Below are 57671 nucleotides of genomic sequence, written 5' to 3'. Positions count from 1 at the left end.
TTGCCTAACTCTTTGTGCTATCCTCAAAGTGATACTCCATATCCTCATTTCCTATGATTTTTGGCGTGATGACTATGACCATTTCTTTTTTTTGTTTGATAGTTTTTTTATAAGAAAAAAGATATTTTATCAAAGGTATTGAGCCAAGCAAAGGGACTTTTTTGGTAACGACATTATAACTCTCACTTATTAACCCACCTAAAATCACTTTTTGCCCGTCATTGATTCGCACGATAGATGAGAGCTGATTTGTAGAGAGATTGGGCGGGGAGGCTAGCGCGGTTGGTTGATTTTCGATAGATGGGTCTTTTGCTGCGGTTATGGAGGGGTTGATTTTTAGTATGACTTGATTTTCTTGGATTGAGGGCGTTACATCTAGCAAAACACCGCTAAATACGCTTGGGTATTGATAGCCTGTGTTTTGTATAGTGCTAGAGTTTGTGGAGGTTTGATAAATGAGGCTTTGGGAATAGCGCAATACATTTCCTACTGAAATGATAGCTGGTTGATTATTTAGCGTGATGATTTTGGGATTTGAGATAGATTTGGTTGTGCCATATTGCTTTAGGAACTGCACTATATCGCCAAGCTGTAAGTTGTTTGAGAATACATACACGCCATAGTTTATATTTCCATTTTGTGCGTTAAAAATCTCTGGGGAAGTGCTTTGAGTATTTATCCCTAGCTCATAGAGTTTACTCCAATTTACCCCTATGGTGTTGGTATCACTATGCTCTATGGTAAAGATTTGCACATCGATTTGGACTTGCTGGGATAAGCGTGATTGGAGGCTTGCTAGGTAGTCTTTTGCCCTCTCTAGCTGGGCGTTGGTAGCATTTATGGTGATTAGTCCTGCACCTTTGTTTATGATGATTCTAGGGTGTTTTGGATTGTAGCTATCTTGTTCTTGATAGACTAGGGCGATTAGCTCATTTTCTAGCTCACCCCAAAAGTTTAACTCATCAATGGAGTAGATTTTTGTCCCACTTTTGCCAAATAGTGGGCTTTGCGTGCCTTGTGAGAGGGCTTTGCTTTGGACATCTTCGCCTAGCGGACTAGGAGAGTTTATAGGGGCTTGGTAGTGCTGATATGAGTAGGAGCTACCATAAGGGCTTAGAGAATTCATTTGGGATTCTTGCCCATAGACGACATCAGTATTGGAGCTTGCTACACGCGCGGTGGATATGTAGTTTATATGAAAGGTGCGGGTGTTTAGGTGATTAAACCTGACTAATTGCCCATCTAGCTCATAGTGCAAATCACTTGCCTTAGCGATAGTAGAGACAATCTCGCCAAATCGCTTTTGCTTAAAATTTAGCGCGACTTTTGTAGAATCTAGTGCCTTTTTTGCACCATTTTCATAAGAAAGGCTCAAAGCACATTCAAAGGCTAGCTCTTCAAGGAGGATTCTAGGAGATAGATTTGGGTTGCTTTGCAGAGTGAAAGATTTTTGGTTGCATTCTTTTGACAAAGCATTTGTGAGTATAAAAGGCAGGATAAAAATAGCGCAAAATCTAAAATGAGCGATTTTTTTGTAGCGTTTTTGCAGAATCATTGAGTTCCTTTTGTGTTTGATGATATAGCTTTACTTTCAAGCGAATTTTCTTTATTTTGCGAAAATGCTTGGGGTTTAGATGAGAGTTGATTTTGTCGTGGATTTTGGTGCGGTTGTTGGTTGTCTTTTGTCTTTAGTCGCAGGACTTTTTGACTTGATTTTTTATCAATGAGTGTGATAGAGTTTTGAGTGATGGCATAGATATGATACGCACCGATTTTGTCGCCTATTTTATACCATTTGTCGTGGATAAGGACTTTGGAGTTTAGTATAGCCTGAATATGTAGCTCTAGCTCTTTCTCGCCAAACACACTTAAAATGCGATATTCTCTTTGTAGCTTTGGCTCAAACAATGCTTCAAAATCATTTGTAAAATCATTTATTTGTGTCGCGCTAAGTGGCATAAATAAAGACATTGCAAAAAATACAAACGCTACACAAAATCTAGCTTTATAAAACTTGATTTTGCATAGCTTCATCTCGCAAAACTCACAAAACCTACAAAACAACACCTTATAAAATCTCATTTTCTTTCCTTACAAAATCTTTTGTAAAATCTTTGAAAATATCTTTAGCAAAATCCTGCTCTAAAATATTATGAAATATCTCTCCAAAATTTATCGCTTCAAACCTCATTTCCAAACCACTTGCAAAGGGTGCGTTTATGGACATATTTTGGATAAAAATAAAAGGATTTTTCTCCAAAATCTCCAAAATATCTTCTAGCACCTCACTATCCCCCACCACGCTAAAAAGCAGATTTTGGCTAGGCTTTTGTGGTGTATTATCTTCCAAAAAGTCTTGTGGCAGGCTACCTACATTTTGATTTTTTGTTTGTGTATTGCTTTGGCTATCAAATGAGGGGCTAAAAGGCTTTAATAAATAGCCCAATGCGTCATTTGTAAGTAAGTTTTCTTGCAGAGATTTTAGGATTTGCTCTTTGTGATTGGGGTTTGCAAGAGGGGATTTTGCACTTAAATTAGATTGTAGATTTTGCATTTTTGCTAGCTCGCTTTGGAGTTGCTCCTGCTGTGTGAGGGCGAATCTCGCTTCCTCATACACACTATCCACCGCAGGCAAAATCCACCCAAATACCACAAACGCACACAGCAAAATAGGCAGGCAAAAAGCTAAAATTCTCTCTTTTTTGTGCCTGTGCAAAAAATACCTATCCAACGCTACAAATATATGTGTGAGTTTGTCAAAAATGCACTCAAAACTACGCTTCTCTAAGTGCCTAAAAACGCCAATAAACATTATAAAACAACTTTTGAAGCAAGCATAGCAGAAATATTGGCAGTGAAAATATCATCTTTTGCATAGCTTGTAGAATCTATAAGGGCAAAGTGCTTGGATAATTCTTGTAAAAATACCTCTATATGTCCCTCCTCATTGGCATATATGCTTAAATCTAGATTTTGGATTTCATCATTTTCTTGCAAAGATAGCGCACCTATCCATACAGAGCTTTTGCTTGCTATGCTTGAAATCTTGGAGATAATCTCTAGTCTTGGCGTATATGGTGTATGAAGTGTGGCAAGCAAATGCAGTGCAGAATCTAGGCTTTCAAGAGTGCGCGAAGTCATAGCGTTTTTTGTCCTCTCTTGTTTGGCTAGAGCGAGTGCGTTTTCATTTTGCTCTTTTAGGCTAGTAGCTTTGCTTTGGGTGTATTTGGCATAGCCAAGTTTGCAAAAAGGTAGCACAAGCACGATAGCGCAGCAAGCAAGTGCCTTTAAGCTACTCCAAAAACTCTGCGTTTGGAAAAGATGCTTTTTACTTTTGTTATAAAGTGGTTTTGGCTTATGCAAGTTAGCCCTGCTTTGCAAACTATGCTCTATCGTATCCATATCGCAAGCCATATCACTAAGTTCTACGCTTTGCAATACAAAATCAAAGCATAGCTTCTCTACACTACTATCAAGCCTACTAAAACTCGCTAGTGATAGTAATGATGAAAGTGGCGCAAGTGATGAAAATGGTGTAAGTGAGGAGGAAGCCAAAGCCTCTAAATTTTGCGCACAAAAAATCTGCCTAGAATCATCTATGTGGGTTTTGTGCGCGAATTTTGTATTTGGAAGCATTGCTTCACTTTGTGTCATTTCATTATCTTGCTTTTTTTGATTTTGCTTGCTTTGTGCTTGATTATATTTCTCTATGTGATTTTGGATAAATCCACCTAGATATGCCACTTCAGGGTTTTGCTTGCCATAAGCAGCCCTCAAAAAATGCAAAGTCTCCTCTAGCCTCTCTTCACTATCACAATAGCAATCATAAAGCAAATCCCCATTTTCATAAAACATAAGCCAATTATGTAGCAAAAACACACCACTAGGCATCTCCTCTATCCCAAAAGGCAAAAGCAAAAGTGGCACGATAATATCACAATGTGCTTGCTCTTTTTTTAGTGCAAATACCTTAAACACCCCAGATTTTAGCCGCATAAATGACAATACATAATCCACATTTTTTTCTAAAATCCCGCCTTTTAGGCAATGATGATAAAGTCCAATCTCAATTTGAGACCGTGATAAATTCATAGAATCAGGCACAGAAGCGATAGAAGAAGTGAATGCGGTTTTTATGTTTTGGGTGTGATTAGATTTTGTAGCACTAGCATAACTAGCCCTAGAAAAATCCGCAAATTTTGCAAAACCCTCTGTGGTATTTGCGGCAAAGTCGCCTCCAAAAGAACTACCAAAATCCTCATAAGCCTTTTTTAGCTCTTTTTCTTGCACGCTACACAAGATGAGGTTTTCATATCCCACGCAAGAAATTCGTGTAAGTGAGGCTTTTGATTTTATAGGAGTCAAGGCATAGTTTAGAAGCACCTCGCCGTCAAAATAGGCAAGTCGTTTTATTGAAATATGAGGCATTTATATCCCTAAATCATTGTAATTTTATAGATTTTATATATTTGGCTAAAAAACGCGAATAATACAAAAATATTTTTGCTTTGTCAAGCTAGTGGCACGATTTGTTGTGGCTTTTATAAGGCTTTTTGGATTTTGCTTTTTTGCTCTGCTTTTTTCTTTGTCGGTGGCTTTATAAAGGGATTTAATCCAAATGTGCTAAAATGCAAATGTGTAAAGCGTGGGAGTGCAAAATCAATCTTAAGGCAGATAAATGACAAATAAAATAGCAAAGAAAAACATTGCATTTTTTGACTTTGATGGGACTATAAGTAGTGGCGATAGTTTGTGGCTTTTTATCACGCACATTGTAGGCAAAAAAAGACTTATTTTAGGCGTGGCTAGACATATTCACATTTTGCTTGGCTACACACTCGGACTTATCTCAAACACAGATGCAAAGCAGGCTTTAAGCGCGAAGTTTTTATCTGGTATTAGCACAGATGATTTTGCAAAGCACTGCATAGATTTTCTCCCCACACTAGAATCCATCTGCAAAGCCTCCGCCCTCTCTACCATAGCGTGGCACAAAGAGCGTGGAGATATAATCGTGGTGGTAAGTGCTAGCTTTGAGGAGTATCTCGCTCCATTGTGTGAGAAGCTAGGAATAGGGCTTATCGCTACCAAGCTAGAAGTTCTAGGAAATAGCTTAAGCGGCAGATTTGGCAGCCCTAACTGCTATGGAGCGCAAAAAGTAGAGCGCATAAAGCAGCAGTATGATTTGAGCGAGTATGGCGAAATCTATGTCTATGGCGATAGCAAAGGAGACAAAGAAATGCTAGCCATAGCAAGCGATGAAAAGCATAGATTTTATCGGTATTTTAAATAGTGTTTTCTTTATCACTTATAAGCAAGCAAAATCAAAAGTGATTTTGCTTGCTTACCAAAAATCATAAAAAACTATGCAAACCCCCCCAAATACTAAAAATCTAAGACAAACCTAAAACTGCCAAACACCCACCAAAGAGCCTTTTATATTTAGCTCATAGTAGTTTAGTGCGTAGTTTAGACTTAGCCTTGCTTGCAGAGCAAAGGCGCGGTTATTTAGTAGATTTAGCCCTATATCGCTTAAAAATCCATTTGAGATTCCATCTTTGTCATATATGATAGAGTTATCCCCTAGCACGCCAATGCCATTTCCAGAGCAGTTAAAATCACTCAAAAGTCCGATATTTACCCACCAATCAATCCTCCTAAAATCTCCTATAAATTTCACACCCAATATGCCATTTAGCCCATAGTCAAACCTATCCTCACTAAATTTGCTATGTGGCAAAAATATATATTGCTCTACTCGCAGATACGGATAGATAAGCAGATTTTCTAGACTAGCCCTAAATGAGCCTAGCTTTAGCACATAGCCTATGTCAGCATTAAGTAGCAAAGAGCTTTCATCAAATGCGTTGTTTGCTTGAGAGGCTATACCACTGCCTATGCCACCCTCCACACCGAGTAAAACCCCACCTTTTTCACTATTTGCAAACCCTATATCAAACGCGCTAAAAAGCCCGATGTGCAAGGCTTCTTGCGCTATGTTTTGCGTGGCTTGCTTGGTAGAGTGAGTGGGGGAGAGCTGTGAGTGTGAGAAATGTAGCTGATAGATTCCGCGATATTTGGGTGCAGAGCGGGTGTATTGCAGTGCTAGCCCAACTGTGCTGATACTAAAAGAATCCGCCTGCATAAAGCTATGTGTGTAGCCTAGACCAAGTGAGCGAGGATATGGCTCTAAATCCGTGCCAAACGCCCTAGATTGAGTGTTGTCTTGTAGTTGGGCTGCTAGTGTCTGTGTGTTTTGTAATGATTGTGTAGTTTGCACTGCTTGCGTAGCTTGTGTGCTTTGCGTGGTTAGTTTGTCGCTAGAGTTGTTTGCATTATATGCGTTGTTGTCTGCATTTAGGTAGGACAAAAGCACAAAAAAGACGAGAAATATCCCAAGCAAATATCGCATTTATAATCCTTAGTTGTCAAAAGTGCGGATTATATCAAAGTTTGTCTTAGTTTTGTGTGTATTTGCGCGGAATTGTTGCTTTTAGGCTATAATCACGCGAGTTTGCGGATAGAATCTGCTTAGTCGCGCTTTTAAGTTTTGTAAGGAGAAATGGTGGTAAATCATCTAGGTTTTTTGAAACTTACCAAAATCTTTCCAGCGCACAAGACAGCGCACAAAGTAGTGTGCAAGCTAGTATGTCAGACAGCGTGCATAGCAGTGCTTGCAGTGGGGATTTTTAGCCATATCTCCCCACTTTTTGCTACACAAGAAACCACCCAAAATCTCCATTCAAATACCAAAAAAGACAATCCAAAAGAACACACAAAATCCAAATCACTTCCAAAAAGCATCGACACACAAGAGCTACAATCCCAGCTAAGCTCCATAGAGGATTCTCTAGCAAAAAACGATAGCATTTGGCTAAAGCGATATGCCGATTATGCAAACTATATGAGAATCTCTAGAGAGATAGATTCTCTAGGGCAAGAGCTAGCCTACCTCCTACGCACAAACCAAGACCAAGACAGCATAAACCAAAAAAAGCACACCATAGAGACTTTGCAGCGACAGCTTGAGCTACTAAAAGACAAAAGCGACCCATTTGCCGACCTCATAAAAATTCCAGAAATCCCCCAAAATCCAACCATTACCAATCCATTTGCCATAATCAGCGGAATCTCATTTGTAAAATCACTAAATGCTTCCAAATCCCAGCTAGATTCTAGCAAAAAATCCCTAGACGCACTCATCGCACTCATCACCAAAAAGCACGATTTGCTAACCCAGCTAAGTAAAAAAGAAAAAACAAAATCCATAAACAACGCGATTTATGACACACAAATACAGCTATTAGAATTTCAAAGTGCCCAAAATGTCCTAAAAACAAGCATAGAAGTCTATGGCAAAAAATACGATGAAGTCCACAGCGAAATCTATGGCGCGATAAAAAAGCAAGTGCTAAAGCTAGGCTATATCGCTTTGGCGATATTTATCAGCATTTGTATCGCACTTGTGCTAAAAATCATTGTGCGCCGCTATATCGCGCATAACGAGCGGGCATACACTGCAAGCAAAATCATCAACTTTTTTAATTTCGCCATTATCATTTTTATCCTGCTTTTTGGGTATTTGGAGAATGTAACCTATCTTGTAGCTGTGCTTGGGTTTGCTTCAGCGGGGCTAGCTATCGCTATGAAAGACTTGTTTATGAGCTTGCTTGGGTGGTTTGTCATCGTGCTAAGTGGGAGTGTGCATGTAGGCGATAGGATACGAATCCAAAAAGACGGCAGCACCTATGTGGGCGATGTGCTCGATATTTCTATGCTTCGTATTACAATCTATGAAGATGTAACGCTAACCTCATACAGAGAAAACCGTCGCGCAGGTAGAATCGTATTTATCCCAAACAACTATGTATTTACAAATATGATAGCAAACTACACACACAGCGGTATGCAAACGGTGTGGGACGGGATAGATTTTTGTGTAACTTTTGATTCAAATCTACCAAAAGCTACCCGCATAGCGAGCGATATTGTGGTAAAATATTCGCGTGGGTACACGCAGGTAAGCAAAAAGCGCGTAAATCAAATGCGCGATAGATACTCCCTGCGCAATGCAAATCTTGATGTGCGTGTGTATAGTTTCATCGAGCCAAATGGTGTGAAAATCTCGGTGTGGTATCAGACAAATTCCTATGCTACTCTGTCCTTGCGCTCGACTATCTCTTTAGAGATTGTCCGCGCACTTCTAGCAGAGCCAGATATTTTCATTGCCTATGAGACTACCAAATTTGTCCAAACAGGCAATGACGGCTTTGGGGATAAGGTAGTAGGCAATGTGGTGGATAAATCATCAATCAAAGATTTGCCAAAAGATTCCTAAAAAGACTTTCCAAAAGGAGTCTGCGACACGAGTTCTACTTGAATGAGTAGTTTTGTAGTTTAGTTTTAGACAAGGAGTTTTGATATGTATGAATTTGGGCTTATTACGACATTTAGCAAGTCAAACATAGATATGGACTATCAGGAGTTCAAAACCGCGCTTATAGAAAAGTATCCAAATGCTGATTATTGCGACATACTTGAGAAAATCACTATTGAGTATGAGAGCAAAAAGATTACTTTCTCAAGGGGTTCTAAGGGGAAATTTAACTACGACCAAAAAATGTGCAAAAGCGGTGCTGCTAAAAAAGATAAAAATATAGGCGACACAAAAGCAAAAACTAGCGATAAGTATAATGACTTGTCAATGGATAAATCTACCAAGCAGAATCTAAGCGGGGATAACAAAGCCGTAACAAGTGATAAATTCAATGATTTATCAATGGATAAAGGCACAAAGCAAAATCTTAGTGGAGATAACAAAGCTGTAACTAGCGATAAATACAAAGACTTCAAAATGGATAAATCCACAAAGCAAAACTTAGGCGGGGATACAAAAGCAAAAACTAGCGATAAGTATAATGACTTGTCAATGGATAAATCCACCAAGCAGAATCTAAGCGGGGACAACAAAGCCGTAACAAGTGATAAATTCAACGATTTATCAATGGATAAAGGCACAAAGCAAAATCTAGGTGGCGACACAAAAGCAAAGACAAGTGGCAAGTATAATGAAGCACAGCTTGATGCACAAACAAAAGAGAATCTAAAAAACAAAACACAAGAAGAGCTTGACTATGACTACTACAAATACCAAAAAGTAGGCGACCCGGGCTACAAAAAGCGCAAAGATTATGACTTAGATAAATTCAACTCCACTTCGCAGCGATACATACAACAAGAGAGCAAGAAAGCCAAAAAAGAAAAAGCCAAAGCCCAAAAAGAGGAGCAAAAAGAAGCCAAGAAAATCTCCAAAAAGTCCCAAAAAGAAGAAAAAAAAGCACAAAAAGCGAGCAAAACAGATAAAAAATCCAAAAAATTCTAAGAAAATAGCACAAAAGTAGCACGGACAAAGGCATATAATGGATTTTAGGGGTTCTCTTAAAAGTTCGCAGTGTGGTATCTATGAAGCCAAAAATGATTTGCTAGATTTTTATCCACACTTTTTCCTAACGGCGCATTTTAAAACTTTTGCGCACAAGACAAACCTATATGACACTAAAAACGACAAAATCTACGCCCCATAGCTCCCAAAACAACAAAACAAGAAGTAAATGAGAAATAGCTTAAGCGGTAGAGGACTAGAGGATTAAGAGTATGTATGAATTTGGGCTTATTACGACATTTGCCAAATCAAACACTGCGATAGATATGGACTATCAAGAGTTCAAAACCGCGCTTATAGAGAAGTATCCAAAAGCCGATTATTGCGACATACTTGAGAAAATCACTATTGAGTATGAAAGCAAAAAGATTACTTTCTCAAAAGGCTCAAAAGGCAAGTTCAACTACGACCAAAAAATGTGCAAAAGCGGTGCTGCTAAAAAAGATAAAAATATAGGGGATACAAAAGCAAAGACTTCAGGGAAATACAACGACTTAACAATGGACAAAGACACCAAGCAAAATCTAGGTGGCGACACAAAGGCAAAAGTAAATGATAAATACGGCGACTTCGCACTAGATAAAAGCTACAAACAAAATGTGCGTGGGGATAATAACGCTAAAATGGCTAGCAAATATGATGATTTAGGCGTAGCTGACAAAACACATTTAGGTGGGGATAATCGCGCCAAAACTAGCGATAAATACAACGACTTAACAATGGATAAATCCACCAAGCAAAATCTAGGTGGCGACACAAAGGCAAAAGTAAATGATAAATACGGCGACTTCGCACTAGATAAAAGCTACAAACAAAATGTGCGTGGGGATAATAACGCTAAAATGGCTAGCAAATATGATGATTTAGGCGTAGCTGACAAAACACATTTAGGTGGGGATAATCGCGCCAAAACTAGCGATAAATACAACGACTTAACAATGGATAAAGACACAAAGAAAAAGCTAAAAAATATAAAAGCAAAGACTTCAGGGAAATATACTGACTTAACCACTGCGGACAAAACTCATCTAGCAGGGGATAATCGCGCCAAAACTTCAGGGAAATACAACGACTTGACAATGGATAAAAAAACCAAAAAGAATCTAAAAAAAGCAAATGCCAAGACTGCGGATAAGTATAGTGATTTGACAATGGATAAAAACACAAAAAAAAGGCTAAGTGGCGACACAAAAGCAAGGACAAGTGGCAAGTATAATCAAGGGCAACTTGATGAAAAAACCAAAAAGAACCTAAAAGGCAAAGGCACTACTCTCGCTAGCGCACAAAAAGTCCAAAAAGCCCAAAAACCAAGCAAAAAGCAAAAAAGCCAAAGCAAGCCCCCCAAAAAATCCAAAAAAGAAACCAAAGCAAAAACACAAAAAACCAAAAACGCCAAAACCAAAAAAACCAAAGCTAGCAAAAGCAAATCTAAGAAAAAGTAGCAAGAGAGCAAGACATAAAGACACGAAAGGTGAATAATGGATTTTATAGATTCTAGCCCGCAAAATTCCCAAAGCCGAGATTTTTGCAAACAAGATTCGCACAAGCAAGATTCTCGCCCAAAGGTGTATTTCAAAACCTTTGGTTGCAGGACAAACCTATATGACACTCAAGTGATGAGGCAAAATCTGCACGACTTTGAAGCGACTTTGGAAGAGAGTGAGGCTAGCATTGTCGTTGTAAACTCCTGCACAGTAACAAATGGTGCGGATAGTGGCGTGCGAAGCTATGTCCGCAAAATCCAATCTCAAGGCAAAAAGATTCTCTTCGCTGGCTGTGGTGTAGGCACGCAGGGCAAAGCACTCTTTAGCCAAAACCTAGTAAGCGGGATTTTGGGGCATAGCCACAAAGAGCATATCAACAGCGCGCTAAAACAGCTTAGCCAAGAAAAGGAAGTTTTTTATGCCGATGAGCTAGACAAAAAGCATTTGGATTCTACGATGATAGCCGAGTTTGTGGGCAAATCTCGCGCGTTTATCAAAATCCAAGAGGGCTGTGATTTTGCGTGTAGCTATTGTGTGATACCGCTTGTGCGCGGGACAGCTAGGAGCTATGAGATAGATAGTGTGCGCTCCCAAGTGCAGGGGCTAATTGATTCTGGCATAAGCGAAGTGGTGCTTACAGGGACAAATGTAGGTAGCTATGGCAAAGATAAAGGCACAAATATTTCCACACTGCTAAAGGTGCTTTTTAAGCTAGATGGGCTAAAGCGCGTGCGTATCGGCTCTCTAGAGCCTAGCCAAATAGATGATGAGTTTTTGGAGCTTTTGAGCGAAGAGAAGTTTTGTAGGCATTTACACATTGCCTTGCAGCACACCCACGATGAAATGCTAAGCATTATGAATCGTGTAAATCGCTTTGAAGCAGATGTGCGACTGCTAGAAAAAATCGCTTCTTTAGGATATGCTATCGGCACGGATTTCATAGTAGCTCACCCGGGCGAGAGTGAAGCGATATGGCAAGAAGCCCTAGCAAACGCCAAAAGCCTGCCACTTACGCATATACACCCATTTATCTACTCACTGCGCGATGGGACACACTCTGCCAATCTCATCAAGCAAGCCAAATACCCACTTACCCGTGGCGATGCCGCCAAACCCCGCCTACACGAGCTACAATCCGCCATAAAAGCCAAAAACCGCACTTTCAGGGAATCAAAAAAAGCCAAAAACGCCTCCCTAAAGATTCTCATAGAAAAACAGCTAGGAGGACATTACTATGGGCTTGATGAGTTTTTTAACAAAATCATTATACAATCCCACACACCACTAAAAAACTCATCACAATCACAATGGCTAGCAATCAGTGATTATGAGATAAAAGAGGAGCATAACTATGCCATTATCTAAACGATTTTATATCGCTGTGGTCGCGATATTTTTCGCGCTTATTTTTGTACTGATTTTGAGTTTGCGTGATAATGCAGAGACGCTATCAGCAAACGCATTTGAGGGGGCTATGCAGCAAAATCAGTTTGAAAAGCTATGGGTAGAAGATGACTATCTCTATGGCAAAACAAATAGTGGGCTATACAAAACACTTCTTATGCAGATACAGCCTCAAGTGCTTACAACTATTGCTTTGCAAAAAGGGCAAGGCAAGGTGCTTTCTTGGATTGTTTTGGGTGTGATTTTTGTGTTTGTATTTGTGGTTAGCTTTATTATTTTTGGGCGAAGTGTGTTTGGTAGCTTGCTTGGAGGGACATTTGGTGGCTTTTTTGGGGAGATTGGTGGAAATCGCCACAACCATTATGACAAGAAAAATATGAAAACCCCAAAGGGAGGGATTTTGCACGATAGCGATTCTAGACTTGCAAAACCTAGCAGTGCAAATAATGCAGGCAATAACAGATTTTCAAATAGCTTTAGCTCAAAAAGTTTTAGTGATTCTAGCTCTTCTGGGGATTTGATAGAGCCACTGCACTCGCATATCAAGTTTAGCGATGTGGCGGGAATTAGCGAAGCAAAAGAGGAGCTATTAGAGATTTTGGACTTTCTAAAACACCCTGCCAAATACAGCGCACTAGGCATAAGCCTCCCAAAAGGCGTGCTTCTCTCTGGCGCACCGGGGGTGGGCAAAACCCTCATCGCAAAAGCCCTAGCAGGAGAATCTGGCGTGCCGTTTTTTTATCAAAGTGGGGCGAGCTTTGTAGAAATGTATGTAGGCGTGGGTGCAAAGCGCGTGCGTGAGCTATTTAGCGCGGCAAAAGCTAGTGCACCCTGCATAGTGTTTATCGATGAGATAGATGCCATTGGCAAAAAGCGCACAAGCGATTCTCACAACTCTGAACGAGAATCCACCCTAAATCAGCTACTTGTAGAAATGGATGGATTCTCTGAAAGTAGCGGCGTCATCGTGCTTGGTGCGACAAACCATATTGAAGCACTTGATTCTGCCTTGCTTAGAAGTGGTAGATTTGATAGAAAGGTGTTTATTGAGTTGCCAAATTTTGCAGAGCGAACCGAAATCCTAAAAATGTATCTAAAATCCAAAAAATCCCACATAGACCCCGTCCAAATCGCAAAAAAGACCTCAAGTTTTAGCGGTGCTATGCTTGCTACCCTTGTCAATGAAGCTGCGCTAAACACAGCAAGGCGAGGTGGAACACAAATAGAGGAGCGCGACTTTGAAGCAGTCTATGGCAAGATAAGCAGTGGCAAAAGACGATTGCCATTTTTGGACGAAAAAGCGCAAAAAATCTACGCACTCTATCAAGCAAGCAAGATAATTTTCGCGCTAAAGACTTCTCTGCCACTACAAAAAGCCACACTATTTGAGGTAAGCCTACTAGAGCTAAATGCTCACACCATAGGCACAAATGAGCTACTACGCAGAATCTATTTTTCACTTATTGGTTCTGTGGCGTTGTGGGAGCATTGTGGAGAGGGATTTGGCGTGGGTGGAGAGGACTTTAAGAGGGCTTGTGAGTTGGTTGAGTTTGGTAGCAAAAACGGGCTTTTTGCTAGCCCATCTAAAAATCTAGGAGGGCTTTTTGGGACAAAAGAGGCAAATGAGGATTTTGAGATTTTGGAGCAAAAAAGCATTTATAGAGGGGATATTTCTAGCACAGAGTTTGCGGCAGAAGCAGTGCAAAAACTACTAAAAAGCAAAAATCTAAGCGAGTTTTTGCAAAAAAATATGACAGAGATTTTGCTAGCAGGTGGGGCTTTGCTAGCGTATGAAAGGCTTGATTGGCACGGAGTAGAGTCTATAAGCACAAGCAGTGGAGTAAGTGGGGCGACAAATGAAGCACAAGATACCACAAATCCCACCAAAGAGGGAAGTAGCACAAACGGAGCAGAATTTGTAATCTCCGCGTTTGCCCCCACAGTGCTTACTCCATTTAACGCACTTAGTAAGGAGTATTTCAACGAATCAAAAGACACTCCACCACAAACACTCCCAGCACAAAATGATGAAGTAAAAGAAGCAAATGAAGAAGCAAAAGAATCTAGCGATTCTAAAGCGACCCCACCAAACGAGCCAGAATCACAAAAAGAGCAAAATATCAACACACAAGCTAAAGACACACAAGCCAAACTAGCAAAAGAATCTCGCCAAGAGCAAGAGCACTTCATCGTGCAAAACGCTGAAATTTTGGCAGATTTTATCGGCATAAAGTTCAAATAGCGCAAAAACCCACAAACTACAAAAATCCACAAACTAAAGGTAGCCCAAATGAGTGAAATCTACACCAAATTCGCACAAAATCACCAAACACACCACCAAACCCAAAATCTAAGTTTAAGGACACCGCAATGATGATAGATAAGCGCATTATCACGCATTTTGATTTTTTGTTGCCATTTTTGTTGCTACCGCTGATTGTGATTTCTTATGTCCTTATTAGCGAGGTTAGCCCTAGTCAAAACATTCGCCAAACTATCTATGTGCTATTTGGCATAGCAGCGTTTTGTTTTGTGTTTTTTCTACCATTTCGGCAGGCAAACAAAATGATAATCGTGTTTTATTGGGTTTGCATTTTGCTACTTATCCTTGTGCTTGTGGCAGGGACTAAGCAGCTAGGAGCGCAGAGGTGGCTTACTATCGGGGCATTTTCACTTCAGCCTAGCGAGCCTGTCAAAGTCGCTATTATCCTCCTGCTAGGGCTTCACATATCTACCAATCCCCCTCCACCAAACGGCTATGGGATTAAGCAGTTTTGTATTTTGAGCTTTTATATTTTGTTGCCTTTTGTGTTGATTTTGCTTCAGCCAGATTTGGGCACGGCATTGGTGGTGCTATTTATGGGATTTGGCACGCTGTTTTTGATAGGGGTAAATCCACGCATTTGGATAACGCTCATAATGTCCGTGCTTGTGGCTTCGCCTTTTATCTATGGCTCGCTAAAAGACTACCAAAAAAAGAGAATCCACGACTTTATCAGCGAAAAGCCAAGCTACCACGTCCAGCAATCAATCATCACCATAGGTTCAGGTGGGATTCTAGGAAAGAAAAAAGAAGAATCCACTCAAACACAGCTAAAGTTCCTCCCCATAGCTACGAGTGATTTTATATTTGCCTACTTTGTGGAGCGGTGGGGATTTTTGGGGGCGATTTTTCTTATCGGGCTTTATGGCGTGATGATTTTGCATATTTTATCCTTTTGCTTTATGGGAGAAAAAGACTATCGCTTGCGCACCACCGCTGCGGCAGTGGCTATGCTACTGTTTTTTTATGTATCTGTAAATATTGGTATGACGATAGACTTTGCCCCTGTGGTTGGGATACCATTGCCACTTATGAGCTACGGAGGGAGTAGCTTTATTACCTTTATGGTGCTTTTTGGGATACTAGAAAATATGCTCGCATTTCGCTTTAGCTACACCAATAGCCAAAATCCACTAAAAGTGCTCGTGCGCAAGAGAAAGTGGGGGGGGGGGGCGATAAAAGATAGCTCGGCATAAAATCCTAATAAAATCACAAAAAGTAAGCATAGCTATTTGATATAGAAGTGCTTGCTAGCTTGGATTTTACTTTGACCAGCTTTTGATTAGCAAGTGAGATTTTGAAGTGCTTATTAAAAGAGATTTTTGGGATTTTGTGGATTTTGTAGTAAATTTTTGGTAAAATCTCGCTTTGCACTTTCTTGCGTTATTTTACTCGTTTGCTTTTTTGTTCGCATTTTGGTTTGAAAAGGACCTTTAGCTCAGCTGGTCAGAGCACTCGGCTCATAACCGATTGGTCGTAGGTTCAAGTCCTACAAGGTCCACCATTACTTCTTATACTTCTTTACTACTTTTAGCTATTTATCAAAACCTCATTCATACCAAGCAAGCACTTAAAGCCTTTTAGCGAATCAATGATTTTTTCTTTTGGCAAGTTGCGTGTGATAAAGACGAGATTTGAGCCACTTTGCGTGTCTTTTTTGATATGCGTAGGCGGGTGGATAATGTGCATCGCGCCATTTATGCTTACCAAAAAATCCTCGCCAATATCGATAATCCCCTTTACGCGCAGGACTTTCGTGCCGTATTTGTGAAGCAACAAACTTAGCCAAATCCCAAACGCGCTCCACTCAATCGCCCCACTAAAGCTAATGCTAAGCGTGTCAAAGCCTTGCAAATGAGGATTTCGTGGGGGATTTTGCGCTAGATTCTGCGATTTTTGCCACGCGTTCGTAGAATCTACGCCTTTTTTCATATTAGATTCTGCGAATATATTTTCAAAATCCACATTCGCCCTATCAAAAATCTCCACACTTGGATTTAGCCCCAAAATCTCCGCTCTTAACGCATTCAAAGCCTTTTCATTGCTTTGCAAATCCGTCTTTGTCAGTAAAATACTATCGGCAAAGATGATTTGCTCCCGCGCTTCATCATTTTCAAGATGCAAAAATCCATTTAGCGCGTCAATACAAGCAATCACGTCACACGCCTCAAAATGCGCCCCCAAAAATGTATCGCTCAAAAGCGTCCATAAAATCGGCGCGGGATTTGCTAACCCTGTGGTTTCGATGATGACGCGATTTAGCACTTCGCAACGCGAATCATAGCCATTTAGCACATTTCTTAATGATTCCACTAAATCCAAACGCCGATTGCAGCACACGCACCCCGCGTTTAGATAGAGCATTTGCTCCTCGCTATAATCCACACTTGACCGTAGCACTCGCTGGTCTAGGGCGACTTGCCCGATTTCATTGATGATGACAGCTACGCCTTTGTCGTTGTTTGCGCGTAAATACTGCCCCAAAAAGCTAGTTTTGCCACTGCCTAGAAAGCCTGTGATAAGCGTTAGTGGAATCTTTGCCATTTAGTTTAAGCGCGTAGATTCGCGATTCAAATTAGATTCGCCCAAAAATGCAAGTAGATTGTCATCTAACGCGTCAATCTCCCTCTTTGCCAAATCCTTTGCCTTATCCCACAAATCGCCCAAATCATTGACAATCACGCTCTGCCCCTTTTTATCGCACAGCACAAATTTACTGCCCTGCCAATCATCGATTTTTAGCCCATAAAAGCGCAAAATCTCATTTAGCAATTTCACGCGCTTTAGTCGCGCTCTCTTGCGCGAAAAAGCGTTTTCATTCACACTAGATTTTTGCCCCGCGAGATTCATATCGCTCCCAAAGCTAATATCACTCCAATGAAACGAGCTAACCAACTCACCGCACAAAACACACATTTTTATCCTTATCTAATTCGTTATTGCGAGATTCTGCTTACGCAGAATCGTGGCAATCCACCTTGTAAAAAACCTAGACTCTGCGTTTTTTAATCTACCCACAAGACGAATTTGAGCTGATTTATAAAATTACTTACGCGGACATCGTTTCAAAAAATCATCAGCGATTTGATTAAATGTTACCCACTTCACACCTTCGTGCTTGTTGATATGCTCGATTATGCGCTCGTGCATTAGTAGCACTTGTGGACGCCCGCTCACATCAGGGTGAATCGTCATTCCAAACACCGCATAATCCATTTCCCTATAAACCCAATCAAATTGGTCAATCCACATTTGCCCTATATCGCGGGGGCTTACAAAGCCAAAGCTATTTGGCGACTTTTTGATAAACATCATCGGTGGCAAATCGTCCAAATACCAATTCGCAGGGATTTCCACCAAATCCGTTTCCTCCCCGCGCACCAAAGGCTTCATCCAATCTTTCGCCTCCCCACTATAATCAATCTTACTCCACTTATCACCCACGCGCACATAATATGGGGTAAAATCATTGTGCATAAGCGAGTGGTCATACTTTATGCCGTGCTTTAGCAAAAGCTCGTTTGTAATGTTTGAGAACTCCCACCACGGCGCGACATAGCCTGTGGGTGCTTTGCCCGTAAGCCCTTTGATTAGCTCAATGCTTTTTAGCAAGACATCTTCTTCTTGCTTCGCGCTCATTGCGATAGGATTTTCGTGCGAATAGCCGTGTGCACCGATTTCGTGCCCCGCATCGACTATCATTTTCATCTGCTCGGGGAATGTTTCGATAGAATGCCCCGGTGCAAACCAAGTCGCAGGTAAATTATATTTTTGAAATAGCTTCAAAAGTCGTGGGATTCCCACCTCACCCGCAAAAAGTCCTCGCGAAATATCATCGGGCGAATCCTCGCCACCATAGCTACCTAGCCACCCTGCCACCGCGTCAATATCCACGCCATAAGCTACTAAAATCTCTTTTGCCATTTGTTACTCCTTTTTAAGTTGATTTGCCAAAACTCCTTTTAGTGAGTTTGGTGTCAAAGTCCTTTAGATAGGGAATCGCTTCGCGTTGTGAGTAAATCTCATCTAAATTTATTTGCGTGATTATGGCTTCATTTAGCTTTGTGGCTTTTTTGATGATAGTGCCTTTTGGCGAAATGATTCGCGAATCTCCTGCAAATTCGATAGATTCCGCTAGTTTCATTAAATTGTCATTCTGAGCCGTAGGCGAAGAATCTCTGTTATTTTTTTGAGACACTTCGCTACGCTCAGTATGACAAAAAGTAGTAGATTCTGCGAATTGCGTGCTAGATTCTGCACCTTTTGCAGAATCTATATTTTTAGAATCACAAATTCTAGTATTGATTGCTTCGCTTCGCTCGCAAATCCTGCGGATTGCGGTGGAAGTTTTGTATTTGGAGGAAATTTTGGGGATAAAACTAGACTTTTGGGTCTGTTGTTCCCCAAAATTTCCTCCAAGTGCGAAAGGTGTGTCCAAAGACGAATTTAACGCACTAGATTCTGCGTTTTCAATTCCACTATGATTACACGCTAACACAAAGCAACTATTCTCTATCGCCCTCGCCCTACTTAGCAAATCCCAATTATACGCCCTTGCCGCTCCAAACGCGCTAGGATAGATTAAAATCTCTGCGCCTTGCAACGCCAAAATATTCGCCCCCACGCCAAAACCTATTTCATAGCAAATCTGCAAACCCACTTTCGCGCTGAAATTGCCAAAGTTTAGCTTAAAAACTTCGTATTTTTTGCCCTTACTAAAACGCGATTTTTCTTTCCCCCACAAATAGATTTTTCGGTGTTTGCCTACGCATTTTCCGCTTGGTGCGATGATATAGGCTGTGTCATATAGCTTTTTGTTTGATTTTTCTATGCCACACGCCACGATATGCACTGCATTTTCTTTTGCAAATGTGCTTAGTGCTTTGAAAGTTGCGTGTTTTTGTGGCTTTGCAAAATCTAGTGCGAAATCGCTGTCGTGCGGAGCAACGCAATATCCACTATCAAATAGCTCGTGAAATACCACTAGATTCGCGCCTTTTTTAAGCGAATCTTTGGCGAGTTTTAGCGCGAGACGCAGATTTTCTTGTAAAGCGTAGGGTTTAGGACACATTTGGATAAGTGCTACGGTTAGGATTCGCATTTTGATTCCTTACACTTTTGCTTTTATTGTAGTCATATATTTACTAATGCAACCGCTACAAAATCCATATTTTTTCTTAAAATACACAAAAAGTAACATTATGCTAATGCTTCTATGCCTATGCTATTTATCCTTAGAGAACTGATTTGACTACAAAGATTTATGCCTATATTTTTGAAATAATGCCTAAGTATGTAACAAAGTTTTTGTATCATAATCATCATAATAGTAAGAATGTTGTGAGTTTTTTGCAAAAAACTTTAAAGGAGAGAAAATGCCTCACAAAGAAAATTCAGCAAATCGTGTGTATTTTTTCGCTACTTGTATCGGGGCGGCGGCGTATTCTAGCACTTGTCTCAATGCTATCAAACTCCTCCAAAACGCAGGTGCGCAAGTGGTTTTCAAAAAAGACCAAACTTGCTGCGGGCAGCCAAGCTTTAATTCTGGCTACTATGATGAGACGCGCAAAATCGCCCTGCACAATATGGAGCTTTTCGATGAGGAGATTCCTATCATTTTGCCTAGTGGCTCGTGCGCAGGAATGATGAGGGTGGATTATTTGGAGCTTTTTGAGGGGAGCGAGCACTATGAGAGGGCAAAGAGATTTTGCTCGCGCGTATATGAGCTAAGCGAATACTTGCTTGCTCGTGGCGTGGCTTATGAGGACAAAGGGGCTAGCACAAATGTAACTTGGCATAGCAACTGCCACGCTCTGCGCACGGCTAAGTGTATAGAGCCAGCCAAAACACTGCTAAAAGGGCTAAAAAATGTCAATCTCATCGAACTAGAGCGCGAGGAGGAGTGCTGTGGGTTTGGCGGGACATTTAGCGTAAAAGAGCCAGAGGTAAGCAACGCTATGGTTACGCGCAAAGTCGAGGACATACAAGCGCGAAATGTCGAGTATCTGCTCTCTGCGGACGCGGGCTGTCTGCTAAATATCGCAGGGGCTATGGCAAAGCAGGGTGTGAGTGTGAAGCCTATGCACTTATATGATTTCCTAGCCCAGCGCATAGGAATCGCTTAAAAAGTGCGCAAAAGTAGAATAAAGCGCACAATGCAAAGCACAAGCAAAAAGGCAAAAAAGGCAATGCAAAAAGTAGTGAAAAAAGCGCGAGCAACAATCTAGAATTTAGAGTGCATTTTTGTTTGCAAAGCGCGAAAGGCACTAAAGCCAAAACAACAAAACACAACTAGGGAGGCAAAAATGAGTAGCACCACAAATCTAAGCACCAAAGAGCTAAAAGGCAAATACCACAGCGCGATAGAAAAAGGACTAAGCAATAAGCAACTCCAAGAAAATCTATTGCGTGCGATGGATACTCTGCGGGGCAATCGCAAAAAACTCGTAACCACAAGGTTTATTGATTGGGAATCACTGCGTGCTAAGGGCAAGGAGCTCAAGCAAAAAAACCTGCGCAAACTTGATAAAAATCTCTTAGAGTTTGAGAAAAACGCTACAAAAAATGGTATGAAAGTGCATTGGGCTCGGGACGCAAAAGAGGCAAATGAGCTTATTTATGGGATTATGAAGCAAAAAGGTGCGCTAAAAGTCCTAAAAGGCAAATCAATGGCAAGCGAGGAAATCGGCTTTAACCACTTCGTAGAATCTAAGGGCTTAGAGGCGTTTGAAACGGATTTGGGAGAAGTGATTTTACAGCTTCTTGGCGAGCCGCCTGTGCATATTGTCGTCCCAGCTATCCACAAAAACCGCTACGAAGTGGGCGAGCTATTTCACGCTAAGCTAAACGCCCCGCTAGAAAATGAAATCGAAAAGCTCAACGCCATAGCGCGAAACTATATGCGCAAGGAGTTTCAAACTTTCACTATGGGAATGAGCGGGGTAAATTTCGCCATAGCAAATGAGGGCGCGATATGGCTTATCGAAAACGAGGGTAACGGGCGAATGAGCACCACCGCGCCTGATGTGCATATCGCCATTTGTGGAATCGAAAAGGTGGTGGAGAGCTTTGAAGATGCTGCGATTTTGGACTCTATGCTCGCACCCTCTGCGGTGGGAAGCGTCATCACCTGCTACAACAACATAATCACTTCCCCACGCAAAGAGGGCGAAAAAGACGGACCAAAAGAAGTGCATATCGTGCTACTTGATAACAACCGCTCAAATATGCTAAAAGATAGCCACTACTACCGCTCGATGAGCTGTATCCGCTGTGGGAGCTGTCTAAATCACTGCCCTGTGTATGACAAAATCGGCGGACACGCGTATCTAAGCACATATCCCGGACCCATAGGCGAGGTGATTACCCCACAAATCTATGGGCTAAATTCTTGCTCGCCGATGCTTGATTTGTGCTCGCTATGCGGGAGATGTAGCGAGGTGTGTCCTGTGGAGATTCCCCTAGCGGAGTTGATACGCGATTTGCGAAGTGAGCGCGTGGGGCAGGGCAGAAAGATAGTCAAAGCAAATGGCGAATATGGCGCAAGTGGTGCTTCAAGTGGTAGTGCTTCAAGCGGTGGCGTTTCGAGTGGTGCAGGTGGTGCAAACGGTGTTTCAAGCGGTGCAAATGCTCTAGATTCTGAACTGCATACGCAAAATCCTATCGAGCAAAGCGCGATGAGGGGATTTGCAAACCTCGCTACAAGCCCAGCTAAATGGCGATTTGTAATGAGCCTAACCCATCTAGCACCGCTTGCTAAGCCATTTGCTAGCTTTGTGCCATTGCTAAGTAAGTGGGTAAAATACCGCGCTTTCCCAAAAGTGAGCGGGGGACTACACCAAAAGGTAAAAAAAATGCAAGGAGTGATTTATGAGTAATGCAAATACGCAAGGGATTTTAAGCCCAAAAGAAGAGATTTTGGCACGAGTGAGGGAATCTATCGCTTGTAATTCTCATATCCCAAGTATCAAAGAGGGCGAGCCGCGCTTTAGCCAGCCACTGCATTTAAGTGGAGAGGGCAAAGAGGCGTTGTTGCAAGATTTTACGCTCAATCACACCAACAACAAATCGCTTATCATAGAATCTTCTAAGGGCGATTTGCCAAGCACTATCGCTAAAATCCTAGCTGAAAATGATAGCGAAATCAGCGTGAGTGCTAGCAATGGCAACGCGGGAAATGGCAGTGTGGGAAATGGCGCAGGCGGTGCTAGCGCGGGAAATGGTGCGGGCGAAAATCTCAAAGAGATTTTGTGTAATTGTGATTTGGACTGCGAGCTAGAAGCCGTGCAAAACGCACTAAAGCAGGCAAACTTGCAATCCTACGCGCTTTTGCCCTACACACAGAGTGTGGACTCTATGCGTGATAGGCTTTTTGGCATAAGTGCTAGTATCGTGCAGGCTCGCTGTGGTATCGCGGATTTGGGCGTGATAGCACTTAGCTCCAATGAAAACGCCCCGCGCCTAAGCTCGCTCATCACAAACATTTGCATTTACTTGCTTGATAAAAATCATATCGCGCCAAATATGCTAGAGGGCATTAAATTTGCCAAAGAGTATGAGAGGAAGCGCAGTGGAAGCGAGATTTTGCCAAGTAATATTATCCTTGTAGCTGGACCATCGCGCACCGCAGATATAGAGCTACAAACCGTCTTTGGCGTGCACGGACCACGAAAGACTTACACGGTGTTGTATTAAGCACTCAAACTCATCGCTAGCTTTTTGCTTAGTTTTTTTGGCTTTTTGATGAAGTGTCCGATGACGCTATCACATACAAGCTAGCTAGCGATATTATCTACCTAAACCACAATAAAAACTACTAAAATTTATGCGGATTTTGTCTATGGATTTTTGAGTATCGCCACAGTTAGTCCATCTTCTTTGAAGTATTTTTTTGCCACAGAGGTTATGTCTTCCAGAGTCAGCTTAGAAAAACTTTCTTCATACTCAAGCAGTGGTTTTATGTTGCCTTTCACCAAATATCGTCCAAAGATTCCTGCTACCGAGCTAGCTTTATTTAGCCCAAAAACAAAGCTAGCACGCATATTTACTTTGACTTTGTCTAGCTCTTTTTGCGTGATTTTGCCTTTTTTTACTTTCTCTAGTATGGTTAAAATCTCTTTTTGCAGTTTCTTTGCTTCTACACCAGCATTACCCGCCGCCATAAACAAAAAAATCCCGCTATCTTTTAGTGCCATAGCAGAAGCAGATACCTCGCTAGCTATGTTTTTTTTATCCACTAGCTCGGCATCAAGTAGGGCAGATTTACCCCCGCTTAGTATGTCAGCTAGCGCAGAGAGTGCTACTTGGTCTTTATCCTCAAAGTTTGGGATTTTATACCCCATAAGTAGCCACTCTATCTCGCTTTCTTTGCGGACTATGACTTCGCGGTAGCCATCTTGGGCTGGTTCTGTGATTTTGGGGCGAGATATTTTGATTTTGTTAGCGATTTTGCCAAAATGCTTTTTCGCGCTCTCAAATACTACATTTGGCTCTATATCGCCTGCTACCACGATTATGGCGTTATTTGGCTGATAATACTGCTGATAAAAATTGCGTATATCATCTATATCCCAGCTCAAAATATCGCCCATAAAGCCAATAGGTGTCCAATGATACGAATGGTGCAAAAACGCAGTATTGAAAAAACGGAAGTAGAGATAGCCCACAGGAGAGTTATCAGTCCGCCATCTGCGCTCCTCTGCTACGACTTGTCGCTCGGGCTGAAACTCCTTTTCACTTAAACTTAGATTTTGCATAAGCTCGGCAAACAGCTCAAGCGATTTATCGACATTTGCCGCGCTTGATTTTATGTAGTATTGCGTGTAGTCAAAACTTGTCGCTGCGTTGTTTGTCCCACCAAAGCTCTTTACTATCTCATCAAACTGCCCTGCTTTTAGGTTTTTGGTGGATTTGAAGCTTAGGTGCTCTAGTATGTGTGCTATGCCACTTTTGCCCATCACTTCATCTCTAGAGCCCACTTTGTAAAACACATTTGTCTGTATTACACCACTTTTGTTATCAAGCGGGATTACCACTACTTCTAGCCCATTTTCTAGTCGTATCTGCTTAAAATCAGGTAACGCACTTTGTTTTGGATTTGCACCTGCTATACTCATAAACACTCCTATCGTCAAAATAAAAACTAATGTCCTCACGGGAATTCTCCTTACAAAAAGCCAAATCTCATAGATAAAAAACGCAATTCTAGCCAAAATGAGAAAACACACTAGAATCCTAACAATACAAATGATAAAAAACACACAAAAACGCGAGTTAAGTTGCAAGCCGAGTAAGTTTGGTGGAAAAATGCAAGAAACAAAAATCATTTAAAATCATTCAAGTGCAAGAAACAAGAAAGAAGCAAGAAAGAAGCAAGAACAAGAAGCAATAAAAAAGGTTAAGCGTAATAAAAAGTAATGAAGCCACTACGCAAGTATCTAAACCTCGTAGCAATGGTTTTGGCAGACGCAAAATCTACCAAAACCCAAACACCACTCCACAAAGCCCAAAATCAAGCAAATATTTTTTTGCTACCCCGTTTGCTATTTCCTTGAAGTGGGGGTATCGTGGTGGTAGGCTACCTCGCCTGCTATATCACTGATGATAGCACACGCAGCTTCGCTAGCAGAGCCCATAGCTGTGGTTACCATAGAGGTTACCCCAGAAGCGATACCAGCGACATACGCACCTGCTTTTAGCTCCTGTCTACCGCTCCACTCTAAGCGGACTTTGTTTGGGCGGGGGATAAGCGTGTGCGGACGCACAAATTCTCTAAACCCCTCTATCTCAAAGCTACTCGCTCCCGTAGCAAATATGACATACTCACTTTGCAGCGCTTCAAACCCATCTCCACTTGTGATAAACGCGCCTTTTTGCCCACTCACAGCAGTAGCTTTGCCCGTGATATAGCGCACTTCAAGCATAGAGGCGATTTGAGATTTTAGCTGTGAGTAAATCTCGGGAGCTTTTGCGCCTAGTGGAAAAAGAGGAGCATTATAAATCGCAGCAGCGTTCAAATCGCCCTTGCCCTCATCAATGATAGTTATCTCAAAATCCCTATCCGCGCTTTTTGCGCTAGCAAAAATAAGTGCAGAGGTAAGCCCTGCAATAGAGCCACCGATGATAGTAATGGAAGTTTTCATTTTGTATCCTTTATGACAGATTTTGCGCCAAAACCTTTGCAAACCAAGTAAAATCCAAGAGAGTAGAATCCAAGAGATAGAAATCCGAGAAGTAATTCTAAAGAAGTCTAGCCAAAGCCCAAAAACTATGACTAGAAAAACCATAATGAAATCTAGCTTTTGGATAATTACCCTAAAATCCACCAAAGATTTTATCGCGCGTGAATTGTAGTATAAAAATGATAATGTTGTGCAAAATTTACAAAAACAAACACCTAAAAACCTTAAAAAAAACAAACCCAAAGATTCTATCTCAAAGCAAGTATCTAGCCAAAAGATTACGCGCTTATATGACTACAAATTTTGTGTATTAAAAGATTTTGGCTACACTTAAATTTTTGGCTTTAATGCTTTGGATTTTGCTTCAAGCCAAATGAGCTAAAAATAAGCCAAATCCAAAACACAAGCCAAATACCAAAACCAAAAAGGAGCAACAATGCTAGTTACAGGAAATGAAATCCTCCAAAAAGCACACAAAGAGGGCTATGGCGTAGGCGCGTTTAATTTTGTCAATTTTGAAATGCTAAATGCGATTTTCCTCGCGGCTGATAGCAAAAAGTCCCCGCTTATTATCCAAGCAAGCGAGGGCGCGATAAAATATCTCGGTATTGATATGGTGGTGGGGATTGCGCGCACGATGTCAAGCCGATATAGCCATATCCCTGTGGCACTTCATCTTGACCACGGCACTTCTTTTGAGTCTTGCAAAAAAGCCATTGACGCTGGATTTACCTCTGTGATGATAGACGCCTCCCATCACGAGTTTGCCCAAAATCTAGCCCTCACCACGCAAGTAGTGGAGTATGCCCACAGCAAGGGCGTGAGCGTAGAGGCAGAGCTAGGGCGACTGCAAGGCATCGAGGATAATATCTCTGTGAGTGAAGCGGACGCCGTGCTAGTAAATCCCGCAGAGGCAGAGGAGTTTGTCGCCAAAAGCAAGGTGGATTTCCTAGCCCCAGCCATAGGCACTAGCCACGGAGCGTTTAAATTCAAAGGCGAGCCAAAGCTAGATTTTGCCCGCCTCCAAGAAGTAAAAAAGCGCACCAATATCCCCCTCGTGCTTCACGGCGCAAGCGCGATACCACAATATGTGCGTGAGTCTTTCCTAGCCACAGGTGGCGACCTCAAAGGCAGCAAGGGCGTGCCTTTTGACTTCTTGCAAGAAGCGGTAAAAGGCGGGATAAACAAAGTAAATACCGACACGGATTTGCGCATAGCCTTTATGGCACAAGTGCGCAAAGTCGCAAATGAGGACCCCACGCAGTTTGACTTGCGCAAGTTTTTTGCCCCTGCTATGGAAGCGATGAGCGCGGTAATCGCGGAGCGAATGGAAGTGCTAGGCTCTGCAAACAAAATCTAGCAAAATCTCTTAAAGAGATATGTTTGGGAGGGGGAATCTAGCAAACTAAAATGACTTAGGAGGGAAATGCGGGGTAAAGGTGTATTGTAAGCATATCGCAGGTAAATCGCAGAGCAAATTGAGGGACAAATCGGGCAAAATGAGAGGGCAAATCGGGGATTGAACTGCAAGTTATTATTATGAAAGACGAAGCAAAGACACGGATAGATATTGACACATTGTTGCGAGATTGCGGGTTTGTCCTGCAAGATAAAGGCGAGTTTAATCGCTATGCCAAAGCGCAAGGGCAGGATATTTCAGGAGTTGCTGTGCGAGAATTTACTATGAGCGATGGGAGCGAGGCGGACTACTTGCTTTTCATCGAGGGCAAAGCCTGTGGCGTCATCGAGGCGAAAAAACAGGGCGTATCCCTAAGTGGCACGCACGCTCAAAGCAGACACTACGCCACGCACCTACCCCCTCATCTAAAAGCGTGGGCAAATCCCCTGCCGTTTCTTTACAATAGCAACGGCGGTGAGATTGATTTCACAGATTTGCGTGAGCCAAGCCCTCGCGCTAGGCGCGTTTTTGCCTTTCACACGCCACAAGCATTGTTTGACAAACTACGCTCCACGCCTTTACGCCAAAACCTTACCACACTTCCCGCCACGCACCTAGACACCGTGCCTTTGCGCCCTTGTCAAGTAGAGGCGATTACCGCTCTTGAATCTTCCCTTGCCAAAGGCAACCCCCGCGCCCTTATCCAAATGGCGACAGGTGCGGGCAAAACTTTCACCGCGTGCAATTTCATCTACCGCCTTTTAGCCCACGCAAACGCAAAACGCGTCCTTTTCCTAGTCGATAGAAACAATCTCGGGCGACAGAGCAAAAAAGAGTTTGATAATTTCCGCCTCCCAAATGACAATCGCAAATTTAGCGAAATCTACATTACCACGCATTTGCAAAGCAACCATATCGACAAGGATTCAAAGCTAGTCATCACCACGATTCAAAGGCTTTATTCGCTACTAAAAGGCGAAGTAGAGTTTGATTCGCACAATGAGGAATTTTCCGCTTTTGATAGCGAGACAGCGAAAAGCACCGCCCCCAAAGAGCTAAAATATAATCCAAATTTCCCCATAGACTTTTTTGACTTTATCATCGTAGATGAGTGCCACAGAAGCATTTATGGCGAGTGGCGTCAAGTGCTAGAGTATTTTGATGCCTTTATCATCGGGCTTAGTGCCACGCCTAGCAAACACACGCTAGGATTTTTCCACAAAAATATGGTAAGCGAATACGCGCTAGAGCGTTCCATTGCGGATGGCGTGAATGTGGGCTTTGAGATTTTCCGTATAAAAACGCGCGTAAGTGAAGAGGGAGGGCTTATTGAGAGTGGGTTTAGTGTGCCTGTGCGCGATAAACGCACCAGAAAGGAGATTTATCAAAGTTTTGATGAGGACAAAGCCTATCAAAAAAGCGACTTAGATAGAATCGTGCTAAACCCAAACCAAATCCGCACGATTTTGGAGTGCTATCAAAAATCCGTTTTCACACAGCTTTTCCCCGACCGTGTGCGTGATAAAGCGTGGATTCCCAAAACCCTTATTTTTGCCAAAGATGACAACCACGCCGAAGAGATTGTCCGCATAGCGCGTGAAGTTTTCCACGCTGATAATGATTTTTGCCAAAAAATCACTTATAATGTGAGCAAACAAAGCCCAGAAGAGCTTATCTCTGCCTTTCGCAACGACCCCAAATTCCGCATAGCCGTAACGGTGGATATGATAGCCACAGGCACGGACATAAAGCCCCTAGAAGTGCTTATCTTTATGCGTGATGTCAAGTCCAAACTCTACTACGAGCAAATGCTAGGGCGCGGGGTTCGCACGATACTAGATGATGATTTAAAGAGACTTACGCCAAATGCGAGTGCCAAACGACATTTTTTTGTAATTGATGCGGTGGGCGTAACTGAAAGCCTAAAAACCATATCCGCGCCCTTAGAGCGCAAAAAGGGCATTAGCTTTAAAAAATTGCTAGAAAATGTCGCAATGGGCGCAAACGATGAGGACACTATATCAAGCCTAGCTAGTCGCCTATCCAAACTCGCGCTAAACGCCACGCCAAAAGAGAGTGAAAATATCCGCGCTTATAGCGGTGGCAAGGACTTGCACGGATTAGCAAACGCACTTTTGCTAAGCATAGATAGCGATTTTTGCGAGGGCAAAAGTGAAGCACAGATAGAGAGTGCGAGAGATTTGGCACTGCGCCCATTTTGTGAGCCACTTTTGCGCCAGAGTTTGCTTGATATGTGCGCTAGGAGTGAGATTATCATCGATACCCAAACGCCAGATGAGGTGATAAGCGGTGAGAAAAGCGCAGACCAAGCCCTTAAACGCATTCAAGATTTTAAAGATTTTATCGACACGCACAAAGATGAGATAGAGGCTTTGCATATCATCTACACGCAGAGCTACGCCACCTCGCGCCTTACGCGCACACTCATAGCCGAGCTACACGAGAGGCTACAACTATCCGCGCTTACTATCCCAAGTCTTTGGAGTGCCTACGCACTCACGCGCAACACCGCGCAAAATGAGTGTGTGAAGCCATTGAGGGGCGACTCCACCACGCAAAAGCTCACAAATCTTATCCAGCTCGTGCGATTTGAGCTAGGCTTTGATAAAGAGTTGCGCGACTTTGGAGGCGTGGCAAACTCGCGCTTTGAGCTATGGAAAGGTAGGCAAATCAAAAAGGGCATAGACTTTAGCCCAGAGCAGCTAGATTTCCTAACCCACATAAAAGACTATATCATCACAAACGCCTACCTAGCGCACGATGACATTCAAGGGCTAAATGACGCCTATGGCGATACAAACGGAATCTTTGTAGCAAAGGCACTCTTTGGGGAGCGATTTAGCGCGTTGCTAAATGAGCTAAACCTCGCACTCATCGGGGGAGTAAAGGCGAGTTAGGGGAAATGTATCGCCGTCATTGCGAGAATCGCAAAGCGATTCGTGGCAAAACAAGCGTAGCGAAGTTTCTTTAGTAATCCGCCGTGCCGTCATTGCGAGATTTTGTGAAGCAAAATCGTGGCAACTCATTCGCCGTCATTGCGAGACGAGCCAACGGCTCGGCGTGGCAATCCACCGCGCTGATATTGTGAATTTTACTTATTTTTTAATAAAATACATTTTAATTCATATTTTTTCAAAAATTTGTAAAAAAGTTAATCTAAAATGTATTATAATATGCCTTTAAGTTTAATTTAGGAAAAACAATGTTAATTGAATTTAGGGTAAAAAATTTTCGCTCATTTCAAGGCGAGCAAGTTTTTAGCCTTGTGGCAAGTAGCCAAAAACAGCACCAAAACAACACATTTAAAGTTGAAAACGAAAATTTGACTCTACTAAAAAGTGCTGCGATTTATGGCGCAAATGCGGCAGGCAAGTCTAATTTTATCAAGGCTTTTGCAGTGATGAGTGAGATTGTAGTTAAAAGTGCGATTGTCCAAAGGGGCGAAAAACTCCCTATACTTCCTTTTTTGCTCGGGCAAGATAAAGACAATCCAACGGAATTTGAGATTTCTTTTATAGCTCAAGGCATTCGATATAAATATGGTTTTAGCACCACGCAAGAGCAGATTATCAAAGAGTGGCTTTATGCCTATCCAAACGGCAGGATTCAGCAATGGTTTTTACGCACTTATGATGAAAAAACACAAGAATACACTTATGAGGATAGAAATCTCATAGGTGAAAAAAAGCTATGGGAAAAATCCACACGAGAAAATGCACTTTTTTTATCCACCGCCATTCAGCTTAATAGTGAGCAGTTAAAGCCTATTTTTGATTGGTTTTTATTGCTTGGCATTAGCACAAATTCTGGAGATTTTGCAAATTCTTTTAATATCACTATTGACACCTTTCAAAAGCAACCAAAAGAACTCATAGACTACCTAAAATCTGTGGATTTAGATATTGAAAATCTAAAGATTGAAAAGCAAGAGTTTGAGCCAGAAGTGCCATCAAATATCCCAAAAGAAATGAGAGAGCAATTTAAGCAATTTGCCAAAACCACACGATTTAAAGTTCAAACTACACATATAAATCAGCAAGGCAACCCCATTGACTTTGACATAGAGCTAGAATCAGAAGGCACACAAAAGTTTTTTACTTTTTTAGGACCTGTGCTAAATACCCTAAAAAATGGCAGAATCTTAATCATAGATGAGCTCCACAACCACCTACACCCCGCAATGACAAGATTTATCATAGAGCTTTTTCATAATGATAAAATCAACACCAAAAATGCCCAGCTTATTTTCACTACACACGAAACCTCCGTGCTAAACAAAGACATTTTTAGAAAAGACCAAATCTATTTTTGCGAGAAGCAAAACAAAGCCACCACAATCTATTCTATGAGCGATTTCAAAGGACTGCGCGAAAATATCGACTATGAAAAATCCTATCTTTTGGGGCGATTTGGTGCTTTGCCACGACTAAAAAGCATTAAGGGCTTAAAATAATGGGAACAGATGATTTACACAAAAAATCCACTATCAAGCGACCACAGCGCAATTTAGAACCTAAAAAAGTTATTTTGATTGTTTGTGAGGGGCAAAAGACAGAGAAAAATTATTTCCAATGCCTTAAAGAGTCGCTAAATCTCATAAGCGTAAGCATCGAGATACTCCCTAGCCCACACTCTACGCCACTGCAAGTCATAAGCTACGCAGAGCAAAAAGCAAAAGAGTCCAATGAATACGATGAGATTTATTGCGTATTTGATAGGGACACGCATAGCGACTTTGATAAAGCACTAATCAAAGCGCGAAATATAAAGCTAGAAAACTCCACATTTAAAGTCATAGTCTCAGACCCTTGTTTTGAGTTTTGGATACTGCTCCACTTTACCCAAACGGCACAAAATTTTAGCACAAATGCCAAACCCTGCCAAGCCGTGCAAAAGCATAAAGGTTTTAAGAAAAATTTGCCACATTACAGCAAGGACTATGATTTTGAGGACATTATAAGCAAACATTTAGCCACAGCTATTAAAAATGCAAATGCGATTAACAAAACAAATCTATCAGCAAGGCAAACCCCATACACGCAGGTAGTAACCCTTGTAGAGAGATTGCAAAAGCTATCAAAAGTAAAATAAAAGCTAGATTTTGATGATTTCCAATGTGGCTTTTATCACATTGCCAATTTGCCACGCTACTAAATGAGCTAAACACTACGCTAATATGGGCACTCATCGGGGGAGTAAAGGCGAGTTAGGGAAATGTATCGCCGTCATTGCGAGAAAATCCACAAGGATTTTCGTCGCAAAACAAGGCGAAGCGCAGTTTCTTTAGTAATCCGCCGTGCCGTCATTGCGAGATTTGCTTGCAAACTCACTAGCGATTTGTAGTGTGCGCCGTATCAGCACTCGCCCACACTTATGAGTCCACAAAATCTAGCACAAATTCTAGAATCCACTCCTATCAAAATCTTGCCAAAAGCACTTCTTTTTGATATACTTTTGTTTATACTTTTGAAATGTATCGTAAAGCAAAAGCCAAAAATGCACAATACACAAAGCCAAAAAACTATAACATAAAAACCTAAGGAGACCAAATGCAAACCCTCCAAACCAATGTAAAAAAATGGGGTAACTCCCTTGCTATCCGCATACCAAACGCTATCGTAGAAAATCTAAAACTCAATGACAACACCCCCCTAGACATAAAAATCTCAAAAAACAAAATAATCCTAAGCAAAAAAGAAGAGCTCTCGCACTTGCTAGGCAAAATCAACGATGATAACCTACACACCGATGATTTTTCCACCCCCTGTGGCAAAGAGTGGTAAGCGATGCCATCACGCATACCAAAAGCCCTTTCAAAAGCATACACACCAAAGAGGGGCGATATTATCTGGCTAGACTTTGACCCACGAAGCGGGCACGAGCAAGGGAGAATGCGACCCGCCCTAGTGCTAAGCCCAGAGGAGTATAACTCCAAAAGCGGACTTTGCCTAGCTATGCCTATCACAAGCAAAGTCAAAGGCTATCCCTTTGAAATCGCGCTAAAAAGCAAAAAGATTGATGGCGTAATCCTAAGCGACCACATAAAAAGTCTAGATTTTAGGGCGCGAAACGCACGATTTTGCGACAAGGTAGATAGCGACACACTACAATGCGCCCTACACAAACTCTCACTTTTGCTATTCTAACCACATAGCGACAAGCCAACGGCTCGGCGTAGCAATCCACGCCTTTATTTGTCATTGCGAGGCAGTGGCTTTAGCCACAACGAAGCAATCCAAAAATCTCACACAAAAGCCAAAATCACTCCCTTGCCAAACGAGCGTATTTTATAATATAATTTCGCTTTTTAAAAACAAGGATTCACTATGTCCCAAGAAAAGCTCAAATTTTTAGAATTTATCCAAAATATCATCACGCGAATGAACACAAACTCATTTCAAATCAAAGCAATGTGCATCGCCATTATTTCAGCCATTTTTGCCATATATGCCACGACACAAAATCCACATATTATTTTAATCGCATTTATTCCCTTAGTGATTTGCTGTTTTTTAGATATGTATTATTTATTGCAAGAGAGGCGATTTCGCGCACTATACAACGACATATTAAAAAAGCACAGCAAAATAAAAGATTTTGATTTAAGTGCTTTTTGCAATTATCACAAAGGCTTTTTCTCTTATCTCAAAGTATTTTTATCAGTATCTATTTGGCTTTTTTATGTATCAATAGCATTGTTTAGCCTTATATTGTGGTGCGTGATATGAAAAAGGTATTTTATAGTTTTCATTACGCGCTAGATAATTGGCGCGTAAATCAGATTCGCAATATGGGCATTGTAGAGGGACAGCGAATCTGTGAGCCAAACGAGTGGGAGGACATAAAGCGCAAAGGCGATAAAAATATCGCAAAATGGATAGATAGCAGTATGCAAGATTGCGATTGTGTCATCGTGCTAATCGGTGAGCAAACACACACAAGAAAATGGATAAAATACGAAGTCAAAAAAGCAAAAGAGCTAAACAAGCCCATTTTTGCAATCTTTATACACAAGCTAAAAGATTCTAATAGCAAAACAAGCAAAAAGGGCAAAAATGTATTTGGTATCAAGGCTTATGAAGCAAAAGATTTTAGCCACATAAGCAAAAATTTAGAATCGTGGATAGATGAAAATACACCAAATAAAAAGCTATTGCTTTTTGGAATCTCTGCTTTTATGATTTTGCTTTTTCACAATCAAATAAAATCTTTTTGGAATCATTTATTAAATAAAAGTGTGGCTTAATAATGCAAGATTTCTCTAATCTCCCAAAGTCGTGGCAAGTTAAAACACTTGGCGAAGTTTGCGACATTATTTCAAAAGGTGCAACGCCCAAAATCCAAAACAAAACAGCCGATAAAAATAGCGCACTTTTCTTAAAGGCAGAAAATGTAACTAAAAATGGCTGTGTGAATTTTGATAATGTTAAATTTATAGATTACAAGACACATACAACAACATTAAAGCGTTCTATGCTCAAAAACTTGGATATTTTGATTACTATTGCGGGAAGTCTTGCTCGTTGCGCTGTTTTAGAAATCAAACCAAATCAACAAATAAATATAAATCAAGCTGTTTCATTTGCTAGACTAAAAGATACAAGCAAGGTAAATCCGTATTTTGTCAAGTATTTTATTATGAATCCAACAATGCAATTATATTTATTATCAAAAGCTAAAACAACCGCCGTGCCAAATTTAACGCTAGAAATAATACGGGACACCAAAATCCCCATTCCACCATTAGAGATTCAAAGGCGCATTGTCAAAAGGCTTGATGAGGCGTTTTCTCGAATCAAGAACGGCACAAAGCACCTAAAATCTGCCAAAGACAATCTCACCAAATACAAGCAAAGTCTGCTAAAATCCGCATTTAATGGCACACTTACGCAGGATTGCCCCCTATCGCTAGGCAAATCCACAGCCGAATCGTCATTACGAGAAAATCCGCAAGGATTTTCGTGGCAACCCACACATTCATTGTCGCAAGGCGAATCCACAACGAAGCAATCCATAAACACCCACCCCCTAGCCCCCTCCGCAAGGGAGGGGGAACAAGAGGACTGCCACACCTCAAAAGTCCCCTCCATCTGCGGAGGGGATTTAGGGGTGGGTAGCACTCGCACTCATAAGGTTGTGGATTGCCACGAATCGCTACGCGATTCTCACAATGACGAAAATTCCCCCTCATTTGCAGGTGGGCAAGGTATCAAAAATTCCCCCTCCCTTGCGGAGGGGGCTAGGGGGTGGGTAAGTCCTCTTAACGATAATGCTTTGGATTGCCACGCCGACAAGTCGCCTCGCAATGACGATAAGGATTTGCTCAATGGTGAATCGGCGAATCTCCCACAAGGCTGGACAATCAAAACACTTGGCGAAGTTTGCGAAATAAATCCCAAAAACAAACTTGATGATAACTTAGAAGTTTCATTTATTCCTATGAATTTGATTTTGGATAAATTTCAAAATAAATTTTCATACGAGACAAAAATTTGGAAGAATATTAAAAAAGGATACACGCATTTACAAAATAATTGCATTGCACTTGCAAAAATAACGCCTTGTTTTGAAAATGGAAAATGTGTGATATTAGATGATTTAAAAAATGGCTATGGCGCAGGAACAACAGAGATTATTATTCTATTGCCAAACACGCAAAAAGTATTTATAAAATACATTTTTTATTTTTTGAATACTCAAAATTTTATCGAGTAAGGCAAAAGAAATTTTAAAGGCACAGCGGGGCAGCTAAGAATTAGCACAGATTTTGTATCTAATTGCAAAATCCCCATTCCACCATTAGAGACACAAAGGCAAATCGTGGCGATTTTAGAGAGGCATTTCACTAGCGCGGATAAGGTAAGCGCGTATATCGACTCCTGCCTATCCAAAGCCAAGCAACTAAAATCAAGCCTACTCAAATCCGCCTTTGCGGGTGAATTGGTATAGTGGCAATTCTATTCTAATACAAACTTTGCTTTTTCATCACGCAAAAATTTTACAACATCTATACATTCTATGCCTAGTCTATCGCATACATTTGGGATTTTTATTTGATTTTTTGCATTATTGCCACTTTTTGCTTCTTGTGTAACGATAATGTAATTTTCTTGCAATGCTAGGGCGATGAGAAAATAATCAGCGTGTTTTGAAAAATTTGCGATTGCTTGTTGTGCATATCCCATATCTATTAGCGTTTTTGTAACCTCATTATAAGATTCTGGCGTTATGTTTTCAATAGGCAAAAAGAAATGATTGCCTTTTAGGTTTTGTCTAAAATTCTTAAGCCTTTCATCATCAGGTGTAAATTCGTCATAAACTTGTATTATAGATTTTACATTGTCTAGCTTTGAAATTTTGATTAGAAAGTCCCAAAATCCCGGACAAATATCAATAGCATAATGCCTATTAGCAGATTCTATGAAAATATTTGTATCAATTAGGTATTTTTTCACTAGCGAACCTCTAGTTTTTCAGCTAATGTATTAAAAGATTTTATGTTTTTTATATCAAGTAAATCCATAGCGTCTTTGTAGGTTTCATAGCCATTTAGTGTATCTATAATCACACTTTTGGCAAAGTTTTTGCTATTTGCAGCAGTTATATTTGAATAGTAATCACCACCAGATTTTTTTTTGATTTTTGTGATACTTGCCAAAAATGTTTCTTTAAATTCTTGATATTCATCGTTATTGGTAAGTTTGGTAAGCAGTGCTTTTGTGGCTATCGCCAATGGGCTTGCGGTATCATTGAAATATGTAGAAATGTTTTTTATGTTGTTTTCTAGGCTAATATTTTTATTCCATTGTTTTGTAAATTCATTTGTAGGTATGAGAATCTCACCCGCAATTTCATTGCATTGATATTCTTCATTTGCACCAAAATCATAAGAGCTTACACCGCTATGCTTAAGCAAAATGTGCGCTAGCTCGTGTAGCAAGGTAAAAATCTTGCCATTTATACTTGAATCATTTGAGTTTATAAAGATAAGTGGCGCATATTCGTCATAAATAGCATATCCTCTGCATTCTGTGATACTAATGGGCTTTTGTGTTTGATTTTGCGACATTCCACTTTGTTGGACTATGATATTATTGGATTCTAGTGCTTGTTTTATGTGGATAAATCTTTCGCCTTTAGATTTTTTTTTGGCACTATCAAAGTCAATTAGGATTTTGATTTCTCGTATAATATCAGCGTTAGATTTTATCTCTTTGCCATTAAGGAATTTATCATAACCATTTCTTATGAGATAGTTTCTAAACCATTCTTGCTTCTTTTTACTTGCGCCTATACAGCTCTGCAAATTAGGCGAAAAATCCCTACTATCTGCCCTAAAGTCAGGCAAAGCATTTTCTATCTTTGGAAACTCTGGCAAAAATAGATAGGCAAAGGGGATATTTTTGCAATTTGCAAGTTTTATGAGTTTATCAGTAGCAACCTCAATAGAATCTATGGAATTACTTATAAAGTCATTGAATTGCTTTATTTGCTTTGCACTTTTAAAAACTTTAACAATCTCATCTTGTGAAAATGCTAGTTTTTGGATAGTAGCGATATGGTTGCTATGCAATATCATTGCAATTCCCTTCATATAGAGCTTACGCTTTGATTGTAGTGTTTTTTTGCTAAAATAACCATAAAATTATTCCATAAATAGACAAGGACTCATAATGAATCCACAAAACCTAATCGCCAAAGTCTGGGACTATGCAAATATATTGCGTGATAGTGGGGTTAGCTACACCGACTATGTGGCGCAGCTAAGCTACCTGCTATTTTTAAAAATGGAGAGTGAAATAGCGAGTGTAAATCCTAGCGCGGTGTCAATGATACCAAGCGAGTTTCGCTGGGAAGTGCTAAAAAGGTTAGACGGCTTAGAGTTAGAGAGTGCGTATAGCAAGGCACTAGCGGAATTGTCAAAGCAAGGCGGAATCGTAGGCACGATTTACCAAAAAAGCCCAAAACAAAATCACCGAACCCGCCAAACTAAAACGGCTAATAAGCCTAGTAGATGGCGAGACTTGGCTGGGACTAAGTGTCGATGTCAAAGGCGCGATATACGAGGGGCTTCTCGCCAAAAACGCGACTGAAACAAAGGCGGGTGCGGGGCAGTATTTCACCCCGCGTGTGCTGTGTGAAAGCATAGTGCGCCTTATGCGCCCCACGCCACAAATGAGTGTGTGCGACCCTGCGTGTGGCACGGGTGGCTTTCTACTTGCGGCTTATGCCTATATGAAAGCCCAAAGCAACGATAGCGAGGTGCTTCGCGCATTGCGTGAGGATAAGCTCTATGGCAAGGACATAACGCCACTTGTGGTAAGCCTATGTGCGATGAATCTATTTTTGCACGGGCTTGGCGTGGGGTTTGGCACGGCGGATAAATCAAGTGCGAAAGACTCCGAATCTGAATCAAGCGCGACAACGCCTAAAGATTCACAAAATCCTAAGCAAAAGCCCCAAAGGGCGTTAGTAAGCGAGGGCGATTCGCTATTAGAGCTGGGAAATGTGCGTTTTGATATGGTGCTGACAAACCCGCCCTTTGGCAAAAAGTCTAGCACAAAGATTATGGGTGAAGATGGCAGCGTGAAGCGGACAAGCGAGACATACACGAGAGAGGATTTCATCGCCACTACGAGCAATAAACAGCTGAATTTCTTACAACACATTATGAGCCTACTAAAAGTGCGTGGCAAAGCCGCTGTGGTGCTACCTGATAATGTGCTTTTCGAGGGTGGAGCGGGAGAGAAAATCCGCAAGCGACTTTTGAGTGAGTTTGACTTGCATACGATTTTGCGCTTACCTACGGGGATATTTTACGCACAAGGCGTGAAGGCAAATGTGCTGTTTTTTGACAAATATGAGGCGTTGGCACAGGGAATGCGCACAAGCAAGGTGTGGGTGTATGACTTGCGAACAAATGTCAATCTAAGTTTGGTTAGCAATCCTTTGAGTGCGGAGCATTTGGCGGACTTTGAGAAGTGCTTTTGCGGTGGGGAAGTGCCAAAAGATTTGGGCGATTTGGGTAAAAATGCGGGGGAATTGAGCGCGTCTAATGGAGATAGCGCGGATTTTGCCACGCTAGATTTTGCCACTATGTTTGCTAGGCGCGTGGAGAGTGAGCGATTTCGCGCATTTAGTGTAGAGGAGATTTTGGCGCGAGATAAGGCAAATTTAGACATATTTTGGCTAAAAGATGAGAGCTTAGGCGAGGTAGAATCCTTGCCCACCCCGCGCGAAATCGCCACGCAGATAAAAGAGGATTTGCAAAGCGCAATAAGGGAATTTGAAAGCGTGGGAGTCTAAATAAGCGTGGGAATTTGAGTGGGTAAAACTTGGTAGCACGGGATTTCACACACGCGCTTTTCACGCAGGGGTAACCACACATTTGCGCTAGCCTTTAAACTTGCTATATTGCAAAATCTTTGTTACAATCGCGCATTTATACCAAAACAAAGGAGCAACAATGGCAATAGGAATGGGCGAGCTTAAAAAGGGCTTAAAAATCGAAATCGAGGGCGTGCCTTATCGCATCGTAGAGTATCAGCACGTAAAGCCGGGCAAGGGAGCGGCGTTTGTGCGCGCTAAAATCAAGTCATTTTTAGACGGCAAAGTGATTGAAAAAACATTTCACGCGGGCGATAAGTGCGAAGAGCCAAACATACTAGAAAAGCCTATGCAATACCTCTACCACGATGGCGATAGCTATCAGTTTATGGATACAGAGAGCTATGAGCAAACTGCGCTAAGTGCCGACCAAGTGGGCGAAGCAGCCAAATGGCTACTTGACGGTATGGCTGTGAGCGTGCTGCTACACAACGAAAAGGCGATAAGCGTGACCGTGCCTCAAATAGTCGAGCTAAAAATAGTAGAAACCCCACCAAACTTCAAGGGCGACACTTCATCTGCTGGCAAAAAGCCCGCCACTCTAGAATCTGGAGCGGTGGTGCAGATACCATTCCACATACTAGAGGGTGAGACAATCCGCGTAAATACCGAAACAGGCGAATATGTGGAAAAAGTGAAATAGGCGCGCTAGGTGTGTGGTAGCGTATCAAAATCGCGGCGTTGGTAGCACTTGGGCTTACGCATCGTGTAAAGTTTATTTTCCAAGCCAAACAATAGTTAGATTGTGTGGTGCGTGGATAAATGCGCGAAATTATAGGGTGTCGTGCGAGATTACAAGGGGACTTAAAATGAAAAAAGTTATTGCGTCATTTGTAGCACTATTTTTGACTATGCTTTACAGTGCGAGTGCACAGCACTGTAGCCCTAGCGCACACTCATCTACTATCGCCCCCCCCCCCTATAAAATCAATTCCCACAGCACAATCAACGCCTAAAATCAATAAGCAAGGCAAAGATTTTGCAGAGCAAGAAGCGCAAAAGCAAAATGTGCAAGCCAAACAACTAGACACAATAGCCCAAAATCCACCCAAGCAAAACACCACCAAGACACCCAAACAAAATCCCGCATTTAATGAAAATCTAAACGCGCTAAGAGCTGAAATAGGCTCTAGCGTGCGAAGAAACGGCTTTGAAAACCACCACAACGCGCAAATCATCTACTCACAGCCAAATCATATATTTCGCATACACGGACGGATAAATCTCGAGCTTGGTGGATTTTTGGGGTTTGGAAATGTCGCGGGAGTGGATTTATCTAGTATGAATTTAGCATTTTTAGGCATTAGTGAGGAGGCTTTACTCCCTATCTTTATGAGCCAAAAATACGGCAATATCTATGCTGGAGTGGGACTTGGAGCGTATATCAAAAGCAAGGGCGAAGTGCGCGTGATTTCAAACTTTACCTTTGGGGAGCGCGTGTTTGTAGGGTATCTGTGGAAAAAGTTTAGTAGTGAAATTTTTATCAAACACTTCTCAAACGGCACTCTAAGCAAGCCAAATGCAGGACATAATTTCTTTGGGCTTTGCTTTGGGTATGTATTTTAGATTTTTCACAAAAGCCAAAATCAAATGGTGTTTTGGTAACGCGGGCAATAAAGTGATTTCATAAATCAAAGCTAGCAAAAACTCAAAATCTAACTAGCAATAATCATCAAAAGTATCTCCACCACTCCATTTTAAGCCTTGTGCCAAAGTCCAATATTTATACGCTCCCCGCTCCTCAAAAAAGCCCCCACGATTGATATGCACAAAGAAGTTGTTTTCATAGATGATTTCCACAAGTGCAAAGTGCTTGACATTTCTCTCATCAAATTTACAAATCACAAATATAGCTTTACTACACAGAGCAAAATCTAAAACGCTTGCCAAGTTGTTTTTGTTTTGAGAAAAAAGTGCTTCTTTTTGCAAATTTTTACAATAATCCTCTAAGGGCGTGTCGCTAGCCTCTTTTGGACATAGCAAAAATTCAGTAGGCGTTACCCAAGCGCGTTGCTTGGCAATACTTGGAAACAAGGCTTGTGTGTCATAGCCTGCTATATTAAAATTTAGCTCATTTGCCACGATTTCCTGCTGTCTTGCCCTTTCTTGCTCTTGATGATTTTTTAAAGATTCCTGCTTTTCCCTTTGTCTCTCTTCTAGTTCAGGTATCAGCTCTTTGTATGTTGTCTTTTGTGCTTCTGTGATATAGCCACAATTTATATGAACAAAGAAGTTATTTTCACAAATGATTTTTAAAACCGCATAAGATTTTTTGTCCTTTGTTTTTATTTGAGAGATGACAAAAATCGCTTCTTTATTTTTACTCATCTCAAACTTTATAATACGCGATGAATTAAAATTGTTTTTTGTCAAAGTGGCGTTTCTTTTGAGGTTTTTATAGTAGTCCTCTAAAGGCGTGTCGCTAATTTGCTTTGGACATAATATAAATTCCGTAGGCGTTGTCCAATACCTCTGCACTGCTACACTTGGCGATAGGGCTTTTATGTCATAGTGATTGATTGTTTGCGGATAAATCGGCTTATAAATCCACTCGCCCATTTTAGTAGTCATTGTGGAATGTGATTTATTTTTCTGCAATGATAAATGTTGCAAGTTTTTTAGACAATTTTGCGCTTCCTCATTGCTAACTTCTCGCATCCACTCTATGCTTTTATCGCCACTTTCTAAAACCCTATTTCTTAAAATCTGCGGATTTTGCAAAAACGCCCTTATGCTCCCGCAATAATACTCTATTTTGCTCCTCGTGATTGGGTTTAGAATAGCATTTTCAAGTCTTGTCAAATATCGTAGATTTTGGGGGCGATTATTTTGGCGATTGGTGTCTATGTGGTCTGTTATATGCTCTTTTGTGGGTGGCTCTCCGTGAAAAGCAAGTGCAACAATCCTATGAATCCTAGCACTGCCTATGTAGAGATAACCATTTTGCAAATTTACTTTTCCAAAAGTCCAACGATTATCCAACTTTCGCGCTTTTTTCCCTGCTGGTGCGTGTCGCAAAACCGCTCCATTATCCCGCACGCAGTAGCACTCATTTTTATATATACATTCTTTGACTTCCACAAAATCATCTATAAGATTCATACCTGCCCCCTAGCGTGATTTTTGTAAGATTTGCTAAATTTGTATCCTTAAGTATTATATAATCAATGTGTGATTTTTACAATGCGTATTTTTGTGTAGCTAAAATTTTGCTAAATTTGGACGCGTCAGAATTTAAATTTTAAAAAGGAGAGCAAAAATGAGCAAAAAAGTGTTAGTGCCTTTGGCAAATGGGTTTGAGGAAATCGAGTTTGTAAGCATAGTGGATACTTTGCGCAGGGCACAGATAGAAGTGCTCATCGCAGGGGTGGGCGATGAGGGTAGCACAACTGGTGCAAATGGTTTGAAAACAAATAGCACGAGCGAGTGTGGCGCAAGTGCAAAAGATAGCGCAAGTGGTGCGAGTGTGGGCAGAAGCTACACAGGGGCGCACGGCATAGCCATAAGCGCGGACACAATGTTGGATAGCCTAGATTCTAGCGCGTTAGCGGGGTTTGACGGGGTGGCTTTGGCTGGTGGCTGGCAGGGAATGCTAAACCTCAAAGCAAGCCAAAAATTGCGCGAAATTTTGCGCGAGTTTAAGGCGGAGGGCAAGCTAGTAAGCGCGATATGCGCATCGCCTATCGTGCTAGATGCTGCGGGCGTGCTAAGTGGGAAATTTGCGTGCTACCCTAGCTGTGAGAAATTCGCTTATGAAGACACTAGCGCGGATTCTAGCAAGGGCTCAGATTCTGACTCTAGCGAAAATACAAGTGCAGGCAAAAGTGCGAACGACACAAGCAGAAACACCGAGAAGCCCCTAAATGGCGCATATCAGCCAAAGGCTAGCGTGGTGCGCGAGGGCAATCTCATAACCGCCGCAGGTCCCGCCACAGGAGTGCTATTTGCACTTGAAATCATAGCCTACCTGCTAGGGCAGGCACAATCCCAAAGCATAGCAAGCCAAATGCTTATCCCCTACCTCAACCACAACGCAGAGATTTTGCGAAGCTAGAAGCGCGTTTTGCCCTCGCAAAGGTTGTGCAAATATCCCAAAACCAAAACCCCTGCAAAAATTTTGCAACGATTCTAAAGACACCAAATATGGAAAATAACCATACAAATACACCAAACCACATAAATACTCCAAACAAATCGCAAAAATCCATACTCATCGTGTATAAAAGCAAGTATGGTGCGACAAAGGACTATGTCAAATGGCTAGAAAAAGCCCTAGCTAGTAGGCAAATCGCTTGCGATATATGCCAAGAGGACAAACCCCCTATCCAAGACTTTTGTGGCTATGGTGCGGTGGTGTTTGCAGGCGGGCTATATGGCGGGGAGCTAAGCATAGCCAAATCCATAAAAGACTTCGCTAGACACCTTACGCAGAGAGGCAAATCCACCCCCACACCAAACAAACTAGCCACACCTAAGCTACACTGCATACTTGTCGGGCTTAGCAGTCCGCAAGCACCTCATCAAAGCACCATAGATAAAAACTTCACACCAAGCGAGCAAGAGGGTATAGAGTTTCACTTTTTGCAAGGCAGGCTTGACTTTGGCAAGCTAGATAGTGCCGATAGGGAGCGAATGAACGCGTATAGGGAAATGCTGCGCGCTAGGGCTAGTAGGACAAGCGAGCAAGAAGCACTGCTAGAAAATGATGCAGTGGATTTTGCTAGCAAGGACTCTCTAAGGAGTGTTATTGATTCTTTGGTGGCTAAAAGCGAGTGATTCTAGCTTGACTTTGTCATAAGCGATTTAGAGATTCCACACAAAAAGGACAAATTCCGCCATTTCGTCATTGTAAGAAAATGAGCGTAGCGAGTTTTCGTGGCAATATATGTTATTTTTTGGATTGATTCGTTGTGCTTACTCACACGCCTCACAATGACAAAAAAATGCGATTTGTGATAAATCATTGCTAGTGTTTTTGCCGAAGTGTTTGGCTTTTGAAGTAAGTAACAAGTAGTATAGCCCAACCAAAAATCTTGGCTAGGCTTGTAGATTTTGCTAGAATAGGCATAGTATTCTAGCTTTTTTGCTATACGCCGAGTTCCTCCAAAATCATCTCGTGCTCTCTAAAGCGTCTTAAGTCGTTTTGCGCATCCTCAATCAAACATTCCACCTTCAACTCTTCGTAGCAGTTATCTTCGAGGACTTCACTCATTTCATCATCGCTTAAGCCCTCCAAAAACTCGTAGAATTTTTCAACGCTTGTGTTGTCTGCGATTATGTCAGTATTTTTGCGCCATTGTGCGTTCTTGCTTGTATTGTTTTGTGCTGGATTTCCCCTTTTGCTTTTCTTAATAGTTGCTCAATTAGGTGTAGTCCCAATCTATGGCTTGCGCCTTTGAGTGCTTTTTGCTCTGCCTCATACTTTCGCAACTCTGCTTGTAGGTATTCAATGTATTCTGGCATCTGTTTTTTGTATTCTGCTAGTTCAGCCTTGCTTGCTGTCTTTGTATACTCTGCAAACTCTTGTGCGTCCATAGCCCAAAGTTTTTTGTCCTTATTCATTCGCACTCCTTAAGAAGTTTGCAGATTTTACTTTACCCCATCCACCGCATAAGATTGAGCGTCCTTGTTTTGGCTAGAATCTCATCATTGTAGTGGATTGGCGTAATAATCTAGCACTAAAGCATTCATCGCTATTTTAATTGCCTCCAAACTTCGTCTTTATAATCTCGCCTAGCTTGGCGATGAAGCTCCAAAAGAGCGGGATAAAAAATATAGCGATAAATGTCGCAGCAAGCATTCCGCCGATGATTCCCGTGCCGATAGCGTGCCTTGCAGCAGCACCTGCGCCACTTGAGAGTGCTAGAGGAAGCACGCCTATGCTAAAGGCAAGCGAAGTCATCACAATAGGGCGAAATCGCAGTTTTGCCGCCTTTATGGCAGACTCCATTATGCCAAACCCATTCTCCTCGCGCAAATGCTGGGCAAACTCCACGATAAGAATCGCGTTTTTGGCACTTAGCGCGATAAGCGTAACCAAGCCCACTTGGAAGTAAATGTCGTTTTCTAGTCCGCGCACAAACACCGCCGCGCTCGCGCCAAACACCGCAAAAGGCACGGCTGTAAGCACCGCTAGAGGCATAAGCCACCGCTCATATTGCGCACACAGAATCAAAAACACAAACACAAGCCCTAGCCCAAATGCGACATAAGAGCTCCCGCTGTTTGCTTTCTCTTGGTAGCTCATTCCAGAATGTGCAATGGTGTATTCGCTAGGTAGCACTTCTCTTGCGACTTCCTCTATGGCATTTAGCGCGTCCCCGCTAGAGTAGCCATCATTTGGGCTTCCTGTGAGTTTGGCTGCGGGGAATAGATTGAAGCGCTCGATAATATCAGTATTTACGATTCGCTCAAAATCCACAAGCGCACTTATCGGCACGAGATTGCCATCGCTTGATTTGACAAAGACGCGGTTAAAGTCCTCAGGGCTTTCGCGAAATTCACTTTGGGCTTGGAGCTTGACTTGATAGGTGCGCCCATAAAGGTTAAAGTCATTGACATAGTAGCTCCCAAAGGTGCTTTGCAAGGTGGTAAAAACATCGTTGATATTGACATTAAAGGCTTTTGCTTTCTCTCTATCAAGGGTTATGAAATATTGCGGAATGCTCGCGTTTAAGTAGCTTCGCACAGACATTGGGTTTAGCTCGGGGCGTTTGCGTGCTTCAGCGACAAGCATATCAGCATTTTTTTGTAGCTCTTTTATATCGCCATTTCCGCGATTTTGGAGATAGACTTCAAAGCCCCCTGCTAGCCCCATACCCATTATCGCGGGCGGATTTATCACAAAGCCACTTGCTTCAAGCTTTGAGTTAAACTCGCCTGTAAGCGCACCAGCCACGCTAAAAGAATCCTGCCCCCTGCCTTTGCGCTCGCTCCACGGCTTTAGGCTGATAAATGTCGTAATCACATTGCTACGCACAGCTGAAGAGAGCATATCATAGCCCACTAGCATCATCACAGAACTCACATTTGGATTGTTTTGCAAAATCTCTAGCTCTTTTTGCGCCACTTGGTTTGTGCGCCATAGTGCGCTTGCAGGCGGGAGCATCACAGAGGAGATGACATAGCCTTTATCCTCACTTGGCACAAGCCCTGTGGAGAGGGATTTAAAAAGCCCAAAAGTCGCTATCAAAATCGCCACAAATATCGCTATCATCATTGTGGCACGGCGCATAGTAAAGGCGATAGTCTCGCCAAACTTGTGCGTTAGCCTATCAAAGACTTCGTTAAACTTGCGCACGGCAAGGAAAGGTGTTGGCTCTTTTTTCTTTAGGATAGAGACACAAAGCGCGGGAGTAAGCGTGAGTGCGACAAAGCCAGAGATGACGACAGACACGGCAATCGTGATAGCAAACTGCTTGTAAATCTCCCCGCTAAAGCCACCGATAAACGCCACAGGGATAAACACCGCGCAAAGCACGAGCACGATAGCAATCACAGGGCTTTGCATTTCCCCCATAGCCTTTATCGTGGCTTCTTTTACGGTCAAGTTCTCGCTTTTGTCGTGCAAGATGCGCTCTACATTCTCGATAACGATGATAGCGTCATCTACGACAATGCCGATTGCCAAAATCAGCCCAAAAAGGGTAAGGAGGTTTATAGAAAATCCAAGCGCGTAAAGCCCGCCAAACGCCCCGATAATGGAAACAGGGATAGCGATGACAGGGATAATAGTCGCGCGGAAATTTTGCAAGAAAAAATACATTATGATGATGACAAGTGCGATAGCCTCGATGAAAGTCTTTGCCACTTCTTTGATAGAGATAGAGACAAACTTTGTAGTGTCATAGCTTGTGGCATAGTGCAAGCCATCGGGGAAGTTTTTGGATAGCTCTTGGAGCTTTTTTTCTACCGCTTCAGCGGTGGCAAGCGCGTTTGCCCCGGGCTGCAAAAACACACCAAAAGATTCGCCCGTCTTGCCATTTAGCTTGGCATCGACATCGTAGTATTTCGCCCCTAGCTCAATAGTGGCGACATCTCGCACGCGCAGGGCAGAGCCATCAGAATTTGAGCGGATAATGATATTGCCAAATTCTTGTGGGGTTAGGAATCGCCCTTGCGTGTTGATAGAGTAGGTAAAAGCCACTTTGTTTTTCATCGGCTCTGCGCCAAACTGCCCTACGGCAAATTGGGCGTTTTGCTCCTTGATGACTTGGGCGACTTCTGCGGGGGTAAGGTTGTTTTGAGAGAGTTTGTCTAAATCAAGCCAAATCCTCATCGAATAAGCAGACTCCCCAAAAGTGCTTGCATCGCCCACACCGCTTACGCGCTTTAGCTCATCGACAATGTTTATCGCAGAATAGTTGTAGATAAAGAGCTGGTCGTGCGCGGGATTGTCCGAATACACGGTATATACAGCAAGTATGGTAGAGCTGCGCTTGCGCACAGTTACGCCTAGTCGCTGCACTTCTTCTGGGAGCTGGCTTAGGACTGCTTGGACGCGGTTATTGACATTGATAGTCGCCATATCGGGGTCGGTGTCGTTAGAAAAGGATACATTGATAGAGAATGTCCCGCTTGAAGTCGAGGAGGAGCGCATATAGAGCATTCCCTCCACGCCGTTTATGGAGTTTTCTAGCACGCTTGCGACCGTGCTTGCTATCACCTCCGCGCTAGCACCGCTATAAGTGGCTGATACCACCACCTCCACAGGCGTAATCTGGGGATACTCCTCCACGCCTAGCCGAAAAATACTCACAATCCCCACAAGCGTGATGATGATAGAAATCACCATAGCAAGCACGGGACGATTTATAAAAAATTTGGAAAACATCTTGGCGTCCTTAGGTTATTTTTGAGTTTATTTTTTGGGGCTTTTAAGCTCATTTTGGATTTTTGACTTCTTTTGTGGCATTTTGGATTTTGCTTTGGCTAGGTTGTAAATCTAGTTAAGATTTTGCATTATGCTACTCTTTTTGCGTTTATTTTTGGGTAGTGCTTGGTGTAGCGGGATTTTGCCCTTTTGGGGTGGTTTTTGGTGGTGGATTTGCGCTGCCTTTTGAGGTTAGTGGCATTCCCTGACTTATCTTTGTCAAATCACTTGTAACAACTATGTCTTTTGATTTTAGTCCATTGATGATAAGCACCAAGCCATTTTTTAGCATTTTGCCAAGAGTTACTCGCTCAATTTGGGCTTTGCCCTCTTTTATCACATAGACATAGCTTCCTTGCGAGTCTTGAAGTAGTGCGTTTTGCGGTATCGCTATGGCATTTTTTGCTTCAAACCCCTCTAGCTTCACACGCACAAATTCATTTGGCACAAGCGTGTATTTCTCGTTTTCAAAAATCGCTCTAGCCTTGACTGATGAGGTGTTTTGGTCTATCACAGAATCAACAAAATTTAGAGAGCCAAGCGTATCATAAAGTTTATCATTGCCCAAAATCACTTGAGCGATTATGTTGGTTTTTTCCAAATCGCGTATGTAGTAAAAATCGTTGCTAGGGATTGAAAATTCCGCATAAATGGGCGTTAGCTGTGTGAGGGTGGATAAGACATTGCTACCTTGTGCGCCTACAAGTGCGCCTATGTCGTGCCTGCGCATACCGATTCTACCTGTGAAGCTAGCTACTACCTTTGTGTAGCCTAAGTCTATTAGTGCGTCATCCAGGCTTGCTTTGGTATTATCCACATTTGCTTTGGCTGATTGGTAGTTGTATAGGGCATTGTCATAAGTATCTATGGTAAGTGCACCCTGCTTATAGAGGGCTTCTGTGCGCTCCCAATCACGCTTTGCTTTGTCTAGATTTGCTTTGGCAGAATCATACTGCGCCCTTGCCATTGTTACGCGCGCTTGATAGCGTTTGGGGTCGATTTGGAAAAGTGGCTGTCCCTCTAGGACTATGTCGCCCTCTTTGAAATTTTGACTAAGCAAGATTCCCTCTACTCGCGCATAGACATCGGCACTTTGCACGCTTTTTAGCCTTGCTGGGTATTCAAACTCTAGGGGGATATTTGCTTGGGCTATCTCTATGGTGCTGACAGGAAGTGCGCCTCTTTGGGGGTTTTTGCTACTATCGCCACAGCTAGCAAAAAACACTGCCAAAGCAAAAATGACAAACACCCCCGATAATGTGCGCAATAAGCGCAAAAAAGTGGGTTTTAGGGATTTTGCAGGATTGTATATGTATCCGTATATGTGGTTGTATAAAGGCATAGATTCTCCTTAAAAATTAAGAACTTAAAACTATATCCGCACCTTAAGAAGCGCGGACAACTTCACAGACAATTTCACAAATGGTTTTTGTCAAGCAAATGGCTTTGCAAGCCTACAAACAAACTTCTCAAATTTTTGCAAACTAGGCTTTGGCAAACAATCTTTGCAAGGCAAAACGCAGAATATAAACACGCAGAAATAAACGCGTGGGATTATAACAAAAATATGCAAACTAGATTCAAAAATAGTTGCATATACAACTATTTTTATTTTTGCGCCATTTTGTAGCTAGGCTTGTATTGATTATATATTTTGATTTTGTATAATTACGCGTTTATTTTTGAGAGAGTGAAACCCGCAAAAAGCAAGTAAAAAGCGATTTTGTTATTTTGACTTTGCGACAAATCAAATAAAGGGGCAAATAATGCGATACGCACAATCTAGCACAGCTAAGACACAAAAAACCAAAAACACCACAAAATCCAAAAAGACAATATCGCTAGTTTTTGTAGCTCTAATAAGCGTGATTTATCAGCCCTCTTATGCAAATCTGCAAAATCCACAAAGCCAGTCTACACAAAATCAATCTATGCAAAATCCACACCCAAAATCTCCAGCACAATCTAGCTCAATCTCACAAGAATCCTTAAAAAACGATACACAAAAAGATTTTCTGCAAAAAGATTCTTCGCAAAACGATTTCTCACAAACACAACTCCAAAAACAAGAAAATGAAACAAATGAAGCAAAAAGCGATGAGAAAGACACACGCTTTTTTGGCTATATCCCTAGAGAATATATGAGTCTTTTTTCAAATTCTGCACATTTTTTCCCTGCACTTGCTTTGGGTTACACGCTCATCATCAAAGACTTCATAGGATTTAGACAGCAAGCACTTGGCTACGCAGCGGTGGTGGGGGCTACTTATGCGGTGAAATACTCTCTATACTTTGCCTCTCCTTATGCCAAAGACACGCTTACCTTTGCCAAACGACCCACAAGTGATTCTTATGAAGCATTCCCTAGTGGACATACTGCTAGTGCGTTTGCAGCGGTAGGGTTTGTAGCCAAGCGATATGGAGCAAAGCTAGGGATTCCTGCTTTTATCCTAGCTGCGGCGGTGGGTGAGTCGCGTATATTGCTAGAGAAGCATACGATTTTGCAAGTGATATGCGGGGGGATTTTGGGATTTTTGCTTAGCTTTTTTTGTGCATCTCCATTTAGGAGAGTAAGCACACCAAACATACTGCCCACTTACAAAAACAAGACACTTTATAGCTTGCTAGTGCTAGTGCTTTTGTAAAATCTAAAATGCCTAGCGTGTAAGCACAGCAAAATTGCCACAAAGAATCAACCAAATGAGCCAAAAAGCTAAATGCTCGCATTGCCAACTAGAATATGACAAAGCACAGCTAAAAAAAGTCATAGAAGATTTTAGTGAGCTGTATTTTTGCTGTAATGGCTGTGAGGCCGTGTATATGCTTTTGAAGCAAAGTGGCTTGGGAGGGTTTTATGATAGGCTTGGGGGCAATACCCTCTCCCCTGTGGATTTAAGGCAGCCTAGCGCAAAGCAAGCAAACTCCATAAACTCTGCAATTTCAAGATTTAGCTACTTAGATGATGAGGGGTTTTTGGAAAAGCACACTACAAAAATCAAAAATGCACCAAAGCAAAAAGGCAAGCAATCAAGCAAGCAACAAACAAATAATCAGCAAGATTCCCCCCTGCTAGAAGCCCACTTAATCATCGAGGGAATCCACTGCGCAGCGTGTGTGTGGCTAAATGAAGCCGCACTACAAAAGCAGCAAGGAATCATAAGCGCGAATATCAACTACACAAACAACAAAGCCAAAATCGTATTTGACCCGCAAGCTATAAAGCTATCAGCTATCTTTTCTCTCATCTCTTCTATCGGCTATGAAGCGCATATCTACGACCCAAGCACGCAAGAAAATCTCCTTGCTAAAGAGAGCAAATCCTACTTCACTAGCTTCGTGGTGGGTGTGTTTTGCACGATGAGTATAATGATGGTGGCAATAGCCCAATACGCAGGGTATTTCAAAGGAATGAGTGCGGATATGAAATCCGTGCTAAACCTCATCTCTTGCTTGCTTGCTACACCTGTGCTATTTTTCACAGGGAGGGTGTTTTTTGTGGGGGCTTACTATGGAGTGAAGCAGGGCTATGTGGGTATGGATTTTTTGGTGGCGTTTGGGGCTAGCCTTACCTTTGCTTACTCGGTGTATGCGAGCTTTGCTGGGGTGGGAGAGCCTTATTTTGAAAGTGTGGCGATGATTGTGCTTTTTGTCTTTAGCGGGAAGTTTTTGGAGATTCGCGCTAGGGCTTTGGCAGGCGATAGCCTAGATAAACTTCAGCATATATTGCCCTCCGCTGTGCTAGTGGAGTCAAAGGGCGAAAATGGCGAGATTTTGCTTCACCCAAAGGATAGCAAAGAGCTAGCAAAAGATGATATTGTCCATATTCGTGAGGGGGAAATGCTACCTTGCGATGGAATAGTGCTAACTCAAGGAAGCATTGATACGCGCTCGCTAAGTGGGGAGAGTGAGCCTGTGCAAAAAGTGCGTGGAGATGAGGTGCTATCTGGCTCGATTGCGTGTGAGAGCTTTTGCTATGCAGTGCAAAAGACTTATGCAGATTCTACGATGAGCAATATCATAAAGTTACTTGAAGAAAGCCTAGAATCAAAGCCAAAGATTCAAAATCTAGCAAACGCACTATCTAAGCACTTCTCGCGCGTGGTGCTGCTTATCGCGCTATGTGGGTTTGTGTTTTGGTGGGAATATGCAGACGCGCAAAAAGCCCTAATCATCGCTATTTCTGTCATAGTGATTTCTTGTCCTTGTGCTTTGGCTTTGGCTACGCCTATTGCTAGTGTGGTGGGGATTTCACGCGGGTTTAGAGAGGGAGTGCTATTTAAGCAAGCGAGATTTTTAGAGACATTGGCAAAATGCGAGGTGGTGCTATTTGACAAAACAGGCACACTCACTCAAGGCAAACTATCTGTGAAAAAGGAGTTTGACTTTGACATTAGATGGGATTTTGGCAAACATCTGCTAGTGGATTTTCTAAGTCATTTTACTCACCCCATCGCTTTGGCACTCAAAGACTTTCTAGAGCGCAAAAATCTGCTCAAAAATGCGATTACCAAAAATCTAAAAGAAGCCAAGCAAACTTCACAGCGCGGAATCTATGGAATCTATGAGGACAAAGCTAGCAAAGTGCGCTTGCTAGGTGGCAGTCTAGAATACTTACAATCTCAAGGTGTAAGCATAAATGAAGCTAGCAAAATCGCACAAAACTACCCACAAATGAGTATCTTTGCCTACGCAGTGGAAATTGTGAAAATCACGAACGAAGTAGAAGCCATAGAAACCCACCAAAAAGACAAGTCAAACACAAGCAATGAAGCAAAATCCACAAAAACGCCACCACAAATCCACTCCCTCTACCTCCTCCAAGATAGCCTAAAAAATGGCGCAAAAGAGCTTGTAGCAAGCCTAAAAAAAGCGGGCAAAAAAGTCCTACTCATAAGCGGGGATAGGCAGTGCGTGGTAGAATCTATCGCAAAAGAGCTAGGGATAGAGAGCTACAAAGGAGCATTGCTCCCTAAAGATAAGCTAGAGATTATCCGCTCGCACAAAAATGCCGTGATGATAGGCGATGGGCTAAATGATATTTTGGCACTGCAAAGCGCGGAAGTGGGCATAGCTATGGGAGCTGGCTCTGCTATGGCTATCGCACAGGGCGATGTAGTCGTGCTAGATGATAGTCTAGAGGGAGTGGGCAGGGCATTTAGCATAGCTACGCGCACATACTCCCGCATAAAGCAAAATCTAATAATAAGCCTCGTGTATAATGCCTTGTTGATTCCGCTTGCACTTTGTGGGTTTGTTATCCCACTTGTAGCGGCACTAAGTATGAGCCTATCATCGCTTCTAGTAGTGGCAAACTCAATGAGGAAATAAAAATAAATTATTGAGAGATAAGAGGGGAGGGGGCAACTCCACCACTTATCTTTATAAACACTTAAAAAATCTAAATTCTTAAAAATCCAAAGCCAAAGTTACAAAATATCTTCTGCCCTCTTGGATTACGGGACCATAGTAGTTTACATTGGCATTTGTGTTATTGTTGTAAGTATAGCTTCTAAAGTCCGCGAAATTTGTATTTAGCAGATTATACACGCCTGCGTTTATGCGGACATTGTCGGTAACTTTGTAACCAAGTCCTAGATTAAGCACGGTAGATGGTTTGTAGTAGATTCCACCAAGTAACTCTCTAAGTGCGACTGCTTGTGCTCCTGTGCCTAAAGCAGTAGTATTTACTATGCCCTCGCGGAAATGCGCTTGCAAAAAGGCGTTAAATCTAGCGTATTGATAAGCGATTTTGCCTATGAGGTTGTTTCTAGCGGTGGTGCTAAGCGGATTGCCCTTGTTGCTTCCCGAAGTAATCTGTGAATCAATATAAGTGTAGCTTATATCCGCGCTAAATCCATAGAGTGGCTTTAGGCTTGCACTTAGCTCTACGCCTTGTGAGTATGCCCTATCTGCATTGTATGCCCTGCTACAACCACTGCTCGCCCCAGATGCAGCACACGCGCTAGAGTTTGTGCTATTTACGCTTTGAGATTCTATCTTATCACGGAAGTTTGAGTAAAAATACATTACCGAGAAATTGGCATATTTATTATCAAACACTGTGCCTATCTCGTAGTTTATAGAACTCTCTGCTTTAAGGTTAGGATTACCAATAAAGGGCAGTGCACCTTGCCTGCCATAGCCATAGACCGCATCGATAGTTTGGTTTGCATAAGGGGCTTTGTAGCCTGTGGCTACACCACCTTTTATCGCCCAGCCTTTGAAAATCTCATAGACGATATAGCCTCTAGGGCTTACATTGTGTCCAAATTTATCGTTGAAATTGTAGCGCGCACCAAGAGTTAGGGTAAGTCCGCCCCATATATTCCACTCATCTTCGGCAAATAGCGCGAAAGTATTGCGATTGTGGCTTGCAGGTGTGGCGGCTAAATCGTGGTAGTTTTCAAAGCGATATTCTGCACCGACATTGAGATAGTTTGAGCCTAGTGCAGTGTTTTCAAAAAGCGGTGCTAAAAGCCTAGAATCTACAATGACATCATTGCTAGCAATTCCGCGATTTTTGGTTACATTTGGATTTGAGCTAGAGCCTACGACAAGGCGTCCTGTATTGTTTGTGCGGATAAATTGGATAGAGTTTTTCCACGAGCCATAGGAGTAGTTGCCCTTGTGGGCAAAAGAAGCACCAAGTTTATTTACTCCTAGCCATTCTTCATAGCCACCTGTGTAGTTGCCTCCTGTGCCATTATTTGCACCTAGTGTGCCGATTTGTGCTTTTTGGTTGTCGTAAGTGGATTTTGAGTAGTCCAAATCTACAAAAAATGTGTTTTTCTCACTTGGCACATAGCTTACCCTACCACCGACATTAAACATCACATATTGCGTGCCAAAAAATGTATTTACGGGATTGCCTTTGTCATCTTTTGGCTGTTTGCTTGCTTCACGCGTAAGCTGCCTAGCTCGCAGGGTAAGCCCCCATTTTTTGCTTAAAGGACCTGTGAGGTATAGGGAGTTTTGATAAGTGTTGCCAAAGGTGCTAGATTCTGGGATTATCGCGGTGGACTGAAGTGAGCCGCTCCATTTGCGCGTGATAGGCTTTGTGATGACATTTACCACCCCTCCTAGTGCATCAGAGCCATAAAGCGTGCTCATAGGACCGCGGATAACCTCAATGCGCTCAATCGCGCTAGTAGGCGGCATAAATGTGTTATACACGCCCGTGCCTAGATTTGCTGTGGCGACATCACCGCTTGGATTTTGTCGCAAATCATCAAGTAGATAAAGTGTGTATCCTGCAGGCATACCACGAATGCTAATCGCGCTTGCGCCAAGTTTGTTGCTGGTGGATTCTAGGCTTACGCCGGGCACTTCTTTTAGTGCTTCACCCAAATCGCGATAGGGCTTTTGCTCTAGCTCCTCTTTGGTGATGACCGTTACGCTAGCTGGCGCGGTTACGATATTTTTCTCACTACCTGAAGCGGTGGATACGGTTACAGAGATTTTTTGCAACTGCTTTGCTTCTAGGGTGTCGTATTGTTTGTCTTGTGTTGTTAGGCTACTATGTTGTGAGGTTGAATTGGCAGGAGTTTGGGTAGAATCTAGGCTAGAATTTGAGTTGGATTCTTTGCTAGAATTTGAATCTGTGCTAGATTCTGTTCCCCCTGCTAGCGCGGAGGGGGTTAGGGGGTGGGTAGAATCCAAAGCAGAATCTTTAGCAGTTTGTTGCGCGGGAGTTACTCTCTCTCTCTCTCTCTCTCTCTCTCTCTCGTTGTCAGCGAGGGCGAGAGAAGTAGCTAGGCTAAGGCTTAATGTGAATGCTAGTGCTTTGCTAGAGATGTTTTGTTCTCTAGAGTTTTTTCTAGTTTTACTAGGATTTTGGATTAGCGATTTTACTTCATTGCAAATCATAAATGCTCCTTATCTTAAATAAATTTTTGTGTTTTATTTGATAGCGTCAAATAAAACTCGCGCATTATAATCATTTAAAATAAAACTGCGCTTAATTCTCACTACACTCCCAAAATGAATATCATAATGAGAGAGATTCGCTTTTGTGGGAATGTGTAAGTGTAATTTTGCAAAAAGTTAGATTTTGCTAAGTTTTGTTTAGAAAAGATTTTGTGCTATTTTTGCTAGTCAAAAGATAGAAATATCGCTCTTAGATTCCCTAAATTTGCGGAACATATCAATAATTTTTACTTTGGTAAATGAAATTTGTGAAGTGAAAATGAAAATTTTGGGAAATTTGTAAAAAATTGGTGGAAAAAAGTTTGACAAATAAAAGTGAAAAATAAGTTCTTTTATGCTTGCCTAAATCCACAAGGCAGATAACACATACAAGTCAAATAACGCAAAATCAAAATGCAAATACATAGCGGACATTGACATTCCAAGTGTTTGTGAAGTGTATGGTTCTGTTTTGGATTCCGGGCGTTGTCCTTGTGGAGTTGTGTGCTTGCAGTGGGATAAAAGGTATTTTTGCAGACACCTCTATGCTATGACTTTTTAGAAATATTCCATAAAAACCGCAATTTACCCACGCATCAAGCCCTGTGAAAGCCCCGTCTTTCATCTCATCATATAGTGCATCTTTATCTATGCCCATATTTTTCTTTGCGGAAACTATGGCTTTGTTGGTAAAGATGGTGTTGCCCCCTATGCCACCACCTGCGAAAATCCCTAGCTTAGATTCTTTGATTGTTAGGACATTGAAAAGCAAGTCCAAATTTGCACCATAGTTTAGCACCGATAGCGAGTAGTCATAGCTTAGGTTTGTGATAGTGGGAGGATTGGTTCGGTAGTTTATGATATAAAAAGAGTTGCTATCCATTGTTTGTGTGTAGTTGAGATTTGCATACACTCTTAGTCCAAACCACGAAGTAAAAAACCCTCTATATCCGCTTACTATACCGACATTTGTGCCTAGTGTGTTGCGACTATATCGGTAGTCCTCAAAGTTTACGCTACTATCAGAGCTTGTTAGCGTGATTTTGTTGTCTTGCCTATACGCGCTCACTCCTAGCTCGACACCGACAAATCCCGCGTGTGGCTTTAGGGCTTGTGTGGGTTTTGTGCTTTGTGCTTGGCTAGTGCGTGTGGGGCTGTCTACTCTTGTGCCTCGCGTAGCTCTTGTGGACACATTTGCAGGGACACTTGCTTTTGAATGTCCTAACAATCAAAGAATCTAAGCTAGGGATTTTC

Annotated in this window: 52 protein-coding genes, 1 tRNA gene and 1 pseudogene (1 of these 54 running past the window's edge); 33 read left to right on the top strand and 21 right to left on the bottom strand. The window is 42.0% G+C overall.

Annotated elements, in window-relative coordinates; all coding sequences use genetic code 11:
• The 5 genes in view from CQA40_RS05860 to CQA40_RS05840 are tightly spaced (each overlapping or abutting the next) and all read right to left on the bottom strand, a layout consistent with a single transcriptional unit that may run on beyond the window.
• Positions 1 to 27: the 5' end (the start) of a hypothetical protein gene (locus CQA40_RS05860; protein ID WP_115519979.1), read on the bottom strand. Its footprint begins 1164 nt before the window's first position; only the first 27 of its 1191 coding nucleotides appear in the window; its start codon is at positions 25 to 27; its stop codon lies off the left edge, out of view.
• Positions 5 to 1555 carry a pilus (MSHA type) biogenesis protein MshL gene (gene mshL / locus CQA40_RS05855; protein WP_115519978.1) on the bottom strand — a complete coding sequence of 517 codons (1551 nt, stop codon included), beginning with the start codon at positions 1553 to 1555 and terminating at the stop codon, positions 5 to 7. The genes CQA40_RS05860 and mshL overlap by 23 nt, the downstream gene beginning before the upstream one ends.
• Positions 1552 to 2082 (bottom strand): hypothetical protein, encoded by a 531-nt coding sequence (locus CQA40_RS05850; protein ID WP_115519977.1) that lies wholly within the window; start codon positions 2080 to 2082, stop codon positions 1552 to 1554. Before CQA40_RS05850 ends, mshL begins: the two co-directional genes overlap by 4 nt.
• Positions 2069 to 2812, bottom strand: a complete 744-nt coding sequence (locus CQA40_RS05845) for a hypothetical protein (protein ID WP_115519976.1) — start codon at positions 2810 to 2812, stop codon at positions 2069 to 2071. The genes CQA40_RS05850 and CQA40_RS05845 overlap by 14 nt, the downstream gene beginning before the upstream one ends.
• A complete protein-coding gene (locus tag CQA40_RS05840; protein ID WP_115519975.1) occupies positions 2812 to 4428 on the bottom strand; it encodes a hypothetical protein in 1617 nt (538 codons plus the stop codon). Before CQA40_RS05840 ends, CQA40_RS05845 begins: the two co-directional genes overlap by 1 nt.
• A gap of 250 nt (positions 4429 to 4678) precedes the next feature.
• Between CQA40_RS05840 and CQA40_RS05835 the strand changes: the two genes are divergently transcribed.
• Positions 4679 to 5293 carry an HAD-IB family hydrolase gene (locus CQA40_RS05835; protein WP_115519974.1) on the top strand — a complete coding sequence of 205 codons (615 nt, stop codon included), beginning with the start codon at positions 4679 to 4681 and terminating at the stop codon, positions 5291 to 5293.
• Positions 5294 to 5404: 111 nt separating this feature from the next.
• On the opposite strand, the gene CQA40_RS05830 is transcribed toward CQA40_RS05835, so the two are convergent.
• On the bottom strand, positions 5405 to 6412 hold the full coding sequence (locus CQA40_RS05830; protein ID WP_115519973.1) for a hypothetical protein: 1008 nt from the start codon (positions 6410 to 6412) through the stop codon (positions 5405 to 5407).
• 153 nt (positions 6413 to 6565) lie between these two features.
• Here CQA40_RS05830 and CQA40_RS05825 point away from each other — a divergent pair, with 153 nt between their 5' ends.
• The 8 genes from CQA40_RS05825 (at position 6566) to CQA40_RS05795 (ending at position 16157) form a co-directional block, all read left to right on the top strand.
• A complete protein-coding gene (locus tag CQA40_RS05825; protein ID WP_258864480.1) occupies positions 6566 to 8338 on the top strand; it encodes a mechanosensitive ion channel family protein in 1773 nt (590 codons plus the stop codon).
• A gap of 84 nt (positions 8339 to 8422) precedes the next feature.
• The gene (locus tag CQA40_RS05820; RefSeq protein WP_115519971.1) at positions 8423 to 9382 is read left to right on the top strand and encodes a hypothetical protein; all 960 of its coding nucleotides are present in this window, start codon (positions 8423 to 8425) and stop codon (positions 9380 to 9382) included.
• Between the two features lie 37 nt (positions 9383 to 9419).
• Positions 9420 to 9584 (top strand): hypothetical protein, encoded by a 165-nt coding sequence (locus CQA40_RS11125; protein WP_181882852.1) that lies wholly within the window; start codon positions 9420 to 9422, stop codon positions 9582 to 9584.
• A gap of 70 nt (positions 9585 to 9654) precedes the next feature.
• Complete coding sequence (locus CQA40_RS05815; protein ID WP_115519970.1) at positions 9655 to 10884, top strand: hypothetical protein; 1230 nt, start codon at positions 9655 to 9657, stop codon at positions 10882 to 10884.
• A gap of 36 nt (positions 10885 to 10920) precedes the next feature.
• Entirely contained in the window at positions 10921 to 12291 is a 1371-nt protein-coding gene (gene mtaB / locus CQA40_RS05810; protein ID WP_115519969.1) for a tRNA (N(6)-L-threonylcarbamoyladenosine(37)-C(2))-methylthiotransferase MtaB, read from the top strand.
• Positions 12278 to 14572 carry an AAA family ATPase gene (locus CQA40_RS05805; protein ID WP_258864479.1) on the top strand — a complete coding sequence of 765 codons (2295 nt, stop codon included), beginning with the start codon at positions 12278 to 12280 and terminating at the stop codon, positions 14570 to 14572. The genes mtaB and CQA40_RS05805 overlap by 14 nt, the downstream gene beginning before the upstream one ends.
• A gap of 128 nt (positions 14573 to 14700) precedes the next feature.
• Complete coding sequence (locus tag CQA40_RS05800; protein WP_258864478.1) at positions 14701 to 15849, top strand: FtsW/RodA/SpoVE family cell cycle protein; 1149 nt, start codon at positions 14701 to 14703, stop codon at positions 15847 to 15849.
• Between the two features lie 231 nt (positions 15850 to 16080).
• Positions 16081 to 16157, top strand: a tRNA-Ile gene (locus CQA40_RS05795).
• 26 nt (positions 16158 to 16183) lie between these two features.
• Here the strand turns inward: CQA40_RS05795 and CQA40_RS05790 are convergent.
• From CQA40_RS05790 to CQA40_RS11850, 4 genes are all read right to left on the bottom strand, one after another.
• Positions 16184 to 17197, bottom strand: coding sequence for a GTP-binding protein (locus tag CQA40_RS05790; RefSeq protein ID WP_115519968.1), 1014 nt, complete (start codon positions 17195 to 17197; stop codon positions 16184 to 16186).
• Positions 17198 to 17569, bottom strand: coding sequence for a hypothetical protein (locus CQA40_RS05785; protein WP_115519967.1), 372 nt, complete (start codon positions 17567 to 17569; stop codon positions 17198 to 17200). It lies immediately after the preceding gene.
• 129 nt (positions 17570 to 17698) lie between these two features.
• On the bottom strand, positions 17699 to 18577 hold the full coding sequence (locus CQA40_RS05780; protein ID WP_115519966.1) for a polysaccharide deacetylase: 879 nt from the start codon (positions 18575 to 18577) through the stop codon (positions 17699 to 17701).
• 13 nt (positions 18578 to 18590) lie between these two features.
• Positions 18591 to 19754, bottom strand: coding sequence for a carbon-nitrogen hydrolase family protein (locus CQA40_RS11850; RefSeq protein WP_408941415.1), 1164 nt, complete (start codon positions 19752 to 19754; stop codon positions 18591 to 18593).
• 274 nt (positions 19755 to 20028) lie between these two features.
• Between CQA40_RS11850 and CQA40_RS05770 the strand changes: the two genes are divergently transcribed.
• The 3 genes from CQA40_RS05770 (at position 20029) to CQA40_RS05760 (ending at position 23347) form a co-directional block, all read left to right on the top strand.
• Complete coding sequence (locus tag CQA40_RS05770; protein WP_115519965.1) at positions 20029 to 20778, top strand: (Fe-S)-binding protein; 750 nt, start codon at positions 20029 to 20031, stop codon at positions 20776 to 20778.
• Positions 20779 to 20958: 180 nt separating this feature from the next.
• A complete protein-coding gene (locus CQA40_RS05765; protein WP_115519964.1) occupies positions 20959 to 22530 on the top strand; it encodes a LutB/LldF family L-lactate oxidation iron-sulfur protein in 1572 nt (523 codons plus the stop codon).
• Complete coding sequence (locus CQA40_RS05760) at positions 22523 to 23347, top strand: LUD domain-containing protein (protein ID WP_115519963.1); 825 nt, start codon at positions 22523 to 22525, stop codon at positions 23345 to 23347. The genes CQA40_RS05765 and CQA40_RS05760 overlap by 8 nt, the downstream gene beginning before the upstream one ends.
• 143 nt (positions 23348 to 23490) lie before the next feature.
• Here CQA40_RS05760 and CQA40_RS05755 read toward each other — a convergent pair whose 3' ends face one another.
• Entirely contained in the window at positions 23491 to 24768 is a 1278-nt protein-coding gene (locus CQA40_RS05755; protein ID WP_115519962.1) for a pitrilysin family protein, read from the bottom strand.
• Between the two features lie 300 nt (positions 24769 to 25068).
• On the opposite strand from CQA40_RS05755, the gene CQA40_RS11120 reads away from it, so the two are divergent.
• Positions 25069 to 25206 carry a hypothetical protein gene (locus CQA40_RS11120; protein WP_181882851.1) on the top strand — a complete coding sequence of 46 codons (138 nt, stop codon included), beginning with the start codon at positions 25069 to 25071 and terminating at the stop codon, positions 25204 to 25206.
• Here the strand turns inward: CQA40_RS11120 and CQA40_RS05750 are convergent.
• Positions 25195 to 25794 (bottom strand): FAD-dependent oxidoreductase, encoded by a 600-nt coding sequence (locus CQA40_RS05750; RefSeq protein WP_115519961.1) that lies wholly within the window; start codon positions 25792 to 25794, stop codon positions 25195 to 25197. The two genes, CQA40_RS11120 and CQA40_RS05750, sit on opposite strands and share 12 nt — an antisense overlap.
• 22 nt (positions 25795 to 25816) lie before the next feature.
• On the opposite strand from CQA40_RS05750, the gene CQA40_RS05745 reads away from it, so the two are divergent.
• From CQA40_RS05745 to CQA40_RS05735, 3 genes are all read left to right on the top strand, one after another.
• Positions 25817 to 26005: a hypothetical protein gene (locus CQA40_RS05745; protein ID WP_115519960.1), complete on the top strand. Its 189-nt coding sequence runs from the start codon at positions 25817 to 25819 to the stop codon at positions 26003 to 26005.
• Between the two features lie 264 nt (positions 26006 to 26269).
• Positions 26270 to 27193 (top strand): class II fructose-bisphosphate aldolase, encoded by a 924-nt coding sequence (locus CQA40_RS05740; protein WP_115519959.1) that lies wholly within the window; start codon positions 26270 to 26272, stop codon positions 27191 to 27193.
• A gap of 179 nt (positions 27194 to 27372) precedes the next feature.
• On the top strand, positions 27373 to 30150 hold the full coding sequence (locus CQA40_RS05735) for a DEAD/DEAH box helicase family protein (protein ID WP_115519958.1): 2778 nt from the start codon (positions 27373 to 27375) through the stop codon (positions 30148 to 30150).
• On the opposite strand, the gene CQA40_RS11115 is transcribed toward CQA40_RS05735, so the two are convergent.
• Positions 30112 to 30279: a hypothetical protein gene (locus CQA40_RS11115; protein WP_181882850.1), complete on the bottom strand. Its 168-nt coding sequence runs from the start codon at positions 30277 to 30279 to the stop codon at positions 30112 to 30114. The two genes, CQA40_RS05735 and CQA40_RS11115, sit on opposite strands and share 39 nt — an antisense overlap.
• Positions 30280 to 30455: 176 nt before the next feature.
• Here CQA40_RS11115 and CQA40_RS05730 point away from each other — a divergent pair, with 176 nt between their 5' ends.
• From CQA40_RS05730 to CQA40_RS11425, 9 genes and pseudogenes are all read left to right on the top strand, one after another.
• Positions 30456 to 31706 carry an ATP/GTP-binding protein gene (locus tag CQA40_RS05730; RefSeq protein ID WP_115519957.1) on the top strand — a complete coding sequence of 417 codons (1251 nt, stop codon included), beginning with the start codon at positions 30456 to 30458 and terminating at the stop codon, positions 31704 to 31706.
• Positions 31706 to 32344, top strand: coding sequence for an RloB family protein (locus CQA40_RS05725; protein ID WP_115519956.1), 639 nt, complete (start codon positions 31706 to 31708; stop codon positions 32342 to 32344). Before CQA40_RS05730 ends, CQA40_RS05725 begins: the two co-directional genes overlap by 1 nt.
• 123 nt (positions 32345 to 32467) lie before the next feature.
• Positions 32468 to 32596: a hypothetical protein gene (locus tag CQA40_RS11590; RefSeq protein WP_258864477.1), complete on the top strand. Its 129-nt coding sequence runs from the start codon at positions 32468 to 32470 to the stop codon at positions 32594 to 32596.
• Positions 32597 to 32802: 206 nt separating this feature from the next.
• Positions 32803 to 33036, top strand: coding sequence for an AbrB/MazE/SpoVT family DNA-binding domain-containing protein (locus tag CQA40_RS05720; protein ID WP_115519955.1), 234 nt, complete (start codon positions 32803 to 32805; stop codon positions 33034 to 33036).
• A 3-nt stretch (positions 33037 to 33039) separates the two neighbouring features.
• Positions 33040 to 33399 carry an endoribonuclease MazF gene (gene mazF / locus CQA40_RS05715; RefSeq protein WP_115519954.1) on the top strand — a complete coding sequence of 120 codons (360 nt, stop codon included), beginning with the start codon at positions 33040 to 33042 and terminating at the stop codon, positions 33397 to 33399.
• A gap of 180 nt (positions 33400 to 33579) precedes the next feature.
• Positions 33580 to 33981, top strand: coding sequence for a hypothetical protein (locus CQA40_RS05710; protein WP_115519953.1), 402 nt, complete (start codon positions 33580 to 33582; stop codon positions 33979 to 33981).
• Positions 33978 to 34499, top strand: a complete 522-nt coding sequence (locus CQA40_RS05705) for a TIR domain-containing protein (protein ID WP_115519952.1) — start codon at positions 33978 to 33980, stop codon at positions 34497 to 34499. Before CQA40_RS05710 ends, CQA40_RS05705 begins: the two co-directional genes overlap by 4 nt.
• Before the next feature lie 2 nt (positions 34500 to 34501).
• The gene (locus CQA40_RS11430; protein ID WP_220271898.1) at positions 34502 to 35968 is read left to right on the top strand and encodes a restriction endonuclease subunit S; all 1467 of its coding nucleotides are present in this window, start codon (positions 34502 to 34504) and stop codon (positions 35966 to 35968) included.
• A 24-nt stretch (positions 35969 to 35992) separates the two neighbouring features.
• Positions 35993 to 36202: pseudogene (locus CQA40_RS11425) on the top strand (restriction endonuclease subunit S); the annotation flags it as partial.
• A gap of 8 nt (positions 36203 to 36210) precedes the next feature.
• Here CQA40_RS11425 and CQA40_RS05690 read toward each other — a convergent pair.
• Both CQA40_RS05690 and CQA40_RS05685 read right to left on the bottom strand, forming a co-directional pair.
• Positions 36211 to 36708 (bottom strand): DUF4411 family protein, encoded by a 498-nt coding sequence (locus tag CQA40_RS05690; RefSeq protein ID WP_115519951.1) that lies wholly within the window; start codon positions 36706 to 36708, stop codon positions 36211 to 36213.
• Positions 36708 to 37832: an ImmA/IrrE family metallo-endopeptidase gene (locus CQA40_RS05685; RefSeq protein ID WP_181882849.1), complete on the bottom strand. Its 1125-nt coding sequence runs from the start codon at positions 37830 to 37832 to the stop codon at positions 36708 to 36710. The genes CQA40_RS05690 and CQA40_RS05685 overlap by 1 nt, the downstream gene beginning before the upstream one ends.
• Positions 37833 to 37926: 94 nt before the next feature.
• On the opposite strand from CQA40_RS05685, the gene CQA40_RS11420 reads away from it, so the two are divergent.
• From CQA40_RS11420 to CQA40_RS05665, 4 genes are all read left to right on the top strand, one after another.
• Positions 37927 to 38346: a type I restriction-modification system subunit M N-terminal domain-containing protein gene (locus tag CQA40_RS11420; RefSeq protein WP_115519949.1), complete on the top strand. Its 420-nt coding sequence runs from the start codon at positions 37927 to 37929 to the stop codon at positions 38344 to 38346.
• Complete coding sequence (locus tag CQA40_RS05675) at positions 38255 to 39559, top strand: N-6 DNA methylase (protein WP_309544450.1); 1305 nt, start codon at positions 38255 to 38257, stop codon at positions 39557 to 39559. Before CQA40_RS11420 ends, CQA40_RS05675 begins: the two co-directional genes overlap by 92 nt.
• A gap of 160 nt (positions 39560 to 39719) precedes the next feature.
• Entirely contained in the window at positions 39720 to 40283 is a 564-nt protein-coding gene (gene efp, locus CQA40_RS05670) for an elongation factor P (RefSeq protein ID WP_115519947.1), read from the top strand.
• A gap of 224 nt (positions 40284 to 40507) precedes the next feature.
• Complete coding sequence (locus tag CQA40_RS05665) at positions 40508 to 41206, top strand: acyloxyacyl hydrolase (RefSeq protein WP_147290170.1); 699 nt, start codon at positions 40508 to 40510, stop codon at positions 41204 to 41206.
• 93 nt (positions 41207 to 41299) lie between these two features.
• On the opposite strand, the gene CQA40_RS05660 is transcribed toward CQA40_RS05665, so the two are convergent.
• Positions 41300 to 42742: an HNH endonuclease signature motif containing protein gene (locus CQA40_RS05660; protein ID WP_115519945.1), complete on the bottom strand. Its 1443-nt coding sequence runs from the start codon at positions 42740 to 42742 to the stop codon at positions 41300 to 41302.
• Between the two features lie 157 nt (positions 42743 to 42899).
• On the opposite strand from CQA40_RS05660, the gene CQA40_RS05655 reads away from it, so the two are divergent.
• Both CQA40_RS05655 and CQA40_RS05650 read left to right on the top strand, forming a co-directional pair.
• Positions 42900 to 43694, top strand: coding sequence for a DJ-1/PfpI family protein (locus CQA40_RS05655; protein ID WP_115519944.1), 795 nt, complete (start codon positions 42900 to 42902; stop codon positions 43692 to 43694).
• Between the two features lie 89 nt (positions 43695 to 43783).
• On the top strand, positions 43784 to 44416 hold the full coding sequence (locus CQA40_RS05650) for a flavodoxin domain-containing protein (RefSeq protein ID WP_147290169.1): 633 nt from the start codon (positions 43784 to 43786) through the stop codon (positions 44414 to 44416).
• 498 nt (positions 44417 to 44914) lie between these two features.
• On the opposite strand, the gene CQA40_RS05645 is transcribed toward CQA40_RS05650, so the two are convergent.
• The 3 genes from CQA40_RS05645 to CQA40_RS05635 form a co-directional block, all read right to left on the bottom strand.
• The gene (locus tag CQA40_RS05645) at positions 44915 to 45202 is read right to left on the bottom strand and encodes a hypothetical protein (RefSeq protein WP_115519942.1); all 288 of its coding nucleotides are present in this window, start codon (positions 45200 to 45202) and stop codon (positions 44915 to 44917) included.
• 136 nt (positions 45203 to 45338) lie between these two features.
• Positions 45339 to 48473, bottom strand: coding sequence for an efflux RND transporter permease subunit (locus tag CQA40_RS05640; protein WP_115519941.1), 3135 nt, complete (start codon positions 48471 to 48473; stop codon positions 45339 to 45341).
• Positions 48474 to 48621: 148 nt separating this feature from the next.
• Positions 48622 to 49854, bottom strand: a complete 1233-nt coding sequence (locus CQA40_RS05635) for an efflux RND transporter periplasmic adaptor subunit (RefSeq protein ID WP_115519940.1) — start codon at positions 49852 to 49854, stop codon at positions 48622 to 48624.
• A 424-nt stretch (positions 49855 to 50278) separates the two neighbouring features.
• Here CQA40_RS05635 and CQA40_RS05625 point away from each other — a divergent pair, with 424 nt between their 5' ends.
• Positions 50279 to 51157: a phosphatase PAP2 family protein gene (locus CQA40_RS05625; protein WP_115519938.1), complete on the top strand. Its 879-nt coding sequence runs from the start codon at positions 50279 to 50281 to the stop codon at positions 51155 to 51157.
• Between the two features lie 55 nt (positions 51158 to 51212).
• The gene (locus CQA40_RS05620) at positions 51213 to 53840 is read left to right on the top strand and encodes a heavy metal translocating P-type ATPase (RefSeq protein WP_115519937.1); all 2628 of its coding nucleotides are present in this window, start codon (positions 51213 to 51215) and stop codon (positions 53838 to 53840) included.
• A gap of 78 nt (positions 53841 to 53918) precedes the next feature.
• Here CQA40_RS05620 and CQA40_RS05615 read toward each other — a convergent pair whose 3' ends face one another.
• Together CQA40_RS05615 and CQA40_RS05610 are read right to left on the bottom strand one after the other, a co-directional pair.
• A complete protein-coding gene (locus tag CQA40_RS05615) occupies positions 53919 to 56378 on the bottom strand; it encodes a TonB-dependent receptor domain-containing protein (protein ID WP_115519936.1) in 2460 nt (819 codons plus the stop codon).
• Positions 56379 to 56826: 448 nt separating this feature from the next.
• Positions 56827 to 57609, bottom strand: a complete 783-nt coding sequence (locus CQA40_RS05610) for an outer membrane beta-barrel protein (protein WP_181882848.1) — start codon at positions 57607 to 57609, stop codon at positions 56827 to 56829.
• Between the last annotated feature and the right edge of the window lie 62 nt (positions 57610 to 57671).

Origin of the sequence: Helicobacter sp. MIT 01-3238, from assembly GCF_003364135.1 — a bacterium.
GTDB lineage: Bacteria > Campylobacterota > Campylobacteria > Campylobacterales > Helicobacteraceae > Helicobacter_B.
Note: the sequence above shows the minus strand (reverse complement) of the source record. Positions and strands in the feature narration are given on the sequence as shown.

Coding starts and splice junctions, on each gene's coding strand:
- mshL (WP_115519978.1), bottom strand. CDS start 1,555: ATGATTCTGCAAAAACGCTACAAAAAAATCGCTCATTTTAGATTTTGC.
- CQA40_RS05850 (WP_115519977.1), bottom strand. CDS start 2,082: ATGAGATTTTATAAGGTGTTGTTTTGTAGGTTTTGTGAGTTTTGCGAG.
- CQA40_RS05845 (WP_115519976.1), bottom strand. CDS start 2,812: ATGTTTATTGGCGTTTTTAGGCACTTAGAGAAGCGTAGTTTTGAGTGC.
- CQA40_RS05840 (WP_115519975.1), bottom strand. CDS start 4,428: ATGCCTCATATTTCAATAAAACGACTTGCCTATTTTGACGGCGAGGTG.
- CQA40_RS05835 (WP_115519974.1), top strand. CDS start 4,679: ATGACAAATAAAATAGCAAAGAAAAACATTGCATTTTTTGACTTTGAT.
- CQA40_RS05830 (WP_115519973.1), bottom strand. CDS start 6,412: ATGCGATATTTGCTTGGGATATTTCTCGTCTTTTTTGTGCTTTTGTCC.
- CQA40_RS05820 (WP_115519971.1), top strand. CDS start 8,423: ATGTATGAATTTGGGCTTATTACGACATTTAGCAAGTCAAACATAGAT.
- CQA40_RS11125 (WP_181882852.1), top strand. CDS start 9,420: ATGGATTTTAGGGGTTCTCTTAAAAGTTCGCAGTGTGGTATCTATGAA.
- CQA40_RS05815 (WP_115519970.1), top strand. CDS start 9,655: ATGTATGAATTTGGGCTTATTACGACATTTGCCAAATCAAACACTGCG.
- mtaB (WP_115519969.1), top strand. CDS start 10,921: ATGGATTTTATAGATTCTAGCCCGCAAAATTCCCAAAGCCGAGATTTT.
- CQA40_RS05805 (WP_258864479.1), top strand. CDS start 12,278: ATGCCATTATCTAAACGATTTTATATCGCTGTGGTCGCGATATTTTTC.
- CQA40_RS05800 (WP_258864478.1), top strand. CDS start 14,701: ATGATGATAGATAAGCGCATTATCACGCATTTTGATTTTTTGTTGCCA.
- CQA40_RS05790 (WP_115519968.1), bottom strand. CDS start 17,197: ATGGCAAAGATTCCACTAACGCTTATCACAGGCTTTCTAGGCAGTGGC.
- CQA40_RS05785 (WP_115519967.1), bottom strand. CDS start 17,569: ATGTGTGTTTTGTGCGGTGAGTTGGTTAGCTCGTTTCATTGGAGTGAT.
- CQA40_RS05780 (WP_115519966.1), bottom strand. CDS start 18,577: ATGGCAAAAGAGATTTTAGTAGCTTATGGCGTGGATATTGACGCGGTG.
- CQA40_RS11850 (WP_408941415.1), bottom strand. CDS start 19,754: ATGCGAATCCTAACCGTAGCACTTATCCAAATGTGTCCTAAACCCTAC.
- CQA40_RS05770 (WP_115519965.1), top strand. CDS start 20,029: ATGCCTCACAAAGAAAATTCAGCAAATCGTGTGTATTTTTTCGCTACT.
- CQA40_RS05765 (WP_115519964.1), top strand. CDS start 20,959: ATGAGTAGCACCACAAATCTAAGCACCAAAGAGCTAAAAGGCAAATAC.
- CQA40_RS05760 (WP_115519963.1), top strand. CDS start 22,523: ATGAGTAATGCAAATACGCAAGGGATTTTAAGCCCAAAAGAAGAGATT.
- CQA40_RS05755 (WP_115519962.1), bottom strand. CDS start 24,768: ATGAGTATAGCAGGTGCAAATCCAAAACAAAGTGCGTTACCTGATTTT.
- CQA40_RS11120 (WP_181882851.1), top strand. CDS start 25,069: ATGAAGCCACTACGCAAGTATCTAAACCTCGTAGCAATGGTTTTGGCA.
- CQA40_RS05750 (WP_115519961.1), bottom strand. CDS start 25,794: ATGAAAACTTCCATTACTATCATCGGTGGCTCTATTGCAGGGCTTACC.
- CQA40_RS05740 (WP_115519959.1), top strand. CDS start 26,270: ATGCTAGTTACAGGAAATGAAATCCTCCAAAAAGCACACAAAGAGGGC.
- CQA40_RS05735 (WP_115519958.1), top strand. CDS start 27,373: ATGAAAGACGAAGCAAAGACACGGATAGATATTGACACATTGTTGCGA.
- CQA40_RS11115 (WP_181882850.1), bottom strand. CDS start 30,279: ATGAGTTGCCACGATTTTGCTTCACAAAATCTCGCAATGACGGCACGG.
- CQA40_RS05730 (WP_115519957.1), top strand. CDS start 30,456: ATGTTAATTGAATTTAGGGTAAAAAATTTTCGCTCATTTCAAGGCGAG.
- CQA40_RS05725 (WP_115519956.1), top strand. CDS start 31,706: ATGGGAACAGATGATTTACACAAAAAATCCACTATCAAGCGACCACAG.
- CQA40_RS11590 (WP_258864477.1), top strand. CDS start 32,468: ATGTATCGCCGTCATTGCGAGAAAATCCACAAGGATTTTCGTCGCAAA.
- CQA40_RS05720 (WP_115519955.1), top strand. CDS start 32,803: ATGCAAACCCTCCAAACCAATGTAAAAAAATGGGGTAACTCCCTTGCT.
- mazF (WP_115519954.1), top strand. CDS start 33,040: ATGCCATCACGCATACCAAAAGCCCTTTCAAAAGCATACACACCAAAG.
- CQA40_RS05710 (WP_115519953.1), top strand. CDS start 33,580: ATGTCCCAAGAAAAGCTCAAATTTTTAGAATTTATCCAAAATATCATC.
- CQA40_RS05705 (WP_115519952.1), top strand. CDS start 33,978: ATGAAAAAGGTATTTTATAGTTTTCATTACGCGCTAGATAATTGGCGC.
- CQA40_RS11430 (WP_220271898.1), top strand. CDS start 34,502: ATGCAAGATTTCTCTAATCTCCCAAAGTCGTGGCAAGTTAAAACACTT.
- CQA40_RS05685 (WP_181882849.1), bottom strand. CDS start 37,832: ATGATATTGCATAGCAACCATATCGCTACTATCCAAAAACTAGCATTT.
- CQA40_RS11420 (WP_115519949.1), top strand. CDS start 37,927: ATGAATCCACAAAACCTAATCGCCAAAGTCTGGGACTATGCAAATATA.
- efp (WP_115519947.1), top strand. CDS start 39,720: ATGGCAATAGGAATGGGCGAGCTTAAAAAGGGCTTAAAAATCGAAATC.
- CQA40_RS05660 (WP_115519945.1), bottom strand. CDS start 42,742: ATGAATCTTATAGATGATTTTGTGGAAGTCAAAGAATGTATATATAAA.
- CQA40_RS05655 (WP_115519944.1), top strand. CDS start 42,900: ATGAGCAAAAAAGTGTTAGTGCCTTTGGCAAATGGGTTTGAGGAAATC.
- CQA40_RS05650 (WP_147290169.1), top strand. CDS start 43,784: ATGGAAAATAACCATACAAATACACCAAACCACATAAATACTCCAAAC.
- CQA40_RS05645 (WP_115519942.1), bottom strand. CDS start 45,202: ATGAATAAGGACAAAAAACTTTGGGCTATGGACGCACAAGAGTTTGCA.
- CQA40_RS05640 (WP_115519941.1), bottom strand. CDS start 48,473: ATGTTTTCCAAATTTTTTATAAATCGTCCCGTGCTTGCTATGGTGATT.
- CQA40_RS05635 (WP_115519940.1), bottom strand. CDS start 49,854: ATGCCTTTATACAACCACATATACGGATACATATACAATCCTGCAAAA.
- CQA40_RS05625 (WP_115519938.1), top strand. CDS start 50,279: ATGCGATACGCACAATCTAGCACAGCTAAGACACAAAAAACCAAAAAC.
- CQA40_RS05620 (WP_115519937.1), top strand. CDS start 51,213: ATGAGCCAAAAAGCTAAATGCTCGCATTGCCAACTAGAATATGACAAA.
- CQA40_RS05615 (WP_115519936.1), bottom strand. CDS start 56,378: ATGATTTGCAATGAAGTAAAATCGCTAATCCAAAATCCTAGTAAAACT.